Consider the following 42,042-nt stretch of genomic DNA (forward strand, 5'->3'; position numbering starts at 1 on the left):
GGGGCAAAGTCTTCGCCCGGTCGCCATGGCGCTGGCCCGCGTGCTCGGCCGGCCGGTCGCCTTCGCCGAGGATTGCATCGGTCCGCTCGCCGCCGAAGCCGTCGCCGCCATGATGCCCGGCGACGTGCTGGTGCTGGAAAACACCCGGTTCCACGCCGGTGAAGAGGCGAACGATCCCGATTTCGTCGACGACCTGGCGGAACTGGGCGACCTCTTCGTGAACGACGCCTTTTCCTGTGCCCATCGCGCCCACGCCAGCACCTCGGGCCTGGCGGCCCGCCTGCCCTGCGCCGCCGGCCTTTCCATGAAGCGGGAACTCGACGCCCTGGAAGCCGCCCTCGGCCGGCCGGTGCACCCGGTCGTCGCCGTGGTGGGTGGCGCCAAGGTCTCATCCAAGCTCGACGTCATCGGCAATCTCGTGGGCAAGGTCGACCAGCTCGTGATCGGCGGCGGCATGGCCAATACCTTCCTCTATGCCGGCGGCAAGCCGATCGGGCGCAGCCTGGCCGAGCGTGACCTGGCCGGTACCGCCCGTGCCATCGTCGAGAAGGCGCGCGCCGCGGGGACCGAGATCCTGCTGCCGATCGACGGCGTGGTGGCGCGCGAATTCCGGGCCCATGCGCCGAGCGAGACGGTCTCGGTCGATGCCGTGCCGGACGACGCCATGATCCTGGATGTCGGCCCGCGCTCCGTCGCCGCCCTGTCCGGCATCTTCGGGCGGGCGCGCACCGTGGTCTGGAACGGCCCCCTCGGCGCCTTCGAAACCGCCCCCTTCGATGCCGCGACCACTGCCGCCGCGCGGGATGTCGCCCGTCTCACCCGCGCCGGCGGCCTGCTCTCGGTGGCGGGCGGCGGCGATACCGTCGCCGCCCTGAAACAGGCCGGCGCGGCCGACGGCTTTTCCTTCGTCTCGACCGCGGGCGGGGCTTTCCTCGAATGGCTCGAAGGCCGCCCCCTGCCCGGCGTCGCAGCCCTTTCCGCCGCACGAACCACAGGAGCCTGAGCGATGGCCCGCATCACCCTTCGCCAATTGCTGGATCACGCCGCCGAATACGGCTACGGCGTGCCGGCCTTCAACATCAACAACATGGAGCAGCTGCTGGCGATCATGACGGCCGCGCAGGCGGTCGACGCGCCGGTGATCGTGCAGGCCTCGCGCGGTGCCCGCGCTTACGCCGGCGACATCATGCTGGCCAATATGGTCGCCGCCGCGGAAGCCATGTATCCCGGCATTCCGGTCTGCCTGCACCAGGACCACGGCAACGACGAGGCGACCTGTTTCTCCGCCGTGCAGATGGGCTTCACCAGCGTGATGATGGACGGCTCCCTCGAGGCCGACGCCAAGACGCCGGCCAGCTACCAATATAATCTCGACGTCACCACCAGGGTCACCGAGCTCGCCCACAAGTTGGGTGTTTCGGTCGAGGGCGAACTCGGCGTGCTCGGCAGCCTGGAGACCGGCAAGGGCGAGGCCGAGGACGGCCACGGTACCGACCAGACCCTGTCCCACGACCAGCTCCTGACCGACCCGGACCAGGCCGTCGCCTTCGTCGAGGCGACCAAGGTGGACGCCCTGGCGATCGCCATGGGCACGTCCCACGGCGCCTATAAATTCTCCAGGAAGCCCGACGGCGAGATCCTGGCCATGCATGTCGTGCAGGCGATCAACCAGCGCCTGCCCGGCCTCCACATGGTCATGCACGGTTCCTCCTCCGTGCCGGAGGAACTGCAGGAACGCTTCAACAGGTTCGGCGGCAACATGCCCGCGACCTGGGGCGTGCCGGTCGAGGAGATCCAGCGCGGCATCAAGTTCGGTGTCCGCAAGATCAACATCGACACCGACTGCCGCCTCGCCATGGCGGCGGAGATCCGCCGGGTGGCGACCGAAAAGCCGGACGAATTCGACCCGCGCAAATTCCTGAAGCCGGCGATGGACGCGCTGAGCGCGCTGTGCCGCCGCCGCTTCGAGGAATTCGGCACCGCCGGTAATGCGTCGCGTATCAAGCCGCTGTCGCTGGCCGCCATGGCGCGGCGTTATCAGAGCGGCAGCCTGAACCCCCGTGCGCCGCTGTCGGTCGCGGTCTGACGAACAGGAGAAGACGATGAACGAGCAAGTGAAGGCAGACCGTTACCGCGCCGGCGTGATGGAATATCGCAAGATGGGCTATTGGCAGCCCGACTACGAGCCCAAGGACACGGATGTCATCGCCCTGTTCCGGGTGACGCCGCAGGACGGCGTCGACCCGATCGAGGCATCGGCCGCCGTCGCCGGCGAGAGCTCGACCGCGACCTGGACCGTGGTCTGGACCGACCGCCTGACCGCTTGCGAGAAATACCGCGCCAAATGCTATCGCGTGGATCCGGTGCCCAATGCGCCGGGCCAGTATTTCGCCTATATCGCCTATGACCTCGACCTCTTCGAGGGCGGCTCGATCGCCAATCTCTCGGCCTCGATCATCGGCAACGTCTTTGGTTTCAAGCCGCTGAAGGCGCTTCGCCTCGAGGACATGCGCCTGCCGGTCGCCTATGTGAAGACCTTCCAGGGGCCGGCTACGGGCATCGTGGTCGAGCGCGAACGGCTCGACAAATTCGGCCGCCCCCTGCTGGGCGCCACGGTGAAGCCGAAACTCGGCCTGTCCGGCCGCAACTACGGCCGCGTCGTCTATGAGGCGCTGAAGGGCGGGCTCGATTTCACCAAGGACGACGAGAACATCAATTCCCAGCCCTTCATGCACTGGCGCGAACGCTTCCTCTACTGCATGGAGGCGGTGAACAAGGCCCAGGCGGTGACCGGCGAGGTGAAGGGCTCCTATCTGAACATCACCGCCGCCACCATGGAGGACATGTACGAGCGCGCCGAATTCGCCAAGGAACTGGGCTCCGTCGTCGTCATGATCGATCTCGTGATCGGTTACACGGCGATCCAGTCGATGGCGAAATGGGCACGCCGGAACGACATGATCCTGCACCTGCACCGGGCCGGTCACTCCACCTACACGCGGCAGAAGTCGCATGGCGTCTCCTTCCGGGTGATCGCCAAATGGATGCGGCTCGCCGGTGTCGACCACATCCATGCCGGCACCGTGGTGGGCAAGCTCGAAGGCGACCCCTACACGACGCGCGGCTATTACGACATCTGCCGTGAGGACTTCAATCCCACCCGGCTGGAGAACGGCATTTTCTTCGACCAGTCCTGGGCCAGCCTGGCCAAGCTGATGCCGGTCGCCTCCGGCGGCATTCATGCCGGGCAGATGCACCAGTTGATCGACCTTCTCGGCGAGGATGTCGTGCTGCAGTTCGGCGGCGGCACCATCGGGCACCCGATGGGCATCCAGGCCGGCGCCACGGCGAACCGTGTCGCCCTCGAGGCGATGATTCTGGCCCGCAACGAGGGCCGCAACATCCTCGAAGAAGGGCCGGAGATCCTGGCCGCCGCCGCCCGCCACTGCACCCCGCTCGCCCAGGCGCTGGATACCTGGAAGAACGTCACCTTCAACTATGCCTCGACCGACACGCCGGACTTCGTGCCGACGCCGTCCGTCGCCTCGTGAGGAGCGATACCATGCGCATTACCCAAGGCTGCTTCTCCTTCCTGCCCGACCTGACCGACGCGCAGATCCGCGCCCAGGTGCAATACTGCATCGACCAGGGTTACGCCGTGAACCTGGAGCACACCGACGATCCGCATCCCCGCAACACCTTCTGGGAGATGTGGGGCCTGCCGATGTTCGAGATCCGCGATGCCGCCGCCGTGATGCTGGAGCTCGACGCCTGCCGCAAGGCCTACGGCGACCGCTACATCCGCCTGACCGCCTTCGATTCGAGCCACGGCTGGGAATCGGTGCGGATCTCCTTCCTGGTCAACCGCCCGGCGGAAGAGCCGAGCTTCAAGCTGATCCGCAAGGAACAGGCCGGGCGCAACATCGGCTATACCACGGTTGTCGGATGACGGAAGCGCTGGCCGAGGCGCGGATCGACCTGGCGGCGGAACTGGAAGGTTCCGGCGCCAGGGAGGTCCTGGACACGCTGGAGGCGGAACTGGTCGGACTCGCCCCGGTGAAGACCAGGATCCGGCAGATCGCCGCCCTGCTGGTGGTCGAACAGGTGCGCCGCCGCCTCGGCCTCGCGGCCGAGCCGCCGAGCCTGCACATGTCCTTCACCGGCAATCCGGGCACCGGCAAGACCACGGTGGCGCTCCGCATGGCCGACATATTGCACCGGCTCGGCTTCATCCGGAAAGGCCACCTCGTCTCGGTAACGCGGGACGACCTGGTCGGGCAATATATCGGCCATACGGCCCCCAAGACCAAGGAGATCCTGAAGCGGGCCATGGGCGGCGTCCTCTTCATCGACGAGGCCTACTACCTCTATCGGCCGGAAAACGAACGCGACTACGGCCAGGAGGCGATCGAGATCCTGCTCCAGGTGATGGAAAACAAACGCGAAGACCTCGTCGTGATCCTGGCCGGCTATGCCGACCGGATGGAGACTTTCTTCGCCTGCAACCCCGGTTTCCGCTCGCGTATCGCCCACCATGTGGACTTTCCCGATTACAGCGACGGCGAGCTGATCGCCATCGCCGACATGACCCTGGAGCGGCAGAACTACCGCCTGAGCGAGCGCGCCCGTGCGGCGCTCACCGACTATATCCGCCGCCGCCGGCAGCAACCCCATTTCGCCAATGCCCGCTCGATGCGGAACGCCCTCGACCGCGCCCGGCTGCGCCAGGCGACCCGCCTCTTTGCCGAGGGAAGGCACGACCTGACGGCGGCGGACCTGATGACGATCGAGGCGGAAGACATCTTGGCGAGCCGCGTTTTCGATGGAGACGGCAATGGCTGAACCCCTGGTGATCGCGCCTTCGATCCTGTCCGCCGATTTTTCGAAACTGGGCGAGGAAGCCCGCGCCATGGCCGCCGCCGGGGCCGACTGGTTGCATATCGACGTGATGGACGGCCATTTCGTGCCCAATCTGACCATCGGGCCGGACGTCATGCGTTGCCTTCGTCCCCATGTCGCCCTGCCCTTCGATGTCCATCTCATGGTGGCGCCGGTCGACCTCCATCTCGAAGCCTTCGCCAAGGCGGGGGCCGACCTGATCACCGTCCATGCCGAGGCGGGTCCCCATCTCGACCGGACCCTGCAGGCCGTGCGTTCCCTCGGCTGCAAGGCCGGCGTCGCCCTCTGCCCCGCGACGCCGGCCGCCGCCGTCGCCCACGTGCTGGACCGGCTGGACCTGATCCTGGTGATGAGCGTCAACCCCGGCTTCGGCGGGCAGAGCTTCATCCCCTCGCAGCTCGGAAAACTGGCCGAGCTCCGCGCCATGATCGGCAGTCGCGCGATAAGGCTCGAAGTCGACGGCGGCATCAACGCCAGGACCGCGGCCCAAGTGATCGAGGCCGGGGCCGACACGCTGGTGGCGGGATCCGCCCTGTTCCGCGACGGGGCACAGAATTATCGGCGCAATATGCTGGAGTTGCGGGCGGCCGAGGCCGGGCCGCGTCAGGCCAGCGCCTGAGATTTCACGATGGCGCTGACGGCGAGGCCGGGCGCCAGGCCGAGTTCGGCCACCGCACGCCGCGTCACCCGGGCGATCAGGCGATCGCCCCCGCAATCGAGCAGCACGTCTGCGCCGTCGCCCCGCGTTACCACTTCGATCACCCGCGCCGGCAGGATGTTCTGGGCCGACACGCTGCCCGGCACGCCGGTCGCCAGGATGACGTCGCGGGCGTGGATCCAGAGCCGGCGCGGCGCCCCCAGGGGGGCATCGATCTTCTGTACCACCAGTCGTCCCAGCCGGCCGTCGAGGAAGCTCAGCCCCTCGGCCTCGTCGTGGCCGGCGACGCGGAGTTCGATCACCACGCCCGCGTCGCGCCGGGCCGACAGACAGGCGACGTCGAGCCGCCCCATGACCTCGGCCAGGGTGCCGGCGGCGGCAATCCGCCCTTCGTCCAGCACCACGAGATGGCTCGCCAGTTCGACCACCTCGGAAAGATCGTGCGAGACATGGACGATCGGCACCAGCGCCTCGTCGCGGAGCCGGGCCAGGAAGGGCAGAACCTCCTGGCGGCGGGCGTCGTCGAGGGCGGAGAGCGGTTCGTCCATCAGGAGCAGGCGCGGATTGGCGAGCAGGGCGCGGCCGATCGCGACCCGCTGCTTCTCCCCGCCGGAGAGGAGTCGCGGCCGGCGACCGAGCAGATGGCCGATGCCCAGCATGTCGACCACCGCATCGAAACCGACGAGGTCACCGCCCTTGGGGGCAAAAAAGCGGCCGTAAAGCAGGTTCTGGCGCACTGTCAGATGGGGGAACAGCCGGCCTTCCTGGAAGACATAGCCGAGGCGGCGGCGGTGCGGCGGCAGGTCGATGCCGGCTTCGGTGTCGAGCAGGACGAGGTCGTCGATGGCGATCCGGCCGCGCAGCGGCCTCGTCAGCCCGGCGATCACATTGACCACCGTGGTCTTGCCCGAGCCGGACGGGCCGAACAGGCTGGTCACCCTTCCGTCCGCGGTGAAGGCGACGTCCAGGCTGAACTCCCCGGCCCGATGGGCGATCTCGACCTGCAGGCTCATGCGACCCGCCGGCCCAGCCGCCGCGCCATATATTCGGAAGCGATCAGGGCCGTCATCGAAATGGCGACGGAGACGCCGACCAGGCGGAAGGCGGCGGCGTCGCCCCCCGGCACCTGGGTCAGGGTATAGATCGCGGTCGGCAGGGTCTGGGTCTCGCCCGGGATGTTGGAGACGAAGGTGATGGTGGCGCCGAATTCGCCCATCGCCCGGGCGAAGGACATGATCACCCCGGCCAGCACGCCGGGCAGCACGATCGGCAGCGTCACCGTGAGGAAAACCCAGACGGGTGAAGCGCCGAGCGTGCCCGCCGCCTGTTCGAGCCGGCGGTCGACCGCATCGAAGGAGAGCCGGATCGCCCGCACCATGAGGGGAAAGCCCATGACGGCGCAGGCGAGCGCCGCCCCCGTCCAGCGGAAGGCGAAGACGATGCCGAAATGGTGATCGAGGAAGGAACCGATCACGCCGCGCCGCCCGAACAGGATGAGCAGGATGAAACCCGTCACCACCGGCGGCAGGGTGAGCGGCAGATAGACCAGGGCATCGAGCACCGCGATGCCGCGAAACCGCCCCCGTGACAGCACGAAGGCGGTCCCAATGCCGAAGGGCAGACTGACGGCGACGGCCCAGAGAGAAACCTTCAGCGACAGGAGAATCGCCGTGATTTCCTCCGGGCTCAGATCGAACACGGAGCTCAGTTCGTCGCCGGCGCCTTCATCACGGTGAAGCCCTGCGCGGTGAACACGGCCGCGGCCGGCGCCGTCTGCAGATAGGCATAGAAGGCCTTGGCGTCCGGATTGGCCGATTCCTTCAGCACGGCGATCGGATAGACGATCGCGGGATAGGAGTCGGCCGGGAAAGTGGCCACCACCTTGACGGTCGGATCGGCCGCCGCGTCGGTGCCGTAGACGATGCCGAAGGGCGCTTCGCCGCGCGCCACCAGGGCGAGCGCCGCGCGCACGTTCTCGGTCAGGGCCACCTTGTCCTTCACGCCGTCGTAGATCCCGAGGTTTTCGAGCGCAGTCTTGCCATAGGTGCCGGCCGGCACCGAGGAGGGATCGCCCATGGCCAGCTTGCCGCCGGCGAGCAGGGCGCCGAGATCGAAGCCCTTGCCGAGCGTCACCGGATCGACCGCGGCATCCTTGGGCGCCACCAGGACCAGCGTATTGCCGAGCAGCGGCATTTCCGTGTCCTTCACGGTCAGGTCCTTGCCGGACAGATAGGTCATCCACTTGGTGTCGGCCGAGATGAAGAGATCGGCCGGGGCACCGGCTTCGACCTGCTTCGCCAGCGCGCCAGAGGCGGCGAAGGAGATCTGCACCACCTTGCCCGTCTCCTTCTGGAAGCCGGTGGCGAGCGCGGTGAGCGCTTCCTTCAGGCTGGCGGCGGCGAAGACCAGGACCGGCTTGTCCTCGGCCCTGGCGGTCCCCGCCAGAACCGTGGGAACCATGGCCACGGCCGCGATCAGGCCGAGAAGCTTGCGTTTGGAGAAAAGCATGACGGCACCCCTTGGTGTGATTTCGATGGCGACGGGGCGGCCCCTGCCGGACGCCCCGCCGTTACGACGGACGTTACTCGACGGCCAGGATGATGTGCGGCGCCTTGATCAGCGCCACGGCCTTGTCGCCGACGTCGAGCACCAGGTCGTCCGCGCTGCCCTTGGTCACGACCGCGACCAGGTGCAGGCCACCGCCGACATCGAGGGCGTATTCGGTCGAGACGACGCCGTCCACCCGGCGGGCGATCGTGCCACGCAGAACGTTACGGGCCGAAGTCTTGCCGATCTCGCCGTCCTTGGCCAGGATGACGAAGCTCGACTTGACCAGGGCGGTCGCAGGCACGCCTTCGGCGAGACCCAGGAATTCGGCGCTGCGCTTGGTGATGATGGCGGAAAGGTGGACGCCGTCGGCCACCTTCAGCACGACTTCGGCATTCACCGGGCCGAGCGTCACCGACTCGACGATGCCGGGGAATTGGTTGCGGGCACTGGTCTTCATCTCAGAGGTCCTCTCGGGTGAACAGCGATGGGCGGATGACTGTCGGGCCTCAAGCCTGCGACGGGGGAGGCGGGCCGAGGCGAACCTGTACTTCGGATGGACGCGCAGTATAGGGCGCCGACGTCACCAGGACATCGGCGCCAGTCGCCGCATAGACTGCCACATTGCCGCGGCCGATGCCACCTGCGGCAGCAACCACGGGACCGCCGCCTGGGCGGCGGCGAACTGCGACGGCGACTTCCGCCACCTGCTCGGGAGTGAATTTCTCGAGCTGCAGCACGTCGGCCCGATCCGCGGCAGCCAGTGCTTCGTCCACGCCCTTCACCTCGATCACCAAAGTGCGTTCGGGAACCGCCGTCTGGAGCTGACGAAGCGCAGCCTCGATGCCGCCCTCGCCGGCGAAGAAGGCCTGATGTTCGGGAAACAGCAGAATGGTCTCGGACAGGCCGAGGCGATGCAGAACACCGCCACCGGCGCGGATCGCCTTGGCAGAAAAGCGCCGGGTTCCCGGCACCGTCTTACGGGTACAGGCGATCGAGATCGCCGGGTTGACGGCACGCGCCGCGTCGACCAGCTCGCGCGTGGCGGTGGCGATGCCGGACGCCCATTCGATCAGGTTCTGGGCCACCTTCCAGGCGGCGAAGAGGGCCGCGGCCGTGCCTTCGGCCGCCATCAGGGGCGTGCCGGGCGGGCAACGGGTGCCACTCGCCACCGGCCCGGCGGTCAGGCGCCCGCCACAGTGCAAGACGACGCGGGCCGCCTCCTCGGTACAGGCGGCGACAAGGGGGCTGCGCGCGGTGAAGGTCATCACCGCGGCACGCCCGCCGATTCCGAGGGAGTCGGTCGTCAGGTCGCCGAAGGGAACATCCTCGGCGACCAGCCGATCGATTTCGGCGTCGGAAAACAGCATCTCAACCGAACTTGAAGAGAACGCCGTAACCGCCGCGCGGGTAGTTCCATTCGATGTCGCCGGTGTCGGCGGTAAGCACGCGGCAGGTGCCGCATTCCATGCAGCCGTCGGGCACCACCTCGACCTGGCCACGGTCGTTCGTGCTGTAGCAGCCGGCCGGGCAGACCGTGGTGAGCGCCTGGAGCGCCGCCGAGGGCTTCTCGTGCGCCTTGATGCGGATGTGGGGGCGCCCCGCGTCGACCAGATAGCGGTTCACGTAGAGCTTTTCTTCGACCCGCACCTGGGCCTTCGTCGGTTCGACCGTCATCGCCATGCCCTCGCCAGCTTGAATGCGTCCCCGATCATGCCCCGGAGACCCCGGCCCTTGCGGAAGGAGGAGACGATCTGCCGCTCCTTCTCACGCTTGTCGACACCGTCGACCCTGAACCAGTTCTGCGCCGCCTGGCTGAACAGGCGCGGATAGACGCCGAAGACATTCTTCGCGTTACCGTGCAGGAAGTTCGGGATGTCCTTGTATTTCTTCAGGTCCTTCATCACGAAGGTCTCGTCCAGTGCCTTCCGGTAGGCGGCGAGGTCGGCCTTCGAGAAATCGGAACGGAACTGCCTCAGGCGGATGATGGTTTGCGCCGCGATGCGCCCCGTGGTCATCGCCAGGTTGGACCCCTCGCGGTGCACCGCGTTGACGAAATGGGCGGAGTCGCCGACCAGCACCCAGCCGTCGCCATAGATTTCCGGGATCTCGCGATAGCCGCCTTCCGGGATCAGATGGGCGGCATATTCCTTGACCTCGGAGCCTTCGAGCAGCGGCTTCACGCTCGGATGGTTCTTGAAGGCTTCGAGCAGGGCGTAGGGAGCGGTGCCGGTTTCGGCGAAGTCGGAGACCATGCAGCCGATGCCGACCGCGAGCGATTCCTTGTTCGTATAGATGAAGCCGGTGCCGGTCATGCCGTTGGTCACGGTGCCCATCACCTCGATCACCACGCCCTCGTCGCCCTTCAGGTTGAAGCGCTGTTCGATCACTTCCTGCGGCAGGAAGTGCATTTCCTTGACCGCGAGGGCGACCGATTGCGGCTTCAGTTCGGGGCGGAGCCCGGCGCGCTGGCCGACCAGGCTGTTCACGCCGTCGGCGAGGACCACGACGTCGGCATAGATATGCCCGCCGCCGCGGTCGGTGCGAACACCGATCACCTTGCCCTTGATGTCGCGGAGCAGGTCGGTGACCGTCGTCTCGCACAGGAGCGTGGCACCGGCCTCGCGCACGCGGCGGCTGAACCACTTGTCGAACTGGGCGCGGATGATGGTGTAGCGGTTCGGCTTCTCTTCGTTGAAGTCTTCCGAACGGTAGTGCATGCCGGCGTGGGACGTGTCGTCCATCATCCAGATGCGCTGTTCGATGACGTGGCGTTCCAGCGGCGCGTCGTCACGGAAATCGGGGATCACCTTCTCCAGCGCGTCGGCATAGAGGATGGCACCCTGCACGTTCTTGGAACCGGGATATTCCCCGCGTTCCAGTTGCAGGACCTTGAGCCCGGCCTTGGCCATCGTATAGGCGGCGGCATTGCCCGAGGGGCCTGCCCCGACCACGATGGCGTCGAAACGTTCCTCGCTCATCTGAACCTCCTCAACTCGCCAGACGGTGGACGGACAGGCGCCGGCGGAACGCGGCCGTCAGCACCGGCAGAAGCTCGACCGCATTGGCGACGATGCCGACGTGGGCGAAATCGAAGATCGGCGCCTTGGGATCGGTATTGATGGCGACGATCAGATCGGCGCCCTCGACCCCCACGCGGTGCTGGATCGCACCCGAAATGCCGGCGGCGATATAGAGCTTCGGCCGGATCGTCTTGCCGGTCTGGCCGATCTGACGGTCTGCGGTGATCCAGCCCTTCTGCACGAGCGGGCGGGAGCCGCCGTATTCGGCACCGATCGCGGCGGCGAGGTCCTTCACGAGCTGGAAATTCTCCGGGCTCTTCAGGCCGAGGCCGCCTGCCACCACCGCATCGGCGTAGGAGAGCTGGGCCTTGTTGGTTTCGCGGTCGGCGACGAACTGCAGAACCTTGGTGATCACGTCCTCTTCCCGCATGTCGAGGGCATGGTCGATGATGCGGCCGAGGCGGCCCGGCTGCGCGTCCGGCATGGCCATGACGCGGGGCCGCACGGTCGCCATCTGGGGCCGGAAGTTCAGGGTGTGAATGGTGCAGAGAAGCGAGCCGCCGAAGGTGGGTCGCGTCGCCGCCAGCGAGCGTTCGTCGTCGATCGCGAGTTCGGTGCAGTCGGCGGTCAGGCCGGTCAGCAGTGTGGTCGCCACGGAACCCGCCAGATCACGGCCCAGGGTGGTGGCGCCGAGCAGCACGATCTCGGGCTTGAAGGTGTTGACGAGATCGGTCAGGGCCTTGGTGTAGGGCTCGTTCCGGTAATGCGCCAGCACCGGATCGGCGACCCGGTAGACGAGGTCGGCGCCATGCTCCCAGCAGGTCGCGGCGACATGGCCCAGTTCCTCGGCATCGCCGCCGAGGGCGACGCCGGCCAGTTCCGCGCCCAGCTTGTCCGCGAGCTTGCGCCCCTCGCCCAGGAGTTCGAGGGAGACCGGATGGATGTGGCCGTGCTCGTATTCGACGAAGACCCAGACGTGCTTGTAGGCCTTGAAGTGCTCCGGCAGCTCCTTCTTCATGCCGGCGCGGCCAGAGGCAGCGGGCGGGGCGGCGGCGGGAGGGGCGGCGGGTTTGGCTTGGTCGCTCATGATGTCATCCCCTCTGTCAGAAGCCGGCGGACAGGCGGCGCAGGTCGGCTTCGAGGCCGGGCTGCCGCTCCAGGATCGCGCCGATCAGGGCTTCGGCCGCCTGGGCCGCGGTGCGGTCCTGGGTCGCGACCAGTTGCGCCTTGTCGGCTCGCGCGGTCGGCGCGAAAACCTTCTTCACCACGGTGGGCGAGCCGCGCAGACCACATTTCACCATGTCGGTGATGCCGGCGGCGGCAGCGTTCCAGGTCACCACTTCCGCCCGCGCCGCCTTCAGCGCATCGGCGAGCGAGCCGCGACGGATCTCGTTGGTGCCTTCCAGCATGGTGATGAGCACGGGCAGCGCCGTCTTCAGGACCTGGACGCCGCCTTCGGCCCGGCGTTCCACCGTGATCTCGCCCTGTTCCTGGTCGATGCCGGTGATGCGCGAAACATAGGTGAGCTGGCGGAGGTCGAGACGCTTGGCGATGCCGGGGCCGACCTGGGCGGTGTCGCCGTCGATCGTCTGCTTGCCGGTGAAGACGACGTCGGGAACGCCCCAGGTTTCGCCGATCTTGGCGATGGCGGCGGCGAGGGCGTAGGACGTGGCCAGCGTGTCGGAACCGGCGAAGAAGCGGTCGGTCAGCAGGACGGCGCGGTCGGCACCGAAGGTCAGGGCCTTGCGCAGGCTGTCTTCCGCCATGGGCGGGCCCATGCAGAGCACCGTAACCTCGCCGCCGTGCTTGTCGCGCAGCGCCAGCGCCGCCTCGAGGGCGAAGAGGTCGTAGGGATTGATGATCGTCGGCACGCCCTGGCGCATGATCGTGTTGGTCACCGGATGGACGCGGATCTGCGCACTGTCGGGTACTTGCTTGATACAGACGACGATATGCATCCTGTCCTCCTGATCGCTGGCTGCCGACCACACCAACTTCTTCGCAAGTACCGTGCCAGTCGGAAAACCCAGGAAATCCGCCACTTTCGCGACCGACATCCGTGTCGGGTTCGCGACAGTGCGTCAGCCTTCGTTCGTCAGGGCCGACAGCGGCACGAAGGCGCCGCGCTTCGGCCGCACCGCGTCCTTCAGCACCTTGAAGACCCGCTGGTCGAGCGGCGACGAGGCGACGAAGTCGCCGTAAGCCTTGGCCAGGTGATCGCGGCAGGCCGCCATCAGCGCGCCGTCGTCGAGACCTTCGAGATCCTGCCGGCGCAGGTATTCGCCCATGCGACGCAAAATGTGCAAACGGGCGACGTTTAGTACCGACGGGTCATAAGGCACGCCCAGGAGGGAGAAGAAATCCTCGGCCGAGGACTGGCGCTTCAGTTGATCGAGCACGCTCATGACTGGGGTTCCTTCTCTTGCAGGTCGGTTTCCGCCTTGGCCCGGCGGCGATAGTGATCGAGCCGGGCTTCCAGGAATTCGATGCGGTCGAGCATGGCGGCCAGCGCCTCGCCCACCGGATCGGGCATCAGGTGATGTTCGAGGTCGATGCGGCCGTCGATGCGGCGGCGTTCGGATTCGGCACGCACCACCTTGCCGGGGATGCCCACCACGGTCATGCCCGGGGCGACATTCTCGATCACCACGGAATTGGCGCCGATGCGCGCCCCCCGCCCGACCGTGATGGCCGACAGCACTTTGGCGCCGGCGCCGATCAGCACGCCGTCCTCGATCGTCGGGTGGCGCTTGCCGTGCGACCAGCTGGTGCCACCCAGGGTGACGCCGTGGTAGAGCGTGACGTCGTCGCCGACCACCGCCGTCTCGCCGATGACGACGCCGGCGCCGTGATCGATGAACAGGCGCTGGCCGATCGTGGCACCCGGATGGATATCGACATTGGTGACCAGGCGGCCGAACCAGGACAGCAGGCGGGCGGGGAAGCGCGCGCCCAGCAGCCACAATCGGTGCGACAGGCGATGGATCATCACGGCATGGACGCCGGGATAGGTCAGCATGATCTCGAGGCCGAAGCGGGCCGCAGGATCGCGCGCCTTCACGCAGGCGACGTCGGCCCGCCAGGAGGCGAAGAGGCCCGGCTTTTTCGGCACGTCGGTGGTCACGAGATCGGCATTGGCGAGGTCGACCATGGTACCGCCCCCGTCATTCCGCGCCGGTCATGGCGCCGCGGCCGCAACTCGCATAGATTTCCATCAGCTCGGTATTGCCGACGATCCGCTTGGTCCGCGCGGCGCGGTCGCGCACCCGCTCCAGCACGGCGCGCGCGCGCATCTCGTCCGCCGCGAGGCCGAGGCGATGCAGGGCGGCGAGGACAGAGGAGACACCCGAATGCTTGCCCAGCACGATCTGGCGCTGACGCCCGAAACGTGCGGGCGACAGGGCTTCGTAGGTCTGCGGGTCCTGCAGCAGGCCGTGGACGTGGATGCCGGATTCATGGGTGAAGACACCCGCGCCGACGATCGACTTGGCGGTCGGGATCGGCCGGCCGCTGGCTGCCGCGACGATGTCGGCCAGGCCCTGGAGCCGGGTCAGGTCGACGCCGGTGCGCCGCCCCTGGGTCTGGGCCAGGGCGGCCACCACTTCTTCGAGGGCGGCATTGCCGGCCCGTTCGCCGAGGCCGAGCACACAGACCGAGGCATGGGTCGCCCCGCCCTGCACCGCCGCCAGCGTATTGGCGGTGGCGAGGCCGAGGTCGTCATGGCCGTGGAATTCGATCTCCAGGTCCGTCTCGGCGCAGAGCCGGCGCATGACGGCATAGGTCGCGAAGGGATCGAGGCAGCCCACGGTATCGGCGAAGCGGAAGCGATGCGCCCCCGCCTCTTCCGCGACGCGGAGCGCCTGGCAGACGAAGCCGATGTCGGCCCGGCTCGAATCCTCGCCGCCCACCGCGACCTTGAGGCCGAGGTCGAGGGCATAGCGCACCACGCGGTCGAGACGGCGCAGCGCTTCGTCCCGCCCGGCGTGATATTTGGCCTGGATCTGCCGGTCCGACAGCGGAACCGAGAGGTTCACGCGGGAGAGCCCGGTGCGCAGGGCCGCCTCGACATCCGCCTCGGTCATGCGGCACCAAGCGATCGGTTCGGCGTGATGCAGGCTGTCGGCGACGGCGGCGATCGCCTCGATCTCTTCCGTGCCCATGGCGGGCGTGCCGGCTTCGATCTCGTCGACCCCCGCCTCGTCCAGGGCGCGGGCGATCGCCAGTTTCTCTTCGAGGGTGAAGGCGACACCCGGCGCCTGCTCGCCATCGCGCAGCGTGGTGTCGTTGATGATCACGGGCGGCATCAGGGTGTCGGTCATGGCCGTAACTCCGAAGGGCTCAGGCGTAGGTCGGGTTGAAGGTCTCGGCGGCCGGTGCCCTGTTCGCCTTCCAGAAGGGCGAGAGGGCGCGCAGCTTTTCGATGATGCCGGGCATCACCTCCAGCACGCGGTCGACATCCTCTTCCCCGTTCTCGCGCGAGAAGGAGAAGCGGATCGCCCCGTGAGCCGCCGTATAGGGCACCTTCATGGCACGCAGCACATGCGAGGGTTCGAGCGAACCCGAGGTGCAGGCCGAACCCGAGGAGGCCGCGATGCCCTGCTTGTTGAGGAGCAGGAGGATCGCCTCGCCCTCGATGAATTCGAAGGCGACATTGGCCGTGTTGGGCAGGCGGTGATCGGTGTCGCCGGTCACGAAGGAATTGCCGATCCGCTGCAACAGGCCGCTCTCCAGCCGGTCGCGCAGGGCCTTCACCCGGCTCTGCTCCTCCGCCATATGGAGCTTCGCCAGTTCCGCCGCCTTGCCGAGGCCGATGATGGCGGGCGCATTCTCGGTGCCCGCGCGGCGGCCGCGTTCCTGATGGCCGCCGCGGATCAGCGGGCGGAGCCGGACACCCTTCCGGACATAGAGGGCGCCGATGCCCTTCGGCCCGTGCAGCTTGTGGCCGGAGAGGGAGAGCATGTCGATCTCGGTCGACTTCAGGTCGATCGGCAGCTTGCCGACCGCCTGCACCGCGTCCGTGTGGAACAGGGCGCCGGCGCCATGGGCGAGTTCGGCCAGCTTCTCGACCGGGAACACCGTGCCTGTCTCGTTGTTCGCCCACATGATGGAGGCGATCGCCGTCTTCGGGCCGAGCGCCGCCCGATAGGCGTCGATGTCGAGCCGGCCGCGGGAGTCGACCGGGATCCGATGCACCACAACGCCGCGGTGCTTTTCCAGATAGTCGCAGAGCGAGAGCACCGCCGGATGTTCGACGACCGAGGTGATCACCTCGTTCCGCCCGCCCTGGGTCTCCAGCGCCGAGAGGATCGCGGTATTGTCGGATTCCGTACCGCCCGAGGTATAGATGATCTCATGGTCGAATTCGGCGCCCAGCAGGTCCTGGAGCTGGCGCCGCGCCACCTTCAGCGCACCGCCCACCTCGGAACCGAAGGCGTGCATCGAGGAGGCATTGCCGAACTGCTCGGTGAAGAAGGGCAGCATGGCGGCGACCACTTCCGGATCGACGCGGGTGGTGGCGTTGTTGTCGAGATAGACGGGGCGCATCGCCGGCTCCTTCGCAGATGGATTAGACGGGGATCACGCGGAGCGGCTGGCCGAGCTTCTCGATCAGCTTCTCCTGCACGCCGCTCACGGTGACCGAGGCCATCTGGCAGCCGACACAGGCGCCCGAGAGCTTCACCATCACCCGCTCGCCCTCGACGTCGACCAGCTCGCAGTCGCCGCCGTCGCGCTTCAGGTAGGGCCGCAACTCCTCGATTGCCTCTTCGATCAGGCGGATCTTCTGGAGGTTGGTCAGCTTCGGCTTGGTCACCGGCTCGAGCTTGATGGCGAGGGGCGACTTGCCGGTCTTCGGCCGCTTCAAGGGACGGACCGCATTGCTGGGGTCGAAGGCTTCGGCGGCATCGAGCAGGCCTTCCGCGACCATGGCCGCGTTGGTCTTGGCCAGGACTTCCTCGATCCCTTCGACGCAGGTCGAGCAGCTCCCGCCGGCCTTGGTGAAATGGGTCACCTGCTCGATCGAGGTCAGCTTGTTCATGCGCACGGCGCGCTCGATCATGCCTTCGTCAACGCCGAAGCACTTGCAGATCAGGGCGCCTTCCTCATGGTCGTCGACCCAGGCCTCGCCCTTGTAGTTGGCGACCGCGGCGCGCAGCGCCTCGTAACCCATGACGGAGCAATGCATCTTTTCAGGGGGAAGGCCGCCCAGGAAATCCGCGATGTCCTGGTTGGTGATCTTCATCGCCTCTTCGATCGTCTTGCCGATGATCAGCTCGGTCAGGGCCGAGGAGGAGGCGATGGCGGAACCGCAGCCGAAGGTCTGGAACTTGGCATCGGTGATCACTTCGGTCACCGGCTCGACCTTGATCATGAGACGGAGCGCATCACCGCAGGAAATGGCGCCGACATCGCCCACCCCGTCCGGCTTTTCCATCACGCCGGCATTCTTCGGGTTGTAGAAATATTCCTGAACCTTTTCGCTGTATTCCCACATGGTTCCTACTCCTCAACCGAAGGACTTGCCGCAGGAGCAGCTGGACGTCGCCTGGGGGTTGTCGAAAGTGAAGCCGGAGCCTTCGAGGCTGACCACGAAGTCGATCGTGGTGCCGGCGATGACCGGGCCGCTGGCCGGGTCGATGAAGACCTTGACGCCGTCCTGCTCGGCCACCAGGTCGTCGGGCTCGGGCGCCGCCACGAGACCCATCATGTATTTGAAGCCGGCGCAGCCGCCCGCTTCGACCATCACCCGCAGGCCTTCGACCGGCTGGGTGGACCCGGCGATCGCGGTGCGGACGGCATTCAGGGCACTCTCGGTCAGTTGGATCATAGTGGCGGCTCCTTGCGACGCGATCCCTGTCCGGGGACATCGCAAGCTCCGTGCCAAGAGCCAACCAATTGATTTATATCAGTTTTTCAGATCGGGACGTTTGCCGCGGTGCGACATGTCGGTTTTCCGACAGGTCGGAATGACGACGCACGTACTTTTTGAAAAGGACGAACCCGGCTCCGCGGGGATCGGAAACGGAGCCGGGTTCACCCGGAGCGGCAGGGCGCCGCCGGGAAGCGTATCAGGCGTGAAGGGCGAGGTCGGCGGTCCTGCGGCTCTGCGCCATCAGGCTCTCGCCGTCTTCCGCGCCGAAACAATGTTCGAAATCGTCGCATTCGGAACAGCTCGGCGCCGTGCACAGGCGGAAGCCCTCGTCGCGGCAGATCATGCGATAGAGGAACTTCTTCCACTTCATGTCGCGGGCGTTCTTGCGGGCGAGCGACTCGAAGTGACGTTCCATGAGCCAGGAAAGTTCGCGCCGGTTACGCAGACCCAGGTCCTGCCACAGATGATTGGGCCGCATGGCACGCCGGGCGATCATGGCGGCCAGCTGATATTCGAAGGCGCTGCCCTCGCTCGAATGGCGGAACAGCAATTCGCGCAGGCAGGCTTCGTCGTCGGCCGGGACCAGTTCGCCCGGGGCGAGCCCGTCGAACTGGCGGCGCGCGGCGGGAAACACGCTGCCCACCAGGGAACGCAGGTCCTCGTGGGCGAGGCCGATGCGCTCGCCCGGACGCACCCCTTCCGCCGCCGCCTCGCAGAGCGAGAGCGACAGGATCGAGGCGACGACATGGGCATCGAAGGCATCGCAGGCGGCGCGTTCGCCACCGCCCATCAGCCAACCGTAGACATCCTGCGGTTCCATCGCGACCTCCTCAGGCCTGGCCGTGGCTCTGGCAATTGGTGGGACAGACGCGGGCGCAGGCACCGCAGCCGATGCAGGCGCCGGCATCGACCAGTGCCATCACCTTGCGTTCGATGTCGTCCTCGTCCGGATCGACCAGCTCGTCCTCGTCGTTGACGCCCATCAGGGTCATCACGCCCCGGCCGCAGACCTTGTAGCAGCGGCCGCAGCCGATGCAGACCTTGGCATCGATGGCGAGGAGATATTCCGGCACCCAGTCGCGGCCGTCGCGGGTCTGTGCTTGCATCGGTGCCTCCTTTACGCGGCTTCGAGACGCTTGAGTTCTGCCCGCTTGGCGTCCAGGACCTGGAACGCCTCATGGGCCTTGGCGGCGACTTCCGGGATCCTCTGCCAATTGACCGGCAGTTCCTCGGAGAGGTCGTGGAGATCCATCTTGGCCTGGGTCGCCTTGGCCGAGAGTTTCTTGAGTTCGGCCTTCAGGCTGTCGAGATCGCTCATCGCCACCTCCCTCAGGCCCGCGCCACTTCGGGGTGAGCTTCGATCGCGGCCAGCGCCTGACCGACCGCCTTCATGCCCTCGGCCGCCAGGGCGTCCAGGCTCTCGAAGCCGAAACGATGGACATCGCGCAGCGTCTTGGCGAAGACCACCAGCTTGCCGGCGATCAGCACGACCCGGCCGAAGCCCTCGTGGCTCATCTTCATCATCGGGCCGGCCATCAGGCCGCATTGCGCCTCGATGGTCAGGCCGACGGCGCGGTAGAATTTCTCCACCCGGTCCAGCGTGTCGGGATCGGGATCGCCGATGATCGGGATCTGGCGCCGTTCCTCCTTGGTCACGATCCAGTCGGCCAGGAGCCGGGCGTCGGAACGCTTCTCCCAGGCGCCATAGGAATCCTCGGCGCGGATCAGGCCGATCAGGCTCTTCATGAAGGGTGATGCCAGGGCATCGGGCTCGTTGACTGCTGCGACCGCCGACATTGCTCAGGCCTCCTCGTCCAGAAAATCCATCGACCGTTCCTGCTTGGCCATCATCACCTTGCGCAGCCAGGGCGGCGGATTGCCGACCATCATGGTCTGCACCTTGGTGATGATCTGTTCGATCGGCTCCGGCCCCGACAGTTTCACCGGGTGGATCCGCGCATTCACCACCTTGACCGCGGAAGGCCCGCCGATCGCCAGGCAGAACAGGAGATTGCAGCCGCGCAGGGCATCGACCTTGGGGCCGATCTTGTCGTCCCCCTCGGTCTTGTGCTTGCCGGATTCGTCGGACACCGTGCCGAATTCGACCGCCTCGACGAAGCGCGCCTCGTCCGGTGTCACATCGTAGACGGCGAATTTCTTGGCCGAACCGAAATGGGCGTTCAGCGCCTTCATGTCCTGGGTCGCGATGGCGATCCTGAGCTTCATGGTGCCGCTTTCCACGTCGGCCGGCTCCTTCTCAACAAGTTGCAGACGGCGCATGGCTCATGCTCCCTTCCAGGGGCGCCGGGGCGAGGATGCCGGCGAAATCCGCCGGGCGCTTCTCGGGCCGGAGCGCGATGAAACAATTGGCGACCTCGTAGATCAGGTCGCGCGTACCCTGATAGCCGACGGTGCAGCGGTGCTGCGCCCCCAGCCGGTCGAAGATCGGGAAGCCGACGCGGAGCAGCGGCAACCCCAGGCGTTCTGCCGCCTGGCGGCCGTGGGCATGGGTCACCAGCATGTCGGCCTGGGCCTCTTCCGCGGCGGTCTCGAAGTCCATCAGGTCGCCGACCAGCACGGTGTCGACGTCGAGTTCGCTCAGCAGCGGCGAATTCGCCGTCGAGGCGACCGCGGTCACCACGCTCGCCCCCATGCTCTGGAAGAAGCTCGCCAGCGAGAACAGGAGGTCGGGATCGGCGGCGATCGCGATGCGCCGGTCGCCGAAATGGAAATGGCCGTCCAGCATGGCGTCGACCAACTGGCTGCGCTTCCGCTTCAGGCTGGGCGGCACCGGCTGGCCCGAGAGGTGGGACAGCAGGGTGATCAGGCTGTCGGTCGGGGCGAGGCCGGTCAGGCTGGGAAACAGGGTGGTGGGCACGCCGGTCAGGCCCTGGAGCGCTTCGGCGGGTGCCCGCATATGACTGCCGATCGCGATCGTATGCAGTGCGCGACCGAGTTCCGCGATCTCGGCGATCTTCACGCCGCCCGAGGTGGCGCCCGAATATTGTTCGTTCACATGGCCGTCGAGCGAGCCCGAGATGTCGGGCAGGAAGACGGGCGTCAGGCCGAAGGCGCCGATGATCTCGCGCAAGGCATCGATGTCGCCCGAAGTCTGGTGGACGCCGGGCAGCACATTGACCTGGCGCCGCGTGGCCGCATTGCGGTCGCCCGGGATCACCAGGCCCTCGATCATGGCGGTGACCGCCCGCGCCCAGCCGTCTTCCAGGGCACCGGCGAAATCAGGCGTCGAGGCGAAGACGATCCGCGTGTTGGCCAGTTCCTCGCGCCGGGCCAGGATGCCCTGGAGATCGCCCAGGAAATCCTCGCCCCGCGTCTCGACGAGGGCGGTCGACGCGATGCCGACGAATTTGGGCTTCATCCGCCCGGTCAGATTGACCAGCGCTTCCTCGAGATTGTCGGCCCCGCCCAGCACGGTCGCCACTTCGTCGATCGCCGTGGTCTGCAGCGGCATGTCTTCCTTGAAGTGGCGGACCGCGATGGTGAGCGCGAAGGAGGTGCAGCCCTGGCTGCCATGGAACAGCGGCACCGCACCGTCGACGCCGAGATAGGCGAGCGCGGCGCCGAGCGGGGTCGAAGATTTCAGCGGATTGATCGCCAGGCTCTTCTTCGAATGGGTGATGGTCGCCATGTCAGCCTCCCTCACGCCCGCTTCGGTTCGATTTCGGCGAAGGGAAAATCGACACTCGGCGCGTCCCAGGGGGCGGGGCGGCGGATGTCGTCCCAGATCGGGTTGCGCAGCGACTTGGCCAGTTCCCTGACCAGGACCACCATGCCGTCATAGCCGGCGAAAGCGTGGAAGCGCTCCTGGTTGATGTCGAGCCAGGGCACCTTGGCCTTGAGCGCCACGAACTGGCTCTTGCCGCCGGAGAGCAGAATGTCCGCCTCGCCCCGCTTGAGCTGGGCATACATTTCGCGCGGCGGCACGCTCTCGACCATATGGGGATCGTCCATGATGGCCTTGATGCGTTCCTTGTCGCCCTCGGTCGATTTGCGGACCGAGGTGTAGACGATCTCCATGCCGATTTCCTGGAGCGCCGCGACGATCGACCAGGATTTGACGCCGCCGGTATAGAGCATCACGCGCTTGCCCTCGAGGGCCGCACGATAGGGCTCGATCCGTTCCCAGGCGTTGGCTTCCTCGCGGGCGATCAGGGCTTCGGTGCGTTCGATCAGGTCAGGCGATGCACCCCGTTCCACCAGCATCCGGGCGGTGGTGCGCAGCGTCGCATTCATGTCGGAAAGGCCGTAGAAGGAACATTCGAAATAGGGAATGCCCCAGCGTTCCTCCATCTTGCGCGCGACATTGATCAGCGCCGTCGAACAGACCATGAGGTTCAGCCTGGCGCGATGCGCCGTGGCGATCTCGGCATAGCGCCCGTCGCCCGACATGCAGGACAGCACGCGGATGCCGAGCGCTTCGAACAGCGGCTTGATCTGCCAGAGCTCGCCCGAGAGATTGTATTCGCCGATGATGTTGATGTCGCAATCGGTGGTGAATTCGGGCTCGCGCGTGCCGATCACATGGTCGAGCAAAGCTTCGCCCGCGAGCTTGTTGCCGAGGTTCTTGGAGCCCGCGAAACCCGGCGCGTTCACCGGCACGCAGGGCACGCCCAGCTTCTCGGTCGCATGACGGCAGACGGCGTCGACATCGTCGCCGATCGTGGCGGGCACGCAGGTCTGATAGACGAAGATGGCGGGCGGATTGTCGCGCGCGACGATATCCTTGATCGCCTTGTAGAGGCGCTTCTCGCCGTTGCCCATGACGATGTCGAGCTCGGAGAGATCGGTCGTGTAGCTCTGGCGGTAGGTCTTGGGGCCCGAGGTGTTGGAATTCCGGTTGTCCCAGGAATTGCCTTCGCAGGCGAGCGGCCCATGCACGAGGTGGACGACGTCGACGATCGGCTGGAGGGCGATCTTGGCGCCGTCGAAGGCGCAGCCGCCCGCGGCCGCACCCGGCGTCAACGGCTTGGAACAGCCCTTCTTCTTCGCCTTCTCGTCCTTGGCCGCGTTCTTGTCGCAGCCGGGTTCGTTGAAGACGTCGGCGATCTTGGCTTTCAACGCGTCGCTCATGCCACACCTCACCTCGCCATGGGTCGATCCTCGAAGCCGAAACCGCGGGGGCCGGAGCCCCCGCGGGTACTGATCAGCGGGTCAGGTCGTAGGAGAAGTCGGTGACGCCCGCTTCGATCGTCTCGCTGTCGAGATTGTCGAAGATCTTGTCGAGCAGCGTCACCAGGACCCGCAGGCCGCCCTGGTAACCCCAGAGCGGGAAGCGGTGGTGGTGGTGCCGGTCGAAGATCGGGAAGGTCAGCCGGATCAGCGGCACGCCCAGGTCACGCTCCAGATACTTGCCGTAGGAATTGCCGATCAGCATGTCCACCGGCTCGGTCGCCATCAGCGAGCGCAGGTGCCACATGTCCTTGCCGGCCCAGACCTGGCAGTTGGCACCGAAGGGGCTGGAGGCGAAGAGCGCCTTCATCTGCTCTTCCCAGGCCTTGCTGCCGTTGGTCGCCAGGCAGTGGCGCGGCTCGCCGCCGGTCTCCAGGACGAAGCGGGCCATGGCATAGACATAGTCCGGGTCGCCATAGATCGCATAGGTCTTGCCGTGCAGCCAGGCCTGGCTGTCGGCCATGGCGTCGATCAGGCGGCCGCGTTCCTTGGTCAGCTCCTCGGGGATCGCCTTGCCGGTCAGGGCCGAGACCTTCATCAGGAACTCGTCGGTGCCGGCGACGCCCATCGGGTAATGGAACGAGGCGGTTTCCTGGCCGAAGCTCTCGGCATATTCCAGGGTCTTGGTCGTGCAGTATTCCTGCATCGACAGCGTCGCCTTGGCGTTGATCGCGGCCTTGGTCGCGTCCAGCGTGGTGCCGCCGTCATACATGCGGTACTGGCCGTCCGACGGGGTGTCGAACTGGTCGGCGACGTCGGACAGGATGGTGTATTCGACACCCATCAGGTCCAGCATCCGCTTCAGCTCGCGGTTGTTGCCGACCGCGAAACCGTCGAAGCCCGGGATGATGTTGATCGAGGTGCCGGCTTCGGCCGTCTTGCCCTTCCAGAAGTTCTCCAGGATGCCCTTCAGCATATTGTCGTAGCCGGTGACATGGCTGCCGACGAAGGCCGGGGTATGGGCGTAGGGGACGTCGAAGTCTTCCGGCACCGAGCCCTTGGCCTTGGCGTTCAGGATGAAGGACTGGAGGTCGTCGCCGATCACTTCCGCCATGCAGGTGGTCGAGACGGCGATCATCTTCGGCTCGTAAAGCGAATAGGTGTTCGCCAGGCCGTCGATCATGTTGTTCAGGCCGCCGAACACCGCCGCGTCCTCGGTCATCGACGAGGAGACGGCCGAGCACGGCTCCTTGAAGTGACGCGACAGGTGCGAACGATAGTAAGCGACGCAGCCCTGCGAACCATGGACGAAGCTCATGGTCTTCTCGAAGCCGGCGGCGACGAAGACCGCGCCGAGCGGCTGGCAGGCCTTGGCCGGGTTGACCACCAGGGCCTCGCGGGCCAGGTTCTTTTCGCGGTATTCCCAGGATTTGGTCCAGTCCGCGGTCTTCTGCACGACTTCGTCAGCCGGCATGTCTTCGAACAGGGCCTTTTTCTTGGCGAGCATCTGACGATACTCGGGCTCGCGGAACAGCGGTGCGTGGTCGAGCACTTTCTCAGCGGACTGGGGCATCTTCTGCATCCTTGTCGATAGAGGGGTTGGGGCGGTTCCTCACCGCCCCGTGCCCACCGGCGTTACGCCGCCGTGGTCCAGGGCGCCTTGAACAGGCCCCAGACCGGGTTGTTGATGGCGAGGTCCATGTCACGGGCGAAGATGGCGAAGCCGTCATAGCCGTGATAGGGGCCCGAGTAATCCCACGAGTGCATCTGACGGAACGGGATGCCCATCTTCTGCACCGGGTATTTCTCCTTGATGCCGGAGCCGACCAGGTCGGGCCGGATATTCTCGATGAACTTCTCCAGCTCGTAACCGGTCACGTCGTCATAGATCAGGGTGCCGTCCTTGACGTAGTGGCCCGTGCGCTTGTAGTCGTCGCCATGGGCGAATTCATAGCCCGTGCCGGCGATCTGCATGCCCAGGTCCTCGTAGGCCGTGATGACGTGACGGGGGCGCAGGCCGCCGACATAGAGCATCACCGACTTGCCTTCGAGGCGCGGGCGGTACTTGGCGATCACGGCGTCGACCAGCGGCTGGTACTTGGCGATGACCTTTTCGGCGTTTTCCTTGATCGTCTCGTCGAACTGCGCGGCGATGTTGCGCAGCGAGGCGGCGATCTGCGAGGGACCGAAGAAGTTATATTCCACCCACGGAATATTGTACTTCTCTTCCATGTGCCGGCAGATGTAGTTCATCGAGCGGTAGCAGTGGATGAGATTGAGCTTCGCCTTCGGCGCGCGCTCCATCTCGGCCAGCGTCGCGTCGCCCGACCAGTTGCCGACCACGCGGAGACCCATTTCCTCGAGCAGGATGCGCGAAGCCCAGGCGTCACCGCCGATGTTGTAGTCGCCGATGACGTTGACGTCATAGGGACCGGCCTCGAATTCCACGCTCTTCTTGTCGAACACCCAGTCGCGGATGGCGTCGTTGGCGATATGGTGGCCGAGCGACTGCGAGACGCCGCGGAAGCCTTCGCAACGAACCGGAACGATGGTCTTGCCCGTTTCCTTGTTCTTCTTGCGGGCGACCGCCTCGATGTCGTCACCGATCAGGCCGATCGGGCATTCCGACTGGATCGACACGCCCTTGGCCAGCGGGAACAGCTCGTTGATCTCGTCGATCACCTTGTCGAGCTTCTTGTCGCCGCCGAAGACGATGTCCTTCTCCTGGAAATCGGAGGTGAACTGCATGGTCACGAAGGTGTCCACGCCGGTCTTGCCGATATAGTAGTTGCGGCGCTGGGACCAGGAATACTGGCCGCAGCCGACCGGGCCATGGCTGATGTGCACCATGTCCTTGACCGGGCCCCAGACCACGCCCTTGGAACCGGCATAGGCACAGCCGCGGATGGTCATCACGCCGGGGATCGACTTGATGTTCGACTTGACGTCGCATTCGGTCAGCGGCTCGGCCGCCTCTTCGCCGTCGACCGACTTGGCGACGGAGAGATGCTTGGCACGGCGCTTGCGCGACTTGTCGGGATAGGCTTCCAGCACCTCTTCGATGAGGCGCGCGTGGAATTCGCTGTCGTTTTCGTAATCGAGGCTCATGGCGCCCTCCTGTGGTGCCGGATCCGATCGCCGGTCCCGGCCGCCTGGCAGCGGCCGGGACCCAGCGGGTTACTGAGCGGCGAGAGCCGCGGCCTTGGCCGCTTCCCGGGCCTGGAGTTCGGCGAGGGCCTGCTCCTCGGTCTTCATGATGCCGAAGTCGAGCAGCATGTCCTCGAGCTCTTCCATGGTGATCGGGGTCGGGATGGTGCCCTGGCCCGAATTGGCATGGATCTTGGTGGCGAGCTGGCGGTACTCGGCGGCCTGCTGGCTGTCCGGCGCGTATTGGATCACCGTCTGACGGCGCAGTTCGGCGTGCTGCACGATGTTGTCGCGCGGCACGAAGTGAACCAGCTTGGAGTTCAGGCGCTTGGCCAGGGCTTCGGCCAGGTCCAGCTCGCGGTCGGTCTGACGCTCGTTGCAGATCAGCCCGCCGAGACGCACGCCGCCGGAATGGGCGTACTTCAGGATGCCCTTGGCGATGTTGTTGGCGGCATAGAGCGCCATCATCTCGCCCGACATGACGATGTAGATTTCCTGGGCCTTGTTCTCACGGATCGGCATGGCGAAACCGCCGCACACCACGTCGCCGAGCACGTCGTAGGAGACGTAATCGACGTCGTCATAGGCGCCGTTTTCCTCGAGGAAGTTGATCGAGGTGATGACCCCGCGGCCGGCGCAGCCGACGCCCGGTTCCGGACCGCCGGACTCGACGCACTTGATGCCCTTGTAGCCGAGCTTCAGCACGTCCTCGAGTTCCAGGTCTTCGACCGAGCCCGCTTCGGCAGCGAGGCTGAGCACGGTGTCCTGGGCCTTGGCGTTCAGGATCAGGCGGGTCGAGTCCGCCTTGGGATCGCAGCCGACGATGAGGATCTTCTGTCCCATCTCGACCAGGGCGGCGAGGGTGTTCTGAGAAGTGGTGGACTTGCCGATGCCCCCCTTCCCGTAGAACGCGATCTGACGAAGTCCGCTCATGTTCGTTTCCTGTCTCGTTCGAGAAGTTCGCGCGGGCATCATGCGCCGCACCCCTTCCTTCGCAAGCCGCGTGCCAACTTGGGCAGACAGGAAAAAATCATTTTATATCAATATGTTACCAGATTTAGGCGGAGCCGCCAGGGCTCCGACACCGCTGTTACAGTTCCGACAAAACCCGACAGCGCTGTCGGTCGCCCGAAAGCGACGAGGGCGGCGGGCCTCTCGGCCGGCCGCCCTCGAAGGTGCCGATGCGGCCCTGAGGCCGCCCGCGATCAGTAGCGGTAGTGTTCGGGCTTGTAGGGGCCTTCGACCTTGGCGCCGATATAGTCGGCCTGGGCCGGGGTCAGCGCGGTCAGCTTGACGCCCAGCTTGGCGAGATGGAGGCGGGCCACCTTCTCGTCCAGGTGCTTGGGCAGCATGTAGACCTTGCGTTCGTATTTGGCCGCATTGTTATAGAGTTCGATCTGGGCGATGACCTGGTTCGAGAACGAGGCACTCATCACGAAGCTCGGATGGCCGGTGGCGCAGCCGAGGTTCACCAGGCGGCCTTCGGCCAGCACGATCAGGCGCTTGCCGTCGGGGAAGATCACCTCGTCGACCTGCGGCTTCACGTTGTCCCACTTATAGTTACGCAGCGCCGCGATCTGGATCTCGCTGTCGAAATGGCCGATGTTGCAGACGATCGCCCGGTCCTTCATCTCGCGCATGTGATCGAGGGTGATCACGTCGATGTTGCCGGTGGTGGTCACGAAGATGTCGCCCAGCGGCGCGGCCTCTTCCATGGTGACGACCTGGTAGCCTTCCATGGCGGCCTGCAGCGCGCAGATCGGGTCGATCTCGGTCACCATGACGCGGGCCCCCTGGCCGCGCAGCGAGGCGGCCGAGCCCTTGCCGACGTCGCCGTAACCGGCGACGACCGCAACCTTGCCGGCCAGCATGACGTCGGTCGCCCGCTTGATGCCGTCGACCAGGGATTCACGGCAGCCGTAGAGATTGTCGAACTTCGACTTGGTCACGCTGTCGTTCACGTTGATCGCCGGAACCTTCAGCGTGCCGGCCTTCTGCATGTCATAGAGACGATGCACGCCGGTGGTGGTCTCTTCCGAGAGGCCGCGCACGCCGGCCATCAGCTCGGGGTAATCCTTGTGCATGAGCACGGTGAGGTCGCCGCCGTCGTCCAGGATCATGTTGGGGACCCAGCCGTCCGGCCCCTTCACGGTCTGGTGGATGCACCACCAGAATTCTTCCTCGTTCATGCCCTTCCAGGCGAACACCGGGATGCCGGCCGCCGCGATCGCCGCCGCCGCCTGGTCCTGGGTCGAGAAGATGTTGCAGGACGACCAGCGCACTTCGGCGCCGAGCGCCGTCAGGGTCTCGATCAGCACCGCGGTCTGGATCGTCATATGCAAGCAGCCGGCGATGCGGGCGCCCTTCAGCGGCTTCGAGGCGCCATATTCGGCGCGCAGCGCCATCAGGCCGGGCATTTCCGTCTCGGCGATGGCGATTTCCTTGCGGCCCCATTCGGCGAGCGAGAGGTCCTTGACCTTGAAATCGGTGAATTCGGCCATCGTCGGGTTCCTTGTCCGATGTTTTACGCCTGTCCGGCGTCGAATGGCCCCTCTCTTACCAGCAGGCGCCCAGGGGCGCAAGCAACCAGATAAAGACATCTTTATGTGTTGATGTTTTTGCCAGACCATGGCGGGCGGCCCCGCCGCACGCTAGACTCGCGTCATGCTGGAATTTTTCGACCGGATCGGCTTCACCATGCTGGACCTCGCGGCCCTGGCGCTCTTCGCCGTGGTCTGGTTCGGCTACGAATGGGTGCTGCGCCTGCTGGGGCCGCGCCACCGCACGATCAATTTCACCATGAAGCTGGTGCGCCGCCAGTGGATGGAAGGCATGGCCCGGCGCGAGGCGCGCATCGCCGACGCGGCCCTCATGGGCCATTTCATGCAGTCGACCTCGTTCTTCGCCTCGACCACGGTCCTGGTCGCGGCGGCGCTGGTCGGCGCCTTGTCCAGTCTCGACCATATCCAGCCCTCGATCGAGGCACTGGATTTCACGGTCAAGACGTCGCGCAGTTTCTTCGAATTGAAGGTGGCCCTGCCGCTCGCCGTCTTCGTCGCCGGCTTCTTCCGCTTCACCTGGGGCTTGCGGCAGTTCAACTATGCGATCGCACTGATCGGGGCGACGCCATTGCCGAGTCACGCGCCCCCGGATGAGGCCCATACCCTGGCCGACCTCACCGCGACCGTGCTGACCAGCGGTGCGGAGGCCTTCAACGGCGGCATCAGGGCCTATTATTTCGCCCTGGCCTGTCTGTTCTGGTTCGGCGGGCCGATCGCCTTCATGGTGGCGACGGTGGCGGCAGTATGGACATTGCTGCGCCGCCAGATCGCCTCGGAGACGGCCCGCGCCATCCGGATCGAGGCAAGAAAGCTGACCCGTTATTGATCCGGGCCTGCCAACGGGGCGCTGCGCAGCCACAGCCGCGCAGCAGCATCCCCGAAACCCGGCCCCGATAGGGGCCAGTTACTGACCTTAGGCGGCCTTGGCGCTCTGATGCGCGCGGACGGCGCCGTTCATGGCCTTCAGGGCGATTTCATATTCGCCGTGCAGGGCCAGTTCGGTGGCCTTCTGCTGGGCCCAGCGCAGGTGACGGGCCTCGAAGGACTCGGCGGCGCTCACGACGTCGGTGGCCAGAACGCGGTTATTCTGCTTCAGCTCGATGATCATGACGATTCTCGACAGTTCCCAAGCGACTGCCAGCGACGGGGCCGGCACCCTGACTACGAATTTGTGACAGATAACCTGTCCTTTCGTAGCTTCCCCAGATCAACCCGCCTACTTCAAACGGGTTCCAAGAATTTTGCACGAGCAATATTGCATCGCAACATTTCCGCGCCGCATCAGGGGTGGAATCGGGTCGAGACCGAAGTTTCCGGCGTGCCTGTGGCCGGAAGGTCGCAGGACGGCGACCCAAAAAAGCCGAGGGCCGCGCGATGGCGGCCCTCGTCGGGGAGTTCCGAAGCCGGGTGGCCGACGGGCCACCCGGTCGCGGGGGGGATCAGAAGCGGTAGCCGACGCCGACGCCGACGAGCAGCGGGTTGATGTCCACGTCGGCCTTGATGGCGCCGTTCACCGTGGCGGTGGTCGACAGGAAGATCTGCTTCACGTCGACGTTCAGCATCCAGTGGTCGTCGAGCGGAATGTCGACACCGGCCTGCAGGGCCCAGCCGAAGCCGTCGTCATAGGAGACGTCGGTGATCGGGGACTTCTCGCCGCCCTGGCCGTAGAAAATGGTGTAGTTCACGCCGGCGCCGACGTAGGGACGGAACTTGGAGTCGGGCGCGAAGTGATACTGCAGGGTCAGGGTCGGCGGCAGCAGCCAGATGTGGCCGAGGTCGAGGTTGCCCAGCGCGGTGCGCTTCACGTCGACGTTATGCGGCGTGGTGCCCAGGATCAGTTCGGCCGCGATGTTCTTGGTGAAGAAATAGGTGATGTCCAGTTCCGGCACGATCGAGTCGGAGATCCGGACGTCCGAACCGGCCAGGGCCGCGTTGTTGTAGCCGGTCATGTCCTCTTCCGGCAGAACCAGCAGCGCACGGGCGCGGATCTGCCAGGGGCTCTGATCGGCCGCCTGGGCCGGGGTGGTGGCAGCGATACCGACCCCGAGGCCGGCGATGATGGCGGCCGCAGAAAGGCCGGCCTTGATGTTGTGCAGCATTGCTCATTCCCTCCAAGGTGACGGTACGTGGCCACCCGCGGATCGGACTTTGCCTCAACCAGACATGGTTGATCGTTGATTAAGGTCAATCTCCCGAAACTGCGACGAAATTGACCAGGTCGCGACTTGGGGATGCCGTCTTGACCTGGATCAAAGCGAAACTGCAGCTCCGGGCGTCTCATTCCGTGCATGGCCGAGACGCATCTTACAGAGCGCTATCCGCGCTACACCAGCTTTCCTACCGCCCCCCACTTCCATGCGGGGGTCGACGGCGAGACCTATGCCGAGTGGCTCTACAACCTGCCGCCGGACCGGGACATCTCTCTTTATATCCATGTCCCCTACTGCGACTCGTTGTGTTGGTTCTGCGGCTGCCACACCAAGGTGACCAATCGTGCCGGCCCGGTGACCCGTTTCGTCACCACGGTGAGCGCCGAGGCGAGCTTGGTGGCCGAAGCCATGGGACGGAAGCCGCGCCTGTCGCATCTCCATTTCGGCGGCGGCAGCCCCACCATCATGGGCGCCCGCGACATCGAACACCTGATGACCAGCCTGCGCGGCCGCTTCACGATCGACGAAGGCACGGAATTCGCGGTCGAGATCGACCCGCGCGACATCGACGACGCCAAGCTGGACGCCTGGGCCGCCGCCGGCATGACCCGCGCCTCGATCGGCTGCCAGGATCTCGACCCCAAGGTCCAGCAGGCGATCAACCGTTTCCAGCCTTTCGGCGTGATCGCCCGCGCGGTCGACGGCCTGCGCCAGCGCGGCATCAAGTCGATCAATATCGACCTCGTGCACGGCCTGCCCTATCAGACCGTGGCCGGCCTGATGGAGACTGTGCGCCGGATCCTGACGCTGCAGCCCGACCGCCTGGCCCTCTTCGGCTATGCCCATGTCCCGGCGTTGAAGCCGCACCAACGCCTGATCCCGACCGAATCCCTGCCGGGGCCGAGCGAGCGCCACATCCAGGCGACCGCGGCCTTCGACCTGATCGTTGCCCATGGCTACGAGGCGATCGGCCTCGACCATTTCGCCAAGCCGGGCGACACGCTGGCGACCGCTGCCGCGGCCGGCAAGCTGCACCGCAATTTCCAGGGCTATACCACCGACGACGCCGGCATCCTGGTCGGCCTCGGCCCCTCGGCGATCGGTGAACTGCCGCAAGGTTACGTCCAGAACACGCCGGACATCACCGCCTGGCACAAGGCGGTCGCCCAGGGCTCTTTCGCCACCGCCCGCGGCGTCGCCATCAGCAATGCCGACCGCCTGCGCCGCGCCGTGATCGAACGCCTGATGTGCGACTACCAAGCCGACGTCGGCAAGATCGCCGACCGCCTGCGCCTCGACCCCACCCTGGTCAACGATGCCTGGGCACGGCTCGCCCCACTCGAAGCGGCCGGCCTGGTCAGCCGCCACGGCAGCCACATCGGCATCGAACCGACGGCCCGCGCCCTGGTGCAGAAGATCGCCGCCTGTTTCGACGACCGTTTCACCGCCCCCGAACCGATGGCGGGCCGCGCCGCCTAAGCTGTTTCCGGCAGACCAGCTTCTGCTTTGCCGGAAACCGCGCTAGAGGCAGGGCGACCACCTGACCTCGTAGCCGTTCCATCCGCGCCCGATCCAGCGGAATTCGGCACGGCGGCGGAGACAGCACTTTTCGTCAATCTCGATCTGCGGGCCGATGATGCCGCAAAGGGTGTCGTATCGCTGTCGGTCATCGGGTAATGCCGGATGGGTCTCCGGCGGTGCGTCGCCGCGGACCCGGGCATCGGACCAGCGGATCCATATCGCCCACCGTTCTTCGATCAGGGGCAGCAAGGCGGGGTCGACAGGCGCCAAGGCGTAGCAATCGGCATAGTCGTCCGCCGCTTCGTCCCAAAGGTTCCGATAGGCGACCAGTCGGTCACCATAGAAGGCGATGCCGCCGCGCGGAATATCCCAGAAAACGTCGGCAGTGACGACCCGGTTCCAAGTCATGCCGTCACCTTAGCAAACCCGGTGAAACGGCACTAGGAAAGCGGCAGCTCCAAGCGGAAGCGGGCGCCGCCCTCGCCCGGCACCAAGTCGATGCCAGCGCCGGCATTGGCCAGCAGGGCGCGCGCGATGGCGAGGCCGAGGCCGCTGCCGCCTTCGGCCCGGCGCGTCGTGAAGAAGGGCTCGAACAGGCGTTCGCGGTCACCGGGGGGAATGCCCGGGCCGTCGTCCGCCACCTCGACCCGCAGCCTGCCGCCGACGGGTGCCGCCGTCACCGTCACCCGATGCGCTCCCGCCTGGCGGCTGTTCTCGAACAGGATGGCGAAGACCGCTTCCAGCACCTCCGCCGGCATGGCCAGGATGGCCTCGCCGACCTCGCCCTCGATCGCGAAATCCGCGCCGCGCAAGGCGTCGGCGACCCGATGCAGCGAATCGGCCAGGGCACAGCGGGCCGGATCGCCGAACCGCGCCATGTCGGCCCGGGCGAGGTCCAGCAGGCGGCCGACCAGGCGCGTGAGCCTGGCCACGTCGCCCGCCGCATTGGCCAGGAAGCGGCGGCGCTCCGATTCGGTCATGGTGCCGCCGTGGTCTTCCAGGAGTTCGAGGGCACCACGGATGCCGGCCAGCGGAGTCTTGAACTCGTGGCTGAGCGCCGCCGCGAAATCACGGAGATAGGCGGAACGGCGCTCGATCTTCTCCGCCATCAGGCGGAAGTCGCGGAACAGGGCGCGGATCTCGACGGCGGCGGTCTGCGGCGTCTCCGGCACCTCGCCCCGGCCGGCGGCGATCGCCGTGGCGGCCCGGCCCAGTTCTTCGATCGGCCGGGTGATGGTGCGGCTCAGCACCCCGGCGAGGCCGATCACCACGAAGAGGCCGATGGCGCTGCCGGCCGCGATCTTGCCGAGGTCGTCATAGATGCCGCGAAACAGCGCCCGGGGCGAGCGCGACAGCAGGATGGCGCCGACCACCTTGCCGCCCGCCGTGATCGGCCTCGCATAATGAACCCGGATCGCCGCCGCCCGGCTCAGCACCTCGAAGGCATAGCGGGGCACATAGTCGCCGCGCCGGCGCAGCACCGTGAGGCTCCGCCCGGCCAGCGCCGCCTGCACCTCCGGCAGGGCGCCGTAGCCGAGGCCCAGGTCGGCCCGGCCCAGAACGACGACGCCTGCGGCATCGACGATCCGAATCGAGGCCAACGTCGTCTCGCTGGCCCGGGCGACCAGGGGTGCTATCGCCGCGGCGACCCGCGCGGTTTCCGGGTCGGGCGCCCCCGCGGGCCGGCCCGGCGGCCGTTCGGGCAGGATGTCCATGGCGTTGAGATCGATGGTCAGCGGTTCAGGCCGATAGGCCGGCGAGTCGCCGGCCGGCGGCAACTTTCCGGCGGTCGCGAGATAGGCCGCCTCGATCACCGCCGCCTGGGCGATCAGCTCCGCCTCGGTCTGACGCACCAGCGTATTCTCGAAGACGCGGAGGAAGACGGCGCCGAGCGCCGGCAGCACGGCGACGAAGAGCAGCACCAGGGTCAGGATCACCCGAAGCCGAAGCGGCGGCCAATGGCGCTTGATCGCATCCTTCAGCCGGCGGATCACCGTGCCGCCCCACAGGGGCCCAGGCGATAGCCGATGCCGGCCCTGGTCTCGATCGCATCGTCGAGCCCGAGCGTCGCGCATTTCCGCCGGATATGGCGGATATGGCTGTCGATCGTGCGGTCGGTCACGGCGAAGCCCGGGCCGTGCAGCCGGTCGATGATCTCGTCCCGGGTGAAGACCTTGGCCGGGGCGGCGGCGAGCACGGCGAGAAGCTGGAATTCGGTCGCGGTCAGGCCGGCATCCCGGCCGTCGACCAGCGCCGCCCAGCCCTCGCGGTCGAGGCGGAGCCGGCCGGTCTGCACCGGCACCGGTGCGTCCTCCGCCCGGGGCCGGGCGCGCTTCAGGATGGCGCCGACCCGGGCCACCACCTCGCGCGGCGAAAAGGGCTTCACCACATAATCGTCGGCGCCGAGTTCGATGCCGACGATGCGGTCCACCTCGTCGTCGCGGGACGACAGGAAGAGCACGGGCAATTCGCCCTGGGCGCGCAGGCGGCGGCAGACGTCGAGCCCGTTGAGGCGCGGCATGTTGATGTCGAGCACGACGAGATCCGGCGCCGAGGCCGCCACGGCTGCCAGCGCCGCCTCGCCGTCGCCCGCCTCGCGGCAATCATAGCCGGCCTTGGCCAGGGCGAAGGCCAGCAACTCGCGGATATGGGGGTCGTCGTCGACGATCAGGATGCGCTGGAGCATGGCTTCATCACTGGCATTGCGGCAGGTCGCGGTCAATCCTGGCCGAGCAGGGCACGGGCGGCGGCAAGGCGCCGGGCCCCCCGGAAAGTCCAGCCGCCGGTGGCGCCCGTCTGAGCCTCTTCGAGGTCGATCATCAAGTCCTGGCGCAGCCGGGCGGCGGCGTCCTTCAACTCAGGATCTTCCGTCGCCTGCTCGAAGCGGATCGCCGGCACCAGGGCGGCGGGGCCGAGCCTGCCGAGATAGCACCAGTCGACCGACGGCCCGCTCGCTCCCGCGGCAAGGGCGCGCGACAGGTTCCATTCGGCGGTCACCGTGGCGGGATCGACGACCAGCAGGCAGGTCCCGAGGGCGAGACCGGCGGCCAGGGCATTGGCGTTGATCAGCCAGCGCCCGCTCCTGCCCGTCAGCAGGCGCCAGCAGACGAGGCCGAGGCCGAGCGCCACCAGCGCCATCCAGACCAGGGCGGCGAAACGCCACTCGCTCATGCCATAGGCATCGACATAGGCGAGCGTGCGCCGGGCGCTGGAGGCGACCAGCAGGAGGTTCTGCCCGATCCACAGCACCACCAGCCGGCGGAGCCTTGGCACGTCCGCCGTCGCCGTGCCGGGGCGCAGGGCGACCAGCACGAAACCGCCGGCCAGCAGTGCCGTGACGATCAGCGGATAGGCGCCGCGGTGGGCATAGTCGGCCAGCGTCACCCCTTCGGGCAGATCCGCGCCGGACCACAGGAAGAAGAGGTCGAGCCCGTTTTCGATCGCGAAGACCAGGTTGAAGACGGTGAGCGAAGCCCCGACCGAGGCGACGGTGATGCCAGGCCATTCGCCGGCCGGCCGCGTCTTCCGCCGCCGCCGCAGGCCGAAAGGCCGAAGCCAGAGGCCGAGGGGGATCGACAGAAGGATCCAGAAGGCGACCCGGTCTCCAGTCAGGAAGTGGAGCCAGCGTCCGGGATCGAGCCCGGCCAGCACCCGTTCGATCAGCGGATTGGCATCGGCGAACAGGGCGAGGAAGACGAGACCGCCGAAGAGCGGCAGCGCCAGTGTGGCGAGACGGCGCCCCAGGCCGCGGATCGGCCGCCGCTCGAAGGCGGCGAGCAGGTGGTAGCTGTCGCGAAACGGAACCGCCACAGCGACGAGGCCGAGCAACCCGACCCGCCCGGCCCAGCGCAACGCATCGTCGAAACCGGCCGAACGGGGCAGCGCCACCGCCACGGTGAGGCAGGTGAAGAAAAGCAGGAAGGGCAGCGACTGCCGTTCTTCGATCAGGCTGAGCGCGCTGAGACCGGCCAAGCCGAGGGCCACGGTGGCCGCCCGGTCGCGCAGCAGACGCGGGTGCACGAAGGCGACGGCGCCGACCACGGCGAGGCCGTAGAGCCCGGTGAACAGGCCGACTTCGCATTGGAACAGCAGCAGATCGCCGAGCAGGAGCAGGGCCAGGGCGGCGACCGCCTTGGTCCGATACAGGTGACGGATGGACATGGAACACCTCCTGCCGGGCAGACTGGCGTCCGCCTGCGCAGGGGTGATCCGCGTCCCGTGGCTTTGCCCCGTCCGCGCCGTGCAGAAACGATGCAGAGCCTCAGACGAAGATCGCGACGGTCTGCCGCGAGACGAGAAGCGGCGTGCCGTCGGCCGCCCAGGTCTTCATCGCCTGGGCCGAATAGCCGTGGGTCGCGGTTTCCGCGATGCTCTCTTCGAGGCGCCAGCCGTCGTCCGGCCCGGCCGCCTTCTCGTTCAGAACCTCGATCGACCAGGTCATGGAGGAGATCGGCCCGAAGGTCGGGAAGCGCACCATGGCGGCCGGCGGCGGCGCATCAGCGAGGGCGATCAGCGAGACGACGTCATTCGCCGCCGCCCGGTCCTTGTGGCGGAGCCAGAGCAGATATTCGGGCCGTTCCGCCATCGAGAAGGGCGCCTCGCCGCCCGCCTGCAGCATGTCGAAATGATGGGCGAAATTGGGCCGCATGCCGCCCCGGAAAAAGTCTTCGCAAGCCTCGGCTGGTGGGGCCGCCGGGGCCGGCAGGGCGACATGCTCGACCGCCGACTCCCTGACCGTGCCGAAGCAGAGCAGCGCCCGCGTGGCCAGCCCCGCCTCCCCCGCCACGTCGACCCCGACATAGGTGGCCGAACGGCCCTGGCGCAGGATCGACGGCGACAGGGTCAGCATGCCCGCCGCCGGCCCGATGAAGGCGAATTGGGCGGAGCGGAGCGGCGGCAACCCGTCAAAGGCCCGCAGCGCCGCAGCCAGGGCGAAGGCGGCGGAGGCACCACCGTAAAGGGTCCGGCCCTGCACCCAGTCCTCCGCCACGCCGACCGAAAAGCTGTCGCCCTGCCGGGCGATGCCGGCCAGCACGTCGGTGAAGGGCGTCATCCTGCCTGCCTCTTTATATGATGGTTCGTCCAGCAAACTATCCGGTGCAAGGCGGGCGGCGGCAACCGCAGCCCCTGCAACCGCCCTATGCCATTGACGATGGCGAGGCCCGGGCGTAACGTCTCGCCCTCGTGGGATTTGAGCCGGCTGGCTTGCGGCCACGTTAAACACCGCTAAAAAGCCGGGATGGAAACACCCGGCTCAGGCCGGGTTTTTTTATGCGCGCGAGAAGGCGCAAGAGGACAGGCAAATGGCACGGCGTACGCCCCGCGACGAAGCGGACAAGTGGCGACTGGCGACCAGACTGGTGCGCGGCGGGACCAACCGTTCGGATTTCGGCGAGACCTGCGAAGCGATCTTCATGACCTCGGGCTTCCGCTACGACAGTGCGGAAGAGGCCGAGGCCCGCTTCAAGGGCGAGCGTGAAGGCTTCACCTATTCGCGTCTCGGCAATCCCACCACGGCGATGTTCGAGGAACGCATGGCGATCCTCGAAGGCGCCGATGTCGCCCGCGCGGCTTCGTCCGGCATGGCGGCGGTCAATGCCGCGCTGATGTGCCAGCTCGCGGCCGGCGACCGCATCGTCTCGGCCCGTGCCCTGTTCGGCTCCTGCCGGGTGATCCTGGACGAGATCCTGCCCCGCTTCGGCGTGAAGGTCGATTACGTCGAGGGCTCGGATATCGAGAGCTGGCGCCAAGCCCTGAAGACCCCGGCCAAGATCGCCTTCCTGGAAACCCCGGCCAATCCGACGTTGGACGTGATCGACCTCGCCGCAGTCTCGGAACTGGCTCATGCCGCCGGTGCCAAGGTGGTGATCGACAATGTCTTCGCGACGCCGATCCTGCAGCGCCCGCTCGATTTCGGCTGCGACGTGGTGGTCTATTCCGCGACCAAGCACATCGACGGCCAGGGCCGCTGTCTCGGCGGCGCCATCCTGTGCGACCGCGACTTCTTCGACAAATACCTGAACCAGTACCTGCGCCACACCGGGCCGTCGCTCTCGCCCTTCAACGCCTGGCTCCTGCTCAAGGGGCTGGAGACGCTGGAACTCCGGGTCGAGCGCCATTGCAGCAATGCCCAGAAGGTGGCCGACTTCCTGGACCGGGCCAAGGCGACGGGGCGGCTGAAGAATGTCTCCTACCCCGGCCTCGCTTCCCATCCGCAGCACGAACTGGCACTGGCGCAGATGTCGGGCCAGGGCGGTTCGGTGGTCACGCTGGAGGTCGAGGGCGGCCGGCCGGGCGCTTTCGCCCTGATGAACCGGCTCCGACTGATCGATATTTCCAATAACCTGGGCGACTCCAAGAGCCTGATCACCCACCCCTCGTCGACCACGCATCAGCGCCTTCCGGCCGCGGAACGGGCCCATCTCGGCATCACCGAAGGCTTCATGCGCCTGTCGGTCGGGCTTGAAGATGCGCAGGATCTGGTCGACGATCTCGACCAGGCGCTCGGCTGAGACCGGCCGTCAACGCTCTGTTTCCTTGGCGCCCCTGGACTTTGCCGGGTGGCGCGACGATATGATGACGGCAATGTACGACAAGACGACCCGCGCGATCCGCGTATCGGTAAAGCCCACCTTCCTCGAGGATCAGTCCTCGCCGGACGAGAATTATTACGTCTGGGCTTACCGCGTGCAGATCGAGAACCAGGGGGCGGAAACCGTGCAGCTCCGGGATCGCTACTGGCGCATCACCGACGGTTTCGGCCGTGTGCAGGAAGTGCGCGGGCCGGGCGTCGTCGGCGAACAGCCGGTCCTGAAACCCGGGGAGCGTTTCGAGTACACGAGCGGCACGCCGCTCGCCACACCGTCGGGCATCATGCTCGGCACCTATCGGATGGAAACGGACAAGGGCGAGTCCTTCGAGGTCGAGGTTCCGGCCTTCTCGCTCGACAGTCCGCACCAGCCGGTGCGCATCAACTGATCGGCCTGATCCGGCCGGCGGGCGCAAGCGTAGAAGCCGCGGCCGGATCAGCCGATGGCCCGGAAACACGGGGTCCGAGACACCCCGAACGAAAGGGATGGAGATGACTGTCACCCCCACCATGAAGCGCCCGGCCGACGGCAAGGGCGAGAAGCCGAAAGGCGGTCGCGAGTCGAACCTCGTGCTGGGCAAGGCCCGGACCGACCGGCCGAGCCGCGAAGAGGCCGAATCCGCGATCCGCACCCTGCTGCTCTGGGCCGGCGACGATCCGGACCGCGAAGGCCTGGTCGACACGCCCGCCCGCGTCGCCCGCGCCTATGAGGAATTCTTCGCCGGCTATGACGCCGATCCGGTCGAGATGCTGAACCGCACCTTCGAGGAGGTGGAGGGTTACGACGAGATGATCGTCCTCAAGGACATCCGTCTCGAAAGCCATTGCGAGCACCACATGGTGCCGATCATCGGCAAGGCCCATGTCGCCTATCTGCCGAAGAACCGCGTGGTCGGCATTTCCAAGCTGGCCCGGGTGGTGGACGCCTACGCCAAGCGCTTCCAGGTCCAGGAAAAGCTGACGGCACAGATCGCCAATTCGATCGACGAAGTGCTGCAGCCGCGCGGCGTCGCCGTGGTGATCGAGGCCCAGCACCAGTGCATGACCACGCGCGGCGTGCACAAGCCGGGCGTTTCCATGGTGACCTCGCGCATGCTGGGCGCCTTCCGCCACGACCCGCTGACCCGGCGCGAATTCCTCACCATCATCGGCAATCCGGCGTCGAGCGTCGGCGCCTGATTTTCGCTATAGTCGGCACTTCGAGTCGCCCGCTCCGACCCCGGGGCGGGCGAACCCGTTCTGGAGGGAGCCGAATGGCCGGTGAACATATCGATGCGGTGGAGATGCTGCGCCGCCTCGTCGCCTTCGACACGACGAGCCGCAATTCCAATCTCGAACTGATCGATTTCGTCCGCCACTATCTCCGCGGCCATGGCGTCGAGAGCGAACTGGTGTTCGACCATGGCGGCGCCAAGGCCAATCTCTATGCGACGCTCGGCCCGCGCGAGACGGGCGGCATCATTCTTTCCGGCCATACCGACGTGGTGCCGATCGACGACCAGGACTGGACGACCGATCCCTGGCGCCTGACCGAACAGCACGGGCTGCTCTACGGCCGCGGCTCCTGCGACATGAAGGGTTTCGTCGCCTGCTGCCTGGCGCTGGTGCCCGAATTCCTGGCGCGGGGCCTCAAGGAACCGATCCACCTCGCCTTTTCCTATGACGAGGAAGTGGGCTGCCTCGGCGTGCACAGCCTGATCGAGCATGTCGTGGCCAACCACCCGAAGCCGCGCCTCTGCCTCGTCGGCGAGCCGACCATGATGCAGGTGGTCGATGCCCATAAGGGCATCCGCTCCTTCTTCACCACGGTGACCGGGCTCGAAGCCCATTCCAGCGCCACCCATGTCGGCGTCAACGCGATCATGGTGGCGGCCGACCTGATCGGCTTCCTCGGCCGCATGGGCGAAGAGCTGAAGGCAAGGGGCGATGCCACCGGCCGCTTCACGCCGCCCTATACGACGCTTTCGGTCGGCACCATCGAGGGCGGCACGGCGGTCAATATCATCCCGCGCCACTGCCGCTTCGCCTGGGAATACCGCCCCCTGCCGGGGACCGACGCGGACGAGCCGATCCGCCGCTTCGAGGAACACGTCAGGACCCAGGTGATGCCCGCCCTCGAAGAAAAGGCGCCCGGTGTCGCCGCCATCACCACCGTGCCGCGCTCGGTTACACCGGCGCTCAGCCCCGATCCGGGCTCGGCAGCAGAGGTGCTGGCCAAGGCGCTGGCCGGCACCAACGAGACGCTGGCGGTTTCCTACGCGACCGAGGCCGGGATCTTCCAGGTCCACGGCATCCCGACCGTGGTGTGCGGCCCGGGCGACATTCTCCAGGCCCACCGGCCGAACGAATTCGTCGCCCTCGACCAGATCCGGGCCTGCACCGCCTTCCTGCGCAAACTCGCCGACCGCGTCTGCGCGGCCTGAGGCGCCGGCGATGACGGGCCCCCTGCTCGCCCTCGCCTCCGCCCTCCTGTTCGGGGCCAGCACGCCCTTCGCCAAGCTGCTGCTCGGCCAAGGCGTCGATCCCTGGCTGCTCGCCGGCCTGCTCTATCTGGGCTCGGGCTGCGGGCTCGGCCTGTTCGCGCTGGCGCGGCGTCTGCGGGGCGGTCCCGCCGCCGAAACGTCGCTCTCCCGGCGCGACCTGCCCTGGCTCACCGCCGTGGTGCTCTCGGGCGGGGTCGCCGGGCCGCTTCTCCTCATGCTCGGCCTCGCCCGGACGCCGGCTTCGACCGCTTCCCTGCTGCTCAATGTCGAGGGGCTGGCGACCATGGCGATCGCCTGGGTGATATTCCGCGAGAATGTCGACCGCCGGCTGCTGCTCGGCGCTTTCGCCATCCTGGCCGGGGCCGTGCTGCTGTCCTGGCAGGGCGGGCCCTCGGGCTTCGGCTTCGGTGCGCTCGCCATCACCGGCGCCTGTATCGCCTGGGGTATCGACAATAATCTGACA

At 66.8% G+C, this 42,042-nt stretch carries 46 protein-coding genes and 1 riboswitch; of the genes, 13 read left to right on the forward strand and 33 right to left on the reverse strand.

Annotated elements, in window-relative coordinates; all coding sequences use genetic code 11:
* The 6 genes from pgk to rpe form a co-directional block, all read left to right on the forward strand.
* On the forward strand, positions 1 to 1,003 hold a 1,003-nt coding region (pgk, locus tag WC493_RS10145; protein ID WP_373065178.1), incomplete at its 5' end, for a phosphoglycerate kinase.
* A 3-nt stretch (positions 1,004 to 1,006) separates the two neighbouring features.
* On the forward strand, positions 1,007 to 2,086 hold the full coding sequence (fba, locus tag WC493_RS10150) for a class II fructose-bisphosphate aldolase (protein ID WP_373065180.1): 1,080 nt from the start codon (positions 1,007 to 1,009) through the stop codon (positions 2,084 to 2,086).
* Positions 2,087 to 2,102: 16 nt separating this feature from the next.
* Complete coding sequence (locus tag WC493_RS10155) at positions 2,103 to 3,551, forward strand: form I ribulose bisphosphate carboxylase large subunit (RefSeq protein ID WP_373065182.1); 1,449 nt, start codon at positions 2,103 to 2,105, stop codon at positions 3,549 to 3,551.
* An 11-nt stretch (positions 3,552 to 3,562) separates the two neighbouring features.
* On the forward strand, positions 3,563 to 3,949 hold the full coding sequence (locus tag WC493_RS10160) for a ribulose bisphosphate carboxylase small subunit (RefSeq protein ID WP_373065184.1): 387 nt from the start codon (positions 3,563 to 3,565) through the stop codon (positions 3,947 to 3,949).
* Positions 3,946 to 4,842, forward strand: a complete 897-nt coding sequence (gene cbbX / locus WC493_RS10165; protein ID WP_373065186.1) for a CbbX protein — start codon at positions 3,946 to 3,948, stop codon at positions 4,840 to 4,842. The genes WC493_RS10160 and cbbX overlap by 4 nt, the downstream gene beginning before the upstream one ends.
* The gene (gene rpe / locus WC493_RS10170; RefSeq protein WP_373065188.1) at positions 4,835 to 5,518 is read left to right on the forward strand and encodes a ribulose-phosphate 3-epimerase; all 684 of its coding nucleotides are present in this window, start codon (positions 4,835 to 4,837) and stop codon (positions 5,516 to 5,518) included. The genes cbbX and rpe overlap by 8 nt, the downstream gene beginning before the upstream one ends.
* On the opposite strand, the gene modC is transcribed toward rpe, so the two are convergent.
* The 26 genes from modC to ahcY all read right to left on the reverse strand — a co-directional run bounded on the left by modC (position 5,503) and on the right by ahcY (position 28,776).
* A complete protein-coding gene (modC, locus tag WC493_RS10175) occupies positions 5,503 to 6,570 on the reverse strand; it encodes a molybdenum ABC transporter ATP-binding protein (RefSeq protein WP_373065190.1) in 1,068 nt (355 codons plus the stop codon). The two genes, rpe and modC, sit on opposite strands and share 16 nt — an antisense overlap.
* Positions 6,567 to 7,256, reverse strand: a complete 690-nt coding sequence (gene modB, locus WC493_RS10180; RefSeq protein WP_373065192.1) for a molybdate ABC transporter permease subunit — start codon at positions 7,254 to 7,256, stop codon at positions 6,567 to 6,569. Before modB ends, modC begins: the two co-directional genes overlap by 4 nt.
* A gap of 5 nt (positions 7,257 to 7,261) precedes the next feature.
* Positions 7,262 to 8,065, reverse strand: coding sequence for a molybdate ABC transporter substrate-binding protein (gene modA / locus WC493_RS10185; RefSeq protein WP_373065194.1), 804 nt, complete (start codon positions 8,063 to 8,065; stop codon positions 7,262 to 7,264).
* A 73-nt stretch (positions 8,066 to 8,138) separates the two neighbouring features.
* A complete protein-coding gene (locus WC493_RS10190) occupies positions 8,139 to 8,564 on the reverse strand; it encodes a molybdopterin-binding protein (protein WP_373065196.1) in 426 nt (141 codons plus the stop codon).
* A gap of 49 nt (positions 8,565 to 8,613) precedes the next feature.
* Positions 8,614 to 9,474, reverse strand: coding sequence for a ModD protein (gene modD / locus WC493_RS10195; protein ID WP_373065198.1), 861 nt, complete (start codon positions 9,472 to 9,474; stop codon positions 8,614 to 8,616).
* 1 nt (position 9,475) lies between these two features.
* Positions 9,476 to 9,781: a ferredoxin family protein gene (locus tag WC493_RS10200; protein ID WP_373065200.1), complete on the reverse strand. Its 306-nt coding sequence runs from the start codon at positions 9,779 to 9,781 to the stop codon at positions 9,476 to 9,478.
* The gene (locus WC493_RS10205; protein WP_373065202.1) at positions 9,778 to 11,085 is read right to left on the reverse strand and encodes an FAD-dependent oxidoreductase; all 1,308 of its coding nucleotides are present in this window, start codon (positions 11,083 to 11,085) and stop codon (positions 9,778 to 9,780) included. Before WC493_RS10205 ends, WC493_RS10200 begins: the two co-directional genes overlap by 4 nt.
* 10 nt (positions 11,086 to 11,095) lie before the next feature.
* Positions 11,096 to 12,214, reverse strand: a complete 1,119-nt coding sequence (locus WC493_RS10210) for an electron transfer flavoprotein subunit alpha/FixB family protein (RefSeq protein WP_373065204.1) — start codon at positions 12,212 to 12,214, stop codon at positions 11,096 to 11,098.
* Positions 12,215 to 12,230: 16 nt separating this feature from the next.
* Complete coding sequence (locus WC493_RS10215; RefSeq protein WP_373065206.1) at positions 12,231 to 13,085, reverse strand: nitrogen fixation protein FixA; 855 nt, start codon at positions 13,083 to 13,085, stop codon at positions 12,231 to 12,233.
* Between the two features lie 123 nt (positions 13,086 to 13,208).
* Complete coding sequence (gene nifW, locus WC493_RS10220; RefSeq protein ID WP_373065208.1) at positions 13,209 to 13,532, reverse strand: nitrogenase stabilizing/protective protein NifW; 324 nt, start codon at positions 13,530 to 13,532, stop codon at positions 13,209 to 13,211.
* Positions 13,529 to 14,278: a serine O-acetyltransferase gene (gene cysE, locus WC493_RS10225; protein WP_373065210.1), complete on the reverse strand. Its 750-nt coding sequence runs from the start codon at positions 14,276 to 14,278 to the stop codon at positions 13,529 to 13,531. The genes nifW and cysE overlap by 4 nt, the downstream gene beginning before the upstream one ends.
* 13 nt (positions 14,279 to 14,291) lie before the next feature.
* The gene (gene nifV, locus WC493_RS10230; protein ID WP_373065212.1) at positions 14,292 to 15,446 is read right to left on the reverse strand and encodes a homocitrate synthase; all 1,155 of its coding nucleotides are present in this window, start codon (positions 15,444 to 15,446) and stop codon (positions 14,292 to 14,294) included.
* A 19-nt stretch (positions 15,447 to 15,465) separates the two neighbouring features.
* On the reverse strand, positions 15,466 to 16,671 hold the full coding sequence (gene nifS, locus WC493_RS10235) for a cysteine desulfurase NifS (RefSeq protein ID WP_373065214.1): 1,206 nt from the start codon (positions 16,669 to 16,671) through the stop codon (positions 15,466 to 15,468).
* Between the two features lie 22 nt (positions 16,672 to 16,693).
* Positions 16,694 to 17,620: a Fe-S cluster assembly protein NifU gene (gene nifU, locus WC493_RS10240; RefSeq protein WP_373065216.1), complete on the reverse strand. Its 927-nt coding sequence runs from the start codon at positions 17,618 to 17,620 to the stop codon at positions 16,694 to 16,696.
* Between the two features lie 12 nt (positions 17,621 to 17,632).
* Positions 17,633 to 17,953 carry a HesB/IscA family protein gene (locus WC493_RS10245; RefSeq protein WP_373065218.1) on the reverse strand — a complete coding sequence of 107 codons (321 nt, stop codon included), beginning with the start codon at positions 17,951 to 17,953 and terminating at the stop codon, positions 17,633 to 17,635.
* Positions 17,954 to 18,194: 241 nt separating this feature from the next.
* Positions 18,195 to 18,818 (reverse strand): nitrogen fixation protein NifQ, encoded by a 624-nt coding sequence (locus WC493_RS10250; RefSeq protein WP_373065220.1) that lies wholly within the window; start codon positions 18,816 to 18,818, stop codon positions 18,195 to 18,197.
* 10 nt (positions 18,819 to 18,828) lie between these two features.
* The gene (gene fdxB / locus WC493_RS10255; protein ID WP_373065222.1) at positions 18,829 to 19,104 is read right to left on the reverse strand and encodes a ferredoxin III, nif-specific; all 276 of its coding nucleotides are present in this window, start codon (positions 19,102 to 19,104) and stop codon (positions 18,829 to 18,831) included.
* An 11-nt stretch (positions 19,105 to 19,115) separates the two neighbouring features.
* On the reverse strand, positions 19,116 to 19,316 hold the full coding sequence (locus WC493_RS10260; protein WP_373065224.1) for a CCE_0567 family metalloprotein: 201 nt from the start codon (positions 19,314 to 19,316) through the stop codon (positions 19,116 to 19,118).
* 11 nt (positions 19,317 to 19,327) lie between these two features.
* Entirely contained in the window at positions 19,328 to 19,795 is a 468-nt protein-coding gene (locus WC493_RS10265; protein ID WP_373065226.1) for a NifX-associated nitrogen fixation protein, read from the reverse strand.
* 3 nt (positions 19,796 to 19,798) lie between these two features.
* Positions 19,799 to 20,278 carry a nitrogen fixation protein NifX gene (gene nifX, locus WC493_RS10270; protein WP_373065228.1) on the reverse strand — a complete coding sequence of 160 codons (480 nt, stop codon included), beginning with the start codon at positions 20,276 to 20,278 and terminating at the stop codon, positions 19,799 to 19,801.
* Entirely contained in the window at positions 20,256 to 21,647 is a 1,392-nt protein-coding gene (nifN, locus tag WC493_RS10275) for a nitrogenase iron-molybdenum cofactor biosynthesis protein NifN (protein WP_373065230.1), read from the reverse strand. Before nifN ends, nifX begins: the two co-directional genes overlap by 23 nt.
* 11 nt (positions 21,648 to 21,658) lie before the next feature.
* Complete coding sequence (gene nifE / locus WC493_RS10280; RefSeq protein WP_373065232.1) at positions 21,659 to 23,089, reverse strand: nitrogenase iron-molybdenum cofactor biosynthesis protein NifE; 1,431 nt, start codon at positions 23,087 to 23,089, stop codon at positions 21,659 to 21,661.
* Between the two features lie 73 nt (positions 23,090 to 23,162).
* Positions 23,163 to 24,701 carry a nitrogenase molybdenum-iron protein subunit beta gene (nifK, locus tag WC493_RS10285; RefSeq protein ID WP_373065234.1) on the reverse strand — a complete coding sequence of 513 codons (1,539 nt, stop codon included), beginning with the start codon at positions 24,699 to 24,701 and terminating at the stop codon, positions 23,163 to 23,165.
* A gap of 62 nt (positions 24,702 to 24,763) precedes the next feature.
* Positions 24,764 to 26,236 (reverse strand): nitrogenase molybdenum-iron protein alpha chain, encoded by a 1,473-nt coding sequence (nifD, locus tag WC493_RS10290; RefSeq protein ID WP_373065236.1) that lies wholly within the window; start codon positions 26,234 to 26,236, stop codon positions 24,764 to 24,766.
* Positions 26,237 to 26,305: 69 nt separating this feature from the next.
* The gene (nifH, locus tag WC493_RS10295; RefSeq protein WP_373065238.1) at positions 26,306 to 27,208 is read right to left on the reverse strand and encodes a nitrogenase iron protein; all 903 of its coding nucleotides are present in this window, start codon (positions 27,206 to 27,208) and stop codon (positions 26,306 to 26,308) included.
* Between the two features lie 272 nt (positions 27,209 to 27,480).
* Positions 27,481 to 28,776 carry an adenosylhomocysteinase gene (gene ahcY / locus WC493_RS10300; RefSeq protein WP_373065240.1) on the reverse strand — a complete coding sequence of 432 codons (1,296 nt, stop codon included), beginning with the start codon at positions 28,774 to 28,776 and terminating at the stop codon, positions 27,481 to 27,483.
* Between the two features lie 163 nt (positions 28,777 to 28,939).
* Here ahcY and WC493_RS10305 point away from each other — a divergent pair, with 163 nt between their 5' ends.
* The gene (locus tag WC493_RS10305; RefSeq protein WP_373065242.1) at positions 28,940 to 29,662 is read left to right on the forward strand and encodes a DUF599 domain-containing protein; all 723 of its coding nucleotides are present in this window, start codon (positions 28,940 to 28,942) and stop codon (positions 29,660 to 29,662) included.
* Positions 29,663 to 29,749: 87 nt separating this feature from the next.
* Here WC493_RS10305 and WC493_RS10310 read toward each other — a convergent pair whose 3' ends face one another.
* Both WC493_RS10310 and WC493_RS10315 read right to left on the reverse strand, forming a co-directional pair.
* A complete protein-coding gene (locus WC493_RS10310) occupies positions 29,750 to 29,944 on the reverse strand; it encodes a hypothetical protein (protein WP_373065244.1) in 195 nt (64 codons plus the stop codon).
* A gap of 331 nt (positions 29,945 to 30,275) precedes the next feature.
* The gene (locus WC493_RS10315; RefSeq protein ID WP_373065246.1) at positions 30,276 to 30,935 is read right to left on the reverse strand and encodes an OmpW family protein; all 660 of its coding nucleotides are present in this window, start codon (positions 30,933 to 30,935) and stop codon (positions 30,276 to 30,278) included.
* Positions 30,936 to 31,124: 189 nt separating this feature from the next.
* Here WC493_RS10315 and hemN point away from each other — a divergent pair, with 189 nt between their 5' ends.
* Positions 31,125 to 32,465: an oxygen-independent coproporphyrinogen III oxidase gene (gene hemN, locus WC493_RS10320; RefSeq protein WP_373065248.1), complete on the forward strand. Its 1,341-nt coding sequence runs from the start codon at positions 31,125 to 31,127 to the stop codon at positions 32,463 to 32,465.
* Positions 32,466 to 32,507: 42 nt separating this feature from the next.
* On the opposite strand, the gene WC493_RS10325 is transcribed toward hemN, so the two are convergent.
* The 5 genes from WC493_RS10325 to WC493_RS10345 all read right to left on the reverse strand — a co-directional run bounded on the left by WC493_RS10325 (position 32,508) and on the right by WC493_RS10345 (position 37,560).
* Entirely contained in the window at positions 32,508 to 32,915 is a 408-nt protein-coding gene (locus WC493_RS10325) for a hypothetical protein (RefSeq protein ID WP_373065251.1), read from the reverse strand.
* A gap of 32 nt (positions 32,916 to 32,947) precedes the next feature.
* Entirely contained in the window at positions 32,948 to 34,501 is a 1,554-nt protein-coding gene (locus WC493_RS10330; RefSeq protein WP_373065253.1) for an ATP-binding protein, read from the reverse strand.
* Positions 34,498 to 35,193, reverse strand: a complete 696-nt coding sequence (locus tag WC493_RS10335) for a response regulator transcription factor (protein WP_373065255.1) — start codon at positions 35,191 to 35,193, stop codon at positions 34,498 to 34,500. The genes WC493_RS10330 and WC493_RS10335 overlap by 4 nt, the downstream gene beginning before the upstream one ends.
* Before the next feature lie 32 nt (positions 35,194 to 35,225).
* Complete coding sequence (locus WC493_RS10340) at positions 35,226 to 36,668, reverse strand: DUF4153 domain-containing protein (RefSeq protein ID WP_373065257.1); 1,443 nt, start codon at positions 36,666 to 36,668, stop codon at positions 35,226 to 35,228.
* A 100-nt stretch (positions 36,669 to 36,768) separates the two neighbouring features.
* The gene (locus WC493_RS10345) at positions 36,769 to 37,560 is read right to left on the reverse strand and encodes a thioesterase family protein (protein WP_373065259.1); all 792 of its coding nucleotides are present in this window, start codon (positions 37,558 to 37,560) and stop codon (positions 36,769 to 36,771) included.
* Positions 37,561 to 37,681: 121 nt separating this feature from the next.
* Positions 37,682 to 37,757: riboswitch (SAM riboswitch) on the forward strand.
* A 53-nt stretch (positions 37,758 to 37,810) separates the two neighbouring features.
* Here WC493_RS10345 and metZ point away from each other — a divergent pair.
* The 5 genes from metZ to WC493_RS10370 form a co-directional block, all read left to right on the forward strand.
* Entirely contained in the window at positions 37,811 to 39,019 is a 1,209-nt protein-coding gene (gene metZ / locus WC493_RS10350; protein ID WP_373065261.1) for an O-succinylhomoserine sulfhydrylase, read from the forward strand.
* Positions 39,020 to 39,092: 73 nt separating this feature from the next.
* Positions 39,093 to 39,485: a Co2+/Mg2+ efflux protein ApaG gene (gene apaG, locus WC493_RS10355; protein WP_373065263.1), complete on the forward strand. Its 393-nt coding sequence runs from the start codon at positions 39,093 to 39,095 to the stop codon at positions 39,483 to 39,485.
* A gap of 103 nt (positions 39,486 to 39,588) precedes the next feature.
* A complete protein-coding gene (gene folE / locus WC493_RS10360) occupies positions 39,589 to 40,275 on the forward strand; it encodes a GTP cyclohydrolase I FolE (protein ID WP_373065265.1) in 687 nt (228 codons plus the stop codon).
* A gap of 74 nt (positions 40,276 to 40,349) precedes the next feature.
* Positions 40,350 to 41,519, forward strand: a complete 1,170-nt coding sequence (gene argE, locus WC493_RS10365; RefSeq protein ID WP_373065267.1) for an acetylornithine deacetylase — start codon at positions 40,350 to 40,352, stop codon at positions 41,517 to 41,519.
* Positions 41,520 to 41,529: 10 nt separating this feature from the next.
* Positions 41,530 to 42,042: DMT family transporter (locus tag WC493_RS10370; protein ID WP_373065269.1), on the forward strand; the 513-nt coding region annotated here is incomplete at its 3' end.

It is taken from the genome of Zavarzinia sp., from assembly GCF_041650655.1.
In the GTDB taxonomy this organism is placed as follows: domain Bacteria; phylum Pseudomonadota; class Alphaproteobacteria; order Zavarziniales; family Zavarziniaceae; genus Zavarzinia.

Coding starts and splice junctions, on each gene's coding strand:
- fba (WP_373065180.1), top strand. CDS start 1,007: ATGGCCCGCATCACCCTTCGCCAATTGCTGGATCACGCCGCCGAATAC.
- WC493_RS10155 (WP_373065182.1), top strand. CDS start 2,103: ATGAACGAGCAAGTGAAGGCAGACCGTTACCGCGCCGGCGTGATGGAA.
- WC493_RS10160 (WP_373065184.1), top strand. CDS start 3,563: ATGCGCATTACCCAAGGCTGCTTCTCCTTCCTGCCCGACCTGACCGAC.
- cbbX (WP_373065186.1), top strand. CDS start 3,946: ATGACGGAAGCGCTGGCCGAGGCGCGGATCGACCTGGCGGCGGAACTG.
- rpe (WP_373065188.1), top strand. CDS start 4,835: ATGGCTGAACCCCTGGTGATCGCGCCTTCGATCCTGTCCGCCGATTTT.
- modC (WP_373065190.1), bottom strand. CDS start 6,570: ATGAGCCTGCAGGTCGAGATCGCCCATCGGGCCGGGGAGTTCAGCCTG.
- modA (WP_373065194.1), bottom strand. CDS start 8,065: ATGCTTTTCTCCAAACGCAAGCTTCTCGGCCTGATCGCGGCCGTGGCC.
- WC493_RS10190 (WP_373065196.1), bottom strand. CDS start 8,564: ATGAAGACCAGTGCCCGCAACCAATTCCCCGGCATCGTCGAGTCGGTG.
- modD (WP_373065198.1), bottom strand. CDS start 9,474: ATGCTGTTTTCCGACGCCGAAATCGATCGGCTGGTCGCCGAGGATGTT.
- WC493_RS10200 (WP_373065200.1), bottom strand. CDS start 9,781: ATGACGGTCGAACCGACGAAGGCCCAGGTGCGGGTCGAAGAAAAGCTC.
- WC493_RS10205 (WP_373065202.1), bottom strand. CDS start 11,085: ATGAGCGAGGAACGTTTCGACGCCATCGTGGTCGGGGCAGGCCCCTCG.
- WC493_RS10210 (WP_373065204.1), bottom strand. CDS start 12,214: ATGAGCGACCAAGCCAAACCCGCCGCCCCTCCCGCCGCCGCCCCGCCC.
- WC493_RS10215 (WP_373065206.1), bottom strand. CDS start 13,085: ATGCATATCGTCGTCTGTATCAAGCAAGTACCCGACAGTGCGCAGATC.
- nifW (WP_373065208.1), bottom strand. CDS start 13,532: ATGAGCGTGCTCGATCAACTGAAGCGCCAGTCCTCGGCCGAGGATTTC.
- cysE (WP_373065210.1), bottom strand. CDS start 14,278: ATGGTCGACCTCGCCAATGCCGATCTCGTGACCACCGACGTGCCGAAA.
- nifV (WP_373065212.1), bottom strand. CDS start 15,446: ATGACCGACACCCTGATGCCGCCCGTGATCATCAACGACACCACGCTG.
- nifS (WP_373065214.1), bottom strand. CDS start 16,671: ATGCGCCCCGTCTATCTCGACAACAACGCCACCACCCGCGTCGATCCG.
- nifU (WP_373065216.1), bottom strand. CDS start 17,620: ATGTGGGAATACAGCGAAAAGGTTCAGGAATATTTCTACAACCCGAAG.
- WC493_RS10245 (WP_373065218.1), bottom strand. CDS start 17,953: ATGATCCAACTGACCGAGAGTGCCCTGAATGCCGTCCGCACCGCGATC.
- WC493_RS10250 (WP_373065220.1), bottom strand. CDS start 18,818: ATGGAACCGCAGGATGTCTACGGTTGGCTGATGGGCGGTGGCGAACGC.
- fdxB (WP_373065222.1), bottom strand. CDS start 19,104: ATGCAAGCACAGACCCGCGACGGCCGCGACTGGGTGCCGGAATATCTC.
- WC493_RS10260 (WP_373065224.1), bottom strand. CDS start 19,316: ATGAGCGATCTCGACAGCCTGAAGGCCGAACTCAAGAAACTCTCGGCC.
- WC493_RS10265 (WP_373065226.1), bottom strand. CDS start 19,795: ATGTCGGCGGTCGCAGCAGTCAACGAGCCCGATGCCCTGGCATCACCC.
- nifX (WP_373065228.1), bottom strand. CDS start 20,278: ATGCGCCGTCTGCAACTTGTTGAGAAGGAGCCGGCCGACGTGGAAAGC.
- nifN (WP_373065230.1), bottom strand. CDS start 21,647: ATGGCGACCATCACCCATTCGAAGAAGAGCCTGGCGATCAATCCGCTG.
- nifE (WP_373065232.1), bottom strand. CDS start 23,089: ATGAGCGACGCGTTGAAAGCCAAGATCGCCGACGTCTTCAACGAACCC.
- nifK (WP_373065234.1), bottom strand. CDS start 24,701: ATGCCCCAGTCCGCTGAGAAAGTGCTCGACCACGCACCGCTGTTCCGC.
- nifD (WP_373065236.1), bottom strand. CDS start 26,236: ATGAGCCTCGATTACGAAAACGACAGCGAATTCCACGCGCGCCTCATC.
- nifH (WP_373065238.1), bottom strand. CDS start 27,208: ATGAGCGGACTTCGTCAGATCGCGTTCTACGGGAAGGGGGGCATCGGC.
- ahcY (WP_373065240.1), bottom strand. CDS start 28,776: ATGGCCGAATTCACCGATTTCAAGGTCAAGGACCTCTCGCTCGCCGAA.
- WC493_RS10305 (WP_373065242.1), top strand. CDS start 28,940: ATGCTGGAATTTTTCGACCGGATCGGCTTCACCATGCTGGACCTCGCG.
- WC493_RS10310 (WP_373065244.1), bottom strand. CDS start 29,944: ATGATCATCGAGCTGAAGCAGAATAACCGCGTTCTGGCCACCGACGTC.
- WC493_RS10315 (WP_373065246.1), bottom strand. CDS start 30,935: ATGCTGCACAACATCAAGGCCGGCCTTTCTGCGGCCGCCATCATCGCC.
- hemN (WP_373065248.1), top strand. CDS start 31,125: ATGGCCGAGACGCATCTTACAGAGCGCTATCCGCGCTACACCAGCTTT.
- WC493_RS10325 (WP_373065251.1), bottom strand. CDS start 32,915: ATGACTTGGAACCGGGTCGTCACTGCCGACGTTTTCTGGGATATTCCG.
- WC493_RS10335 (WP_373065255.1), bottom strand. CDS start 35,193: ATGCTCCAGCGCATCCTGATCGTCGACGACGACCCCCATATCCGCGAG.
- WC493_RS10340 (WP_373065257.1), bottom strand. CDS start 36,668: ATGTCCATCCGTCACCTGTATCGGACCAAGGCGGTCGCCGCCCTGGCC.
- WC493_RS10345 (WP_373065259.1), bottom strand. CDS start 37,560: ATGACGCCCTTCACCGACGTGCTGGCCGGCATCGCCCGGCAGGGCGAC.
- metZ (WP_373065261.1), top strand. CDS start 37,811: ATGGCACGGCGTACGCCCCGCGACGAAGCGGACAAGTGGCGACTGGCG.
- apaG (WP_373065263.1), top strand. CDS start 39,093: ATGTACGACAAGACGACCCGCGCGATCCGCGTATCGGTAAAGCCCACC.
- folE (WP_373065265.1), top strand. CDS start 39,589: ATGACTGTCACCCCCACCATGAAGCGCCCGGCCGACGGCAAGGGCGAG.
- argE (WP_373065267.1), top strand. CDS start 40,350: ATGGCCGGTGAACATATCGATGCGGTGGAGATGCTGCGCCGCCTCGTC.